We start from the raw sequence: 57,671 nt of genomic DNA on the forward strand, positions 1-57,671 counted from the left end.
GGGATAAGTGCTGAAAGCATCTAAGCATGAAGCCCCCCTCAAGATGAGATTTCCCATTACGTTAAGTAAGTAAGATCCCTCAGAGACGATGAGGTTGATAGGTCTCATGTGGAAGCATGGCAACATGTGAAGCTGAGAGATACTAATCGATCGAGGGCTTATCCAGAAAACGATGTTGTTTCAGTCTTCTAACGAAACTCATAAAGAAGTCGAAGCTGTTATCCGGTTTTGAGAGAGCATGCCTTTCTCAATTGAATGATTTGTCCAGTGACGATAGCGAAGAGGTCACACCCGTTCCCATGCCGAACACGGAAGTTAAGCTCTTCAGCGCCGATGGTAGTTGGGGGCTCTCCCCCTGTGAGAGTAGGACGTCGCTGGGCAGATCATATTATTCCACAGTAGCTCAGTGGTAGAGCAATCGGCTGTTAACCGATCGGTCGTAGGTTCGAGTCCTACCTGTGGAGCCATATGGAGAGCTGTCCGAGAGGTCGAAGGAGCACGATTGGAAATCGTGTAGGCGGTGTAGAACCGTCTCGAGGGTTCGAATCCCTCGCTCTCCGCCATATATGGCCCGTTGGTCAAGTGGTTAAGACACCGCCCTTTCACGGCGGTAACACGGGTTCGAATCCCGTACGGGTCACCATTACTTACATAAACCACTCAAACGAAGCATGCAGCATATGAAAGTATGTGAAAGGCTTCCATAAAAGTGAAAATCACGGAGGATTAGCTCAGTTGGGAGAGCACCTGCCTTACAAGCAGGGGGTCGGCGGTTCGAGCCCGTCATCCTCCACCATTAACATTTTATCGTCGCGGGATGGAGCAACGAGCAATACATCGTTGTAACAGCTGCGAGTTGCCTCGACGCATTAACTGCGAAGCTTAAGGCTTACAGAGGAAGAGGCAGCAACTTTGAGTAGCATCGTCCGTATGCTATGTAACGTCGCGGGATGGAGCAGTCTGGTAGCTCGTCGGGCTCATAACCCGAAGGTCGGAGGTTCAAATCCTCCTCCCGCAACCAAAAAGGTCCCGTGGTGTAGCGGTTAACATGCCTGCCTGTCACGCAGGAGATCGCCGGTTCGATCCCGGTCGGGACCGCCATTAAAATGTTTGGCTCGATAGCTCAGTCGGTAGAGCAGAGGACTGAAAATCCTCGTGTCGGCGGTTCGATTCCGTCTCGAGCCACCATTTTGTCTGCTGGCCTAGCTCAATTGGTAGAGCAACTGACTTGTAATCAGTAGGTTGGGGGTTCAAGTCCTCTGGCCAGCACCACTAATAATCCTTGACGGGTTATTCATTTTTTTGTAAAATGATAATTGTCTCTTTCGGAGGGGTAGCGAAGTGGCTAAACGCGGCGGACTGTAAATCCGCTCCCTCAGGGTTCGGCGGTTCGAATCCGTCCCCCTCCACCATTTAATATAACTGGAACAATGTCTCGTGTAGGGGCATAGTTTAATGGTAGAACAGAGGTCTCCAAAACCTCCGGTGTGGGTTCAACTCCTACTGCCCCTGCCATTAGTAACCAATATTATGGCGGTCATGGCGAAGCAGGTTAACGCACCGGATTGTGGTTCCGGCATGCATGGGTTCGAATCCCATTGATCGCCCCATAACCTTTAATTTTAATAAAAATGGACGTAATTTTAGGGCTATAGCCAAGCGGTAAGGCAACGGATTTTGATTCCGTCATGCGCAGGTTCGAATCCTGCTAGCCCTGCCATTTTGCGGGAGTAGTTCAGTGGTAGAACACCACCTTGCCAAGGTGGGGGTCGCGAGTTCGAATCTCGTCTTCCGCTCCATTTTTTAAGGCGGCATAGCCAAGTGGTAAGGCATGGGTCTGCAAAACCCTGATTCCCCGGTTCGAATCCGGGTGCCGCCTCCAATTATATACTTAACTTTGTCTTTTAATGTCACGCCGGGGTGGTGGAATGGGCAGACACACAGGACTTAAAATCCTGCGGTAAGTGATTACCGTGCCGGTTCAAGTCCGGCCCTCGGCACCAGACAAGCTTATGATATGCCTTAACGATATGCCGGTGTGGCGGAATAGGCAGACGCGCACGACTCAAAATCGTGTTCCTCACGGAGTGCCGGTTCGACCCCGGCCACCGGTACCATACATACAGTAATATCAAGGCTTCTCACCATAGTGAGAGGTCTTTTTTGTTGTTTTTCCATGAGTAATAGAAGAGACATATTAATTTCAGAATGTCAGAAAAAAATTGAATTCTAATTGTAATAGATTGAAATTACCAGTATACTTATCGAAACGTTTCAATTTTCAGATTACTTTTAAGGAGGCTGCAAATGATTGAAGTTAAGGATGAATGTATAATGATTAATGGTGAAGAAGTGATTCTTTACGGAGCTGAGCTGCATTATTTCAGAGTACCTAGAGACCTTTGGAGGGAACGTATCCGGCAGGTTAAAGAAGCAGGGATAAATATGGTGAGTACCTATGTACCATGGATTTTCCATGAGTATGAGGAAGGGAATACGGATCTGACAGGGGAAACACTGCCGGAGAGAGATCTAGTATCCTTTTTAGAATTAATTAAAGAGGAAGGATTGTACTGCCTTGTCAGGCCAGGTCCCTATGTTATGGCTGAGATTGTGGATCACGGTGTACCTACATGGTTTATCGAAAACTATCCGCAGGCAGTTGCGAAAACGAAAGACGGAAAAATTCATCCAACTAGGGTTGTCAGCTACTTGCATGAGAATTACCTGGAGAAGGTAAACCTCTGGTATGACAAAGTATGTGAAGTCATTAGTCCATTTCAGGCAGACCAGGGGGGGCCTGTGATCCTGTTCCAGATTGATAATGAAGTTGGTATGTTTCATTGGGTCACAAATACAGGAGATTACAATGACGTTACGCTGCATCAGTTTGAACATTTCCTTAATAATAAATATACATTGTCAACTTTTCAGGAGAAGTTTAATACAACACACACGTCGGTATGGGAATTTCTAAAAGAAAATATTCGTGAGCCGCAGAAGATTCATAGCCACAGGCTGAGATATGATTATAGCTTGTTTATGAGAAATCACTACCGGAATTACCTTAAATATGTAAGGGATCTTGCGAAAGATAAAGGGATTACTGTTCCGTTCATTGTAAATATTCATGGTTTTCATACCATCGACCTTTTGAAACGAGGATCATTGTATCCAATTGGAATTTCCCAGCTTCTTGAAGCAGCTAAATTAGAAGGAGTGATGGTAGCAGGAGACTACTACATTGGAAACATTGAGTATGATAGTTTTATAGATATTGTACTGGCTAATGCTTTTACAAAAGCCATTCAGTGGAAGAAGCAGCCATTGTTCTCTGCAGAATTTCAAGGAGGCACTATCCCTGATAAACCAAGACTGCAGCCAACTACGTATGATTTAACGACTCGACTATGCTTTGCAAACGGGATGAATGCTGCAAATTATTACATGTTTGTGGGCGGAGAAAATTATGAAGGGATTGGCATTCTGGGACGTCGTCATGGTTGGCAGGCACCATTGACAATGCACGGCGAAAAAAAGCCACACTTTCAAAAAATTCAACACCTGGGTGAAATGTTCCGTGTATTTGAAAAGCAGCTCGCAAGCGCCAAGCAGCAAGTAAATACTCATCTTGGTTTTTACCCTGATTATTATATGACCGAATTTTATGATAAGCATACTGAACTAATGATAAAGGAAATAGAAAAGGAAAGAGATATTAACCTTTATAATGGCGCTGCCAGAGGGCTTCGCTTGAACAATATTACTTTTGATGCGATAGATATGATGGATGAGAATGAAATTGATGTGGATGATATTCCAGTATTGTGGATGTTCGCAACGAAGTGGATGGATGAATCAGTTCAGCGAAAATTAATAACCTATTTAGAAAATGGCGGTCACCTGGTTTTGTTCCCGGTGATGCCTGTAAAAACGATGAACAATGAACCTTGTTCACTGTTGAAAGATTTTATTGGAGTTAGGGTTACCGGAACAAAAGAAGGAGGGTTCGTAGATGTTTTCGGAGTAGACAATGTAAAAGTAGACGGGATGGAGTTTTATGATGTATCAGAAGGGGTTCTGGGCTGGGAAGAAAGTGATGATAAGCAAGTAATAGCTTTCGAAAAACCTATAGCAAAAGGGAAAGTAATGATGGTTGGAGTCAGTATGGAAAACGATTATGAATATAAAAATGAGATTTACCGTCAAATGGCAGCAAAAACTAATGTAAAAAGCTCCTTTTTATTAAGCGATGAAGTAGACGTGTCAGTACGTTCATTTAGTCATAAAGGCCTTTTTGTATTCTTAAATAACTTTGATGAATATGAAAAAAAGACCACCGTAAGCTACTTGGGAGAACTGCTATTTGAAGGTAATGAAATCAAGGTACCTTTTCGGGGAGGTCTGATGCTGCCAGTAAATATTCCTTTATCAGACGAGTTGCTAATTAAATATGGAACAGGGGAAATTGTGAAAATGCAACAAGGGAATGAATGGCTAACCCTTACAGTTAAAGTTGTTCAAAAAGAGGAAATTTTTGTGTTTGAATCAAAAAACTATATCCCTATGCAACAAAACGACTTGACGATAGTAGAGGGAGAATTACGCCATTCATTCAAAGTGTCGATCTCTTCCTCCCAGGAATATGAAACAGTATTATTTGTTAAACAATAATATATTCTGATTTTTCGAAAAATTTATATTGTAAGCGCATACAAACTTGTTCTATAATTAAGTCGAAACGTTTCGATATTCTTGTTGATTTAAAATTATCACAAACGGGAGGAGTTGTTGTTCTCCATAATTAATCAGGCGAGTATTTAATCAGGTTCAAATTAATAATGGAGTGTATGAGTATGACAACAATTAAAGATGTAGCTGAAAAAGCAAAGGTTGCTATTTCAACAGCTTCTTATGTTCTTAACGGTATAGATAAGGTAAGTCCGAAAACAAAAGCCAGAGTATTAAAAGCTGCTCAAGAGCTTAATTATCAAAAAAACGGATTTGCAGTTGATTTGAAGAAAACCAAAACTAATACGATTGCACTTCTTTTGGATGATTTGGCTGGTCCTTTCTATTCTGTACTGGTAAAAGGCGTACAGGACATTGTAACCGAGCATGGATATGGTCTGGTAGCCTGCAGTGCCATAGGAGGAGATCGTTCGACTGCGGTAAAGTACTTAAAAGAACGTAGAGCAGATGGGTGTATTGTTTTTGCAAATAACATTTCAGATGACCTGATAAAAAACGTCACACAACGAAATTATCCAATGGTGCTGCTGGATAGAAACCTTGACTGCACTTCCACGATCAAAGTTGAAGTGGATAACCGAGGCGGAGCCAGTGGTGCTGTTGAATATTTGATAAGTAAAGGGCATAAGGATATCGCTTATATCAGTGGTCCAAAAGAATCTTATAATAGTCAGCAGCGTTTTGAAGGTTACAGGGAAGCGTTGAAAAAACATCATATTCCTTTTCGGGATATATGGGTAATTAATGGAAAATTCACGAAAGAAGGAGGGGAGCTGGCAACAAAATTATTGCTGGCACAACAGGAAAAGCCAACAGCCGTTTTTTACGGAAATGATGAAATGGCAATTGGTGGAATGTATGCAATGAAAAAAGCAGGAATGAAACTTCCTGACGAGATGTCGGTGATCGGCTTTGATGACATTCTTGAAGCAAAGTACACAAATCCTCAGTTGACAACAATTAAACAACCTAAATATGAACTTGGTGCACTTGCCGCACATTTGATATTTAAAGTGCTGGAAAATAAGGAGTGTACTCAATCTTCCAGACTGTTTACAGAGCTATTGGAACGTGAATCAGTAAAAGACCTTTAAAAAGGACGGGGCTCTAATGTACAGAATTTACAATAGGGGGAAATGAGATGAAAAAAATTCTGGGATTATCGGTTATAGGTTTGGTAGGTGCTGCATCATTACTGGGAGCATGCTCCAATGAGACCGGTGGGGAAGAACAGACAACTCTTGAAGTATGGGCGATGGGGGAAGAAGGCAATAACCTGCCAAAGCTTTTAGAAGGTTTCACAGAAGACAACCCTGATATCAATATAGATGTACAAGCAATCCCCTGGGATCAATCTCATGAAAAACTTCTTACTGCTGTAGCTTCCGGAAATGGTCCGGATGTTCTGCAACTTGGTACAACAAGGGTTCCTGAATTTGCGGATGCAGGCATCTTATTACCTTTGGATGAGTATATGGATGAATATCCTGAGTTTGCCCCTGAAAACTTTTTTGACGGGGCAGTAGAATCTACACAGTTTGATGGAGAGACTATCGGAATTCCTTGGTATGTAGAAACAAGAGCATTATATTACCGTACTGACCTCCTGGCAGAAGCGGGTTTTGATCAAGCGCCTCAGAATTGGGATGAGTTAAAATCAGCTGCCTCCTCTTTATCAGAGGAAGACGATGTTTATGGATTCAGCATTGATATGAATGACCCAATTGTACCGGTTATTTTAGGATGGCAGAATGGGGCAGATTTTGTAGATGAAAATGGAAATGTTGATGTTCGGGATGAGGCATTTGTTGAAGGATTAGAATTTTATGTCAGTTTTTTTGAAGAGGGGATATCATCAACATCGGGACAAATGGACACGATTGAAGGGTTTAGAAATGGCGTTTTGCCGATGTTTCAAAGTGGTCCTTGGATGATTAATCTAATCAATGAACAAGCACCTGAAATTGAGGGAGACTGGGATATTGCAATGCTTCCAGGCCAGGACACAAATGCGTCTGTTATGGGAGGGTCCAATCTTAGTATCTTTCATAACTCTGAAAACGTTGATGAGTCGTTACGTTTAATTTCATATCTTTCCCAGGAAGAAACACAACTAGAGTGGTTTGATATAGTAAGCGCACTTCCATCCAATGTAGAAGCTTGGGAACATGAATCATTAAGCGACAACCCGTTTTTAGAAACTTTTGGCCAGCAGCTCACAGAAGCAAAAGCGTCACCTCAAATACAGAAATGGGACTCACTGAGCGGGGAACTGCTGAGAAGTCTTGAACGAATCATTGTTGGTGGAGCTGACTTTGACGAAGAGATTTCCAGTTTCCAAGATAAAGTAAGTGACATTATGGAAGAAGAGTAAAAAAGATAACTTCACAAACAGCGGGGAGTGTTAAAACATATAAACAATGGATGTTTATCACTCCCTTTTTGCTTTTACAGCAGCGTTGGAAAGGTGTGATTAATTTGGGAGGTTTTATAAGGTATGCCTATAAAAACCGGCATCCCTATCTTTTTATTGCTCCGGCCTTATTTATTTTAATATGCTTTAGTATTCTGCCGATTTTTGTCGCTTTCGGGATAAGCTTTACAGATATTAATTTGAGGTCATTAGCTGACTGGTCGAGAATTAATTTTGTAGGACTTGATAATTACATAAGTCTCTTTACTGATCAGGTATTTCTAATTTCCATATACAACACAGTTTTTTATGTGGTTATTGGTGTACCACTCGTTATTATTTGTTCACTTGGAATCGCTCTTTTGTTGAATTACGGTAAAAACAAACTGTATACAATGTTTAGAACCGTTTACTACATGCCGTCCATTACGAACATCGTAGCTATTGCAGTAATCTGGGGCTTTTTGTATAACACCCATTATGGCCTCTTCAATTACTTTCTTTCATTAGCGAATATTGATGCAATTCCCTGGCTGGAGCAGCCGACAATCGCAAAATTGTCATTAATTCTACTTGCTGTATGGAAAGGGATCGGAATTAATATGATTATCTTTCTTGCTGCTCTTCAAGGTATACCCAGAGAATATTATGAAGCTGCAGAAATCGACGGTGCTAACAGGTGGCAGATGCTTCGCCATATAACCATTCCACTTTTAAGCTTTGCTACTTTCTTTGTAACAATAACAACCCTGATCGGCTGGCTTCAATTTTTTGAAGAACCTTATGTTATGACAAATGGAGGACCATTGGATGGGACACTCTCCATGGCCCTGTTTATCTACAGAAACGGATTTCAATTAAGTGAAATGGGCTATGCGGCTGCGGGTTCATTCATTCTGTTTTTCGTTATCATCGTCGTCACACTTTTACAGTTTAAATTAAGAAAAGCAGAAACCGAGTATTAATACAGGAGGTAAAAAAATGCCCTCTCCGAGATATAAAAACAGTAAAATAGAAAAAACATTCGTCACTGCTCTTCTTGTATTTGGTGGAATCGTCGTTTCCATCCCGTTCATATGGATGATCCTAAGTTCGTTTAAACCAGCAAATGAAGTGTTGTCTATGCCACCTACATTTTTACCATCAAATCCAACAATTGAACATTACGTAAACTTATTTACTAACATGAATTTTGGTATTTACTTGAGAAATACCCTGGTTATTGTCTTTTTTTCCTTTGTTGGTCTCTTGTTTAATGGAATGGCAGGATATGCATTTGCAAAATTTAATTTTAAAGGGAAAGAACCGATTTTTTATATGGTGTTAGCTACTATGATGATTCCGGCTCAAGTCACGATGATTCCTGTTTACCTTATTTTAAATCAAGTAGGGTTAACGAATACGATGGCTGGTATAGTTCTCCCCGGACTGGCTGCAGCCTTTAGCATTTTTCTTTTCCGTCAGTTTATGTCTACAATTCCTTTTGATTTAATTGAAGCTGCTCGCCTTGATGGTGCTGGTGAGTTCAGAATTTTCTTCAGGCTGATCATTCCAATAGCGAAACCTGTTTTTGCCGTACAAGCCATACTTACTTTTATCGGTGCATGGAACAGCTTTTTATGGCCACTCATTATCGCAAGTGATCAGAACCTTTACACACTTTCTGTAGGGCTGGCACTTTTACAGGGGCAGCATTCGAGCAATTTTGGTCTTCAGATGGCAGGCGCGGCCTTCATGGTAGTTCCGATTCTTATTGTCTTTGCCTTTTTTCAGAAATACATCATTCAAGGATTTACGATGTCTGGATTAAAGTAATAATTGATGGAAGTTACGAGTGTAATGACAAACAAATTATCATCCCTGATACAGATGATGAATCCTTTAATACCGGCCGCCCTGTTCATGCACCAGATGCTCAGGAGCGTTATGTTTCTAAATACCTTGATATACTTAATGAACCTCTTATTCCATTTAGGTTTGGGTTGAGCTATACAACTTTTCAATATTGTATTGCAGCGATTTCCTCAGAGTTAATAACAAAAAAGGATCATGTAGAGATTTCTGTTGAGGATAAAAAAACTGGAGAAAAAGGTGGAGAAGAAACGGTTCAATTATTTATTCGGGACATTTCAGGTGAAGTAGTCCAGCCGGTAAAAGAACTCAAAGGGTTTAGAAAAACAAATCTGGCTCCTGGTGAAAAGAACAAGGTGAGCTTTACAATTACAGAATCCCAGTTACGTTATTATAACGAGGATCTAATTTATGACCAAACAGTTATAGAAGGGACAGAGCTTAATTTTGAGCTTGTTTAATAAGATAAAGATAGAGAGCTGGAATACTTGGGAAATGGCCCATTACTTCAACTTATTTTCAAAGGCTGTGTTAAAGATTATTGTAGATTTATTAAGAACGGTTTTTTCGGAAGAATTGTTGCTTTTATACAAAAAATGACCAAGACCCTTGTGGCAGGAGGGACAATGCAAGACCCCCCAGGGCACTGGAGGCCACTGAAAAAGTCAAATTACGATAATACCGTCAACACTTTGCAGCTAAAAGTGAGGTTTGACTTTTTCAGTGCCTTCTGCATAGCACTGAGGAGTCACGAACCGCCTGCGGAAAAGGAGCGGAATGAGTGTAAATCAACAACTGAGTTTAACAGAGCCTTTAATAAAAGGTACTAACTAAAATTAAAACATTTGAAAATACCTCTCCTCCTCTGTATACTCTTTATTGAAACGTTTCAATATTCTGAAATATAAACAAGGAACTTTTTATTGAAGAATGGCACTGGAAGGGAGCACCTGATGAATAAGGTTCGTTTAGGGGTTATCGGGATTGGGATGATGGGGACAGTCTATGCAAAAATGCTTTTAAACAAAGAAATAAAAGGAGCAGAACTGACTGCTGTTACCGATCAAAAAGAAGAAAAGCGTCAGTGGGCAAAGGACGCCTTTGGTGAAGATATTGATGTATTCGACAGCCCGGAATCGCTGATGAAAAGCAGGAAAGTTGATGGGGTAATTATAGCCACACCTCATTTTGAACATGCCGAACTGGCTGTAAAAGCCTTTAAAATGGACCTGCATGTTCTTTGTGAAAAACCAGCAGGCGTCTATACTAAACAAGTGAGAGAGATGAATGAGGCAGCTGCAAAGACCAAAGCTGTGTTTTCAATCATGTATAACCAGCGGACAAATCCTGTTTACAGGAAAGTAAGAGAATTAGTGTCAGCAGGAGAGCTTGGAGAGATTAAGCGGACAATTTGGATCATTGACTGGTACCGCTCGCAAAGCTATCACGATATGGGTTCATGGAGAGGGACGTGGGCCGGAGAAGGGGGAGGGGTACTGCTCAATCAGGATCCTCATCAGCTGGATTTATGGCAGTGGATAACTTCATTGACGCCTGTGAGGATAAGGGCTTTTTGCGGTTTTGGTAAGCACTATAATATTGAGGTCGAGGATGAGGTAACGGCTTATACTGAGTTTAATAACGGTGCAACAGGACTTTTTGTGACCTCCACCGGAATAGCACCGGAGACCAACCGGCTCGAAATTTATGCTGACAAAGGGAAACTGGTAGTAGAAAACAACCAGATTACGTTCTATCGAAACAGAATTCCGGAAAGACAGTTTAACAGAGAGTGGCGGGGCGGCTTTGGTACCCCGGAAAACTGGAAATGTGACATACCTGTCCACGGAAATGAAAGCGGTCACAAAGGGATTATCGAAAACTGGGTAGAGGCCATTCTGTTTGGCATAGCGCTTATAGCACCGGGGGTAGAAGGCATAAACGGATTAATGCTCTCAAATGCTATGCATTTATCTGAATGGACAGACGATTGGGTCACACTTCCAGTCGATGAAGAACTGTACTTAAAAAACCTCCGGGAAAGAATGGAAACGTCTGTTTACAAAAAGAATTGATGTTAAACAACAGTGGGAGTCCTGTATTTGTCTTTAAAACTGACTACATGTAAAAAGGAGAATATGATGAAACAAAATCTGGCTGCACAATTGTTTACGGTGAGAGACCTGCTGAGAGAAGACTATCCCGGAGTGTTACGGGAACTAAAAGATATGGGGTGGCCCGGTGTACAAATTAGCGGGCTCTTTGACTATTCTAAAGAAGAGATTGCTGCAGTCCTGAATGAAACAGGATTAAAAACTGCAGGTCTCCACGCAGGAATTGACCGGCTCAGAAACGATTTACAATCTGTTGTAGAAGAAGCAGATACCTTTCAGACAAAGGATATTATCTGTCCATATGTTCCTGAAGATTTACGACATGAAGAGGGTTACAGGAAATTAAAAGAAGATTTGAATGCAATCGCAGGTAAACTGGAAAAAGACGGATATCGTATCAGTTACCATAACCATGACTTTGAAGCACAGACACAGGTTAACGGGAAGAATGCACTTGATTTTCTGCTTGATCCGGGTGAAGGTAATAAAATCCTGGCGGAAATCGATGTGTACTGGGTAAAAAAGAGTGGGCTTGATCCGCTGGAATATGTAAAGCAATTCAAGGATCGAATGCCTATAGTCCACCTTAAAGATATGGCAGACAATACAGAGCAGTCATTCACCGAGATAGGAAACGGTATTATTGATTTTGCTCCAATTCTTCGGTGGGGAGAGCAAAATGGAATTGAATGGTTTGCTGTGGAGCAGGATACCTGTCCAGGAAACCCGTTGGAAAGTCTGGCGGTCAGCTTAAATAATCTTAATCGTATCATCGATGGTTTATAAGGGTCAAAACATTAAGATATGAAATCAACAAAATTGAGGTGAACATTTGTGAACAAAAAGTCGTGCTGTGCAGCCTCAAGAACAGGCAGAGCAGGGAGTAGAAGCAGTGAAACAAACATCAGTCATAAAACCGGTATGAGACATACAGAGCATCTTATCAGGCTGGATGGCGGAGAGTTTATGATGGGGACAGACGAAGATGGAAGGTATCCGGGAGACGGAGAAGGTCCTTCAAGGCTGGTCCGTATCAGACCTTTTGCCATCGACAGATATGCAGTTACAAATGCACATTTCCAGGAGTTTATTGAGGAAGCGTCATACGTTACGGATGCGGAGCGTTATGGCTGGTCGTTTGTTTTTCACATGCTTGTATCTGAAGAAGTTAAAGAAAGGGTTATCAACAGTGTTGCACAAACCCCTTGGTGGTTAGTCGTAAACGGGGCGAAATGGGATTGCCCGGAAGGACCGGATTCCACCATTTCCAATCGTATGGATCACCCCGTCATCCATGTTTCCTGGAACGATGCCATCGCATACTGTAACTGGTCAGGCAAGCGGCTTCCTACAGAAGCAGAATGGGAGTATGCTGCAAAAGGAGGTTTGACAGATTCCATGTATCCATGGGGGAATCAACTTCTTGTTGAAGGCGAGCACCATTGTAACATTTGGCAGGGGGATTTTCCTTCCGTGAATACTGGTGAGGACGGGTTTGTGTCCACTGCTCCCGTAAACGCTTTTTTCCCTAATGGATACGGGCTTTACAATACGGTTGGAAACGTATGGGAATGGTGCGGTGACTGGTTTACCAAAAAGCATAAAAAAAAGCCCGTTCATGAAAATCCAAAGGGCCCGGTAAGAGGCTCTTCAAAAGTTATGAAAGGTGGTTCCTACCTTTGCCATGATTCTTACTGTAACCGGTACCGGGTTGCTGCAAGAACCTCAAATACCCCGGATAGTTCAACAGGCAATATCGGTTTTCGATGTGCCGTTGATCTGGAATAGGAAAACAAAGCGACACTTATTACACAGGTGTCGTTTTTTGTATGCGATTAAAAGGGTTTTAGATCTTTTTTCTGATTTTTCGTAAAACTGTATTGTAATCGTTTTCAAAATACATTATAATCAAATCATTGAAACGTTTCAATAGTAAAGATTGTTGTTACGTAACCAGACAAAAGAGGAATGAAGAAAAATTGCCAACGTTAAAAGATGTCGCCAAAAAAGCGAATGTAAGTGTGACAACGGCGTCTTACGCTATTAATGGGAATGAACTTATTCCAAAAGAGACCAGGGATAAAGTACTGACTGCTGCAAAAGAAATAGGATACCGCCCAAACGGAATTGCCAAAAACCTGAAAAAAAGCAAAAGCGAGCTTATTGGCGTCTTTTTGAGCGGATTTAAAGGCCCTTTCTTTAACGAAATGCTGGAAGGGGTTCAGGATGAAGTCGTTAAAAGAGGGTATGAGATGGTGGTTTGTGCTTCCAATGAAAAGCACCGGTTGTTGGTTGAACACTATGTAGATGGTGCCATTATTTTAAATTATCACCTGAGTAATGAGTTAATTGATTCTTTGGCCGGGGCGAAAATGCCGATGGTCGTTCTGGATCGTGAAATTGATAACCCTTTTATTAAGAACATCGTACTTCAGAATGAAATGGGTATGGAACTTGCAGTAAGCCATCTTATGGAAAAAGGCCATGAACGTATCGGTTTTATAGGAGGACCCGAAGACTCCTATGACGGGGAAAAACGGATGAAGGGATACCTTAAATCTCTTGTCAGTCATACCCTGCCTGTTAATGAGAGAGATATCCTCCGGGGGCTGTTTACTGAAGAGAGTGGATATGGCGTCATGGATAAATACCTCAGTCATTTTCAAAAAGATATTCCGACAGCCTTTATCTGTGCCAACGATGAAATGGCAATGGGAGCAATTAGAGCACTTCAAAACTCAGGGCTGAACGTACCTGAAGATGTTGCCATCATCGGTTTCGATGATATCGAAGTTGCCAAATTTTTTACACCGCCTCTATCTACGGTCCGTGTACACAAAAAAACCTGGGGGAAAACAGCAGCAGATGTGCTGTTTAAAATGCTGAACCAAGAAACAGAATCTGAAACAACAGAAATTACAGTTGAACTGATTTCCCGCTCTTCAAGTTAATAACTCTTCTTCTACATGATAAAAGCGCAGAGGGAGAATGCTGCAGCCAAACCTGGTTATGAGATTGAGACGTCTGCTTCTCTGTTCATTTAAACAGAGAGGAGACGGTTCACTACAGTGTTTTATTGAAACGATTCAATAAAATGTAAGCCGATGTTTTTTACCTTCATTGTTTATATAAATTAATTGATCAGAGAGGGGATTAAATGATGAACAGGTGCCGGCATGGACCGATAGAGTAGTCAAAAGTTGAGGGGATGCTTGTTGTCAGAAAACGGTTTAAATGCTTAATCAGTTTAATGAGTTCAAAAGTTAAAAATTTGATTTTACAGGGGAGTGTTTAGGTTGAAGAAATGGAGCACAATGTTATCTGTATGTTCGTTAGGGTTGATTCTGGCTGCCTGCAATAATGATGCAGGGACCGATGAAGAAGGAAATGAAGGGGACGAAGCGAGTGAGAATCAGGAAGAAGTAACAATAAGTGTTGCAAGCTGGAGATTTGGTAATGAAGGTGAAGAAACCCTTGAACGGTCAATGGTTGAAGCGTTTATGGAAGACTACCCTCATATTACCGTTGAAATTGATGAGTCGATTGGTGATCCGTGGAATGATTCTCTTTCTGCAGCAGCAAGTGCAAGTGCTATGCCGGATGTGTTTGAACTGAGTGAGGTTCCGATCGCTCTTGCAAATGACTGGCTTCTTTCACTGGATGAGGTAGTTGAAGGAGACGAAGACTTTGATAACATCAACGAAGCAGTAAAAGAACAGCTCTATTATGAAGATACTGTTTATTCACTGCCTTCAGGCCAGCACCTTCTCGGCTACTTTGTAAATAAAGATCTGTACGAGGAGGGAAATCTGAATGTGCCTGAATACGGGATGTCTATTGATGATTTCTCAAATGCCGTGCGTGATGTCACTGACATTAACAGCGGACAGGTCGGCTTAAATCAACCATTTTCCATTATTGAGTGGTATCCGGTATCGGCGAATGATGACATGGGTGTGTTTACGTATCAGGACGGAGAGCTGAACCTTGACAGTAATGAGTTCATCAGCGGTGTTAATCTGGCAAACAGTCTTGTAACAAACAATTATGTATACGAATCGTTAACAGAGGAACAAAAAGGAAACTTTAACGGCGAAGATGGCAATGAAGTGTGGTTCCAAAGTGAAATGGGACTCAGATGGGATGGAACATGGGTGTTATCTTTCTTTGATGAATCTGATTTTGATTGGGACTTTGTAGGGATCCCAGGAGGAAAGGCATTTTCTGTAAACGATTTCATGGGAATCTCTCAATCAACCGAGCATCCTGAGGAAGCGTACTTATTCACAAAATACATGACGTTTGGTAAGGAAGGATTTTTAAAGCGATTAGATCTCGTAGATGAGCAGGACTTCACACTAAATACCCTGCCGATCACAACAGATCAGGAAATCCTTGATGCATTCTTTGAAAGGTTGGACGTGCCTGGTATTTTAGAAGCCTATGAAGATATTGAAAATGGCGTGGCTAACCTGCCAAAAATAGTACCAGGATATACTGCAGCCAGATGGAATGCCCCAACAGGAGTCTCTGTAGGTGAGGAGTCCAATGCAACAATCGGGCAGTTGATTGACGCAGCTGTCAACGGCGAAGTCAACATTGAAAACTACAGTTCCCAGTTGAACGATCTGGCGAATCAGCAAATCCAGGAAGGCATAGACTCGATTGACTAATATTGATTTGAGGTTGAGGAGGTAATGGTATGAAATCTAAGATTTTGTTTGGGTCGCTGCTTTTACTTCTATTGCTGCCACACACGATTATTGAAGCTGATACTGATGAGGATCTTTTAACTCAATCGACCGAACAAGTCATAGAACCTCGTTATCGTATTGTCCTCAACGAGTGGGAGAATATGGATCTGGATGGCACTGCTCCTTTTGAGCGTGCTGTCCCTCCTTCTTCTTTTGAACAAGCTGATGACCTTCAGCTCCTGCCTGAATCAGATAGTTTCGGGTACGACGATCGTGTTCTCTATTGGCATAATAATGAGACAGTAGAGTTTGAGGTAGAGGTGGACCAGACGGGGCTGTATGAAATTGGCTTTGATTACTATCCCCTTGGTGAGATGATTATGCCAATAGAGGGTGCAATCCAGGTAAATGGCGAATTCCCATTTTTTGAAAGCAGGCGAATTGTTTTTCCTGTAAACTGGGAAAATGAATCAGATGAATTTGAAGCAGACCGTTTCGGTAATGATATTATTCCCGGGCAGGATCCGATTCAAAGCTGGGAGCAATTAAAAGTGGAAGATTCAAACCACCTGCATTCACGGTCTCTGCAATATTACTTGGAAGAAGGCACGAATACGATTTCCCTGAGTAACTTAAGAGGGGAACTTCTAATTGGGAATGCCTATATCACTTCCCCGGAAGAGGTATTGGAATATGAGGAATATATCAGTCAGACTGATGGCAGTGAAGTGATTGACAGCCTCCATGTTTATGAAGCCGAGTATCCTTCCTACAAAAACAGTTCATATGTGAGACCTGTTGCCACTCATGACCCTTCTGCAGTTCCATATGATTCGAGAAATCTTCTTCTTAATACATTCGGTGGTGAGTCCTGGACGGAATCGGGGCAGTCTGCTACATGGGAAATTACAGTGGAGGAGTCAGGCTTTTACTACTTGTCATTAAAAGCACTCCAAAACCACTCGTCCGGAGCACCGGTTTTTCGCACCATTTACATAAACGGTTCGTTACCGTTTGAAGAAGCAGAGCAGTACAGGTTCAGAAACAGCTCAAGCTGGTACAACGAGACGATCGGTGATGAAGCTGGAGAGCCGTACTTGTTTTATTTAGATGAGGGGACAAACACGGTAACGCTGATTGCGGATGCCTCACCGGTTGAAAGAGTCCTGTTTACTATTGATGAAGTTATGAGCGGGATGGAAGAGCTTTCACTGTCCATTCGAAAATTAACAGGTAACCAGCTGGATGCGAACAGAGACTGGAATTTGAGTGAGTACATTGAAGGTGTGGATGACCTTCTCCTCGAATGGGCGGATATGCTGGAGGATGAAGCAGATTACCTAGGGGGGCTGACTACAGGTGATGATTCAACGGACATTGTCACCCTTCAAATCGCAGCTGACAGATTGCGGACGCTTGCAAAAAACCCTGATGAAATACCAGGGAGATTGACAGAACTCTCAGAAGGTTCGAACTCTGTAGCACAGCTTCTGGGAAATTTAATTATGGAAGTGCAGGAACAGCCGCTTCTTTTGGACCGGATTTATGTTCACGGAGAAGAGACTCTGCCTGATCCTGAAGCAGGAATGTGGACAAAGTTTACTAGCTCCGTGACACGATTCTTTCAATCTTTCACAAGCGAGAACCTGGCCACAACCAATGTAGAGGATGATGTCGTAGACGTTTGGATCAACCGTCCAAGACAATATGTGGATTTATTACAAAATATGCTTGACCAGAACTTCACCCCGGAAACGGGCATTGAGGTAAAGCTGTCGATTATGCCTGAAGAGCAGAAGCTCGTCTTAGCAAGCGCTGCGAATACACAACCGGATCTCGCTCTGGGGATCAGTAACTGGTTGCCGTATGAACTGGCCATCCGGGGAGCAGCCGTCGATTTAAGAGAGTTTGATGATTTCAATGAAGTAGGAAACCAGTTTGCACCTGGTGCTTTTCTGCCGTTGATTGTAGATGACGGCATCTACGGACTCCCGGAAACGCAGGACTTCTTTGTTCAGTATTATCGGAGAGACATTATGAATTACCTTGACATCCCCATTCCTGATACCTGGAATGATGTCGTAAGCATCTTACCGGAGCTTCAGCGATACGGGCTGAACTACTATACTCCGATTGCCGGTGCGGTTGCATTCAAACCTTTTCAGACTACCGCTCCTTATATTTATCAGTTCGGAGGAGATCTGTATCAGGAAGACGGTATTGGCGCAGCCATAGATAGCGAGGATGCTTTAAGAGGGATTCAGTTTATGACAGATTTAAATACCATCTACAGTGCACCGTTGCAGGTGCCGAACTTTTACAATCATTTCAGGTATTCGACTCTGCCTATCGGAATCGGGTCATTCTCGGAATATGTTCAGCTGACGGCCGCAGCCCCAGAAATTTCCGGATGGTGGGATATCTCACCTCACCCGGGAGTGGAGGAGGAAGATGGATCGGTTACACGCTGGTCTACAGGCTCTGCCCAGACATCAATGGTGTTTGATGGAAGCGGAAAAACAGATGAAGCATGGGAAGTACTGAAATGGTGGATGGACACAGAAACACAGACAGAATTTGCTAACAGCCTGTTAACCCTGTACGGTCCTGAATACATGTGGAACACAGCCAACCTTGATTCTTTTGCACAATTACCATGGCCTGAGGAGCATAAAGAAACCATTTTGGAACAATGGGAGCACTTAAGAGAAGTTCCAAAAACGCCTTATGCTTATATGGTAGAGCGGGAGATTAGTAATGTTTGGAATAAAGTGGTCTTTGAGGGTGAGAATGCCCGTTCAGCCGTAGATGATTCAATGGTCACCATTGACAGGGAAATGCGCAGGAAACTTGAGGAATTCGGATATATGGAAAACGGAAGGGTTGTCAGACCTTACACGATTCCGACAATTGACATGGTGGAAGGGTGGCTGGAATCAGATGGCTAACAACAAACAGCATTTGAGTACGACAGTATTTCTGGCACCTTATTATATTATGTTCTTTACCTTTATCATACTGCCGGTAGCAGCGGCAGTTGCCTTATCATTCACTTATTTTAATGCAATAGAAATGCCGACATTCATCGGTCTTGCAAACTATGTAAATGTGATTACGCAGGATGGGGTATTTATGCGCTACGTCTTGCCCAACACACTTACATTCGCTTTTATTGTCGGACCGGGAGGATATATTCTTTCTTTCCTCCTTGCGTGGATGCTCGCTCAAATTTCAAAGGTCCCCAGGACAATTCTTGCGTTAATCATTTATTCTCCTTCCATGACAGCAGGGATTGCAATGGCAGTGGTCTGGAAGATTATCTTCAGCGGGGACCAGGTCGGTTATTTAAATAACATGCTCATTACACTTGGCGTGATTCTGGAGCCGATCCAGTTCCTCCAGTCACCGGAACATTTAATGACGATCATGATTCTGGTTACCCTCTGGGGCAGCATGGGTGTAGGGTTCCTGGCCATGCTGTCAGGGGTTCTGAACATTAACAAGGAAATATATGAAGCGGGCTATATTGATGGGATCAGCAATCGTTTTCAGGAGATCATTTACATCACAATCCCTTCAATGAAACCGCAAATGCTTTTTGGGGCGGTAATGGCTGTTGTAGGAACATTTCAGGCCGGAGCCATTGGTGTTGAACTTTCCGGAGCCAATCCAACGCCTCAATATTCCGGGCAGCTTATGGTAAACCACCTTGAAGATTTCGGGTTTATACGTTATGAGATGGGTTATGCAGCGGCAATATCAGTACTGCTTCTTCTTTTCATTTACCTTTTCTCCAAAATTGCCTGGAGATTATTCGGGGAGAAAGATTAACGGCCTCACAGAGTACGTGCAGTTATGAAAATAAAGGAGGATTGATGATGGCATCCTTTCATGGAACGAGAATAAACCCGGATAAATTTCACCGCAGCCAATTAAAGTTCTATCTGTTTCTGATCCCCCTGGCCTCGTTTATGGCTATGCCTATTATTTATATTATCTTTCATGCGTTTAAGCCGATAGATGAATTATTTGCTTACCCGCCCCGGTTTTTCGTTCAAAAGCCAACGTTTCAGAACTTCATAGATCTGGTCAATAACACAAATGCAACAGGCGTGCCCATGTCGAGGTATTTGTTTAACAGTATTGTGATAACCGTCGCTGTAGTGCTGCTGACAGTGCTGATCAGTACGATGGCCGGCTATGTACTGTCAAAGAAACAGTTCAAATTAAAGAAAACAATGTTTGAAATCAATACGCTTGCCCTGATGTTTGTGCCGGCAGCTGTTGCGATTCCCCGTTATCTTTTAATCGATGAAGTGGGACTGTTAGATACATTCTGGGCTCACATTTTTCCGCTTCTGGCAATGCCCGTCGGCCTGTTTCTGGTAAAGCAGTTCATAGATCAAATACCAAATGAACTGATTGAAGCCGCTCAGATCGACGGAGCATCTGATTATCGTATTTTCTTACAGATTATTATTCCTCTGGTAAAACCTGCGATTGCCACAATCGCTATTCTGTCTTTCCAGATGGTATGGAATAATGCGGAAACCTCCACCTTGTATGTGGACAATGAAAACCTTAAGACATTTGCCTTTTATATGTCTACGCTGGCAGTACAGTCAGAAGGAAATACTGTAGCGGGACAAGGGATGGCGGCAGCTGCAGCACTGATTATGTTTATTCCGAACCTTATTATTTTCATGATTTTACAGAGTAAAGTGATGAATACAATGGCACACTCAGGTATTAAGTAACGCAAGGGGGAAAGGGAAATGAGGAAAGCCTTCATCATCATGTTCTGCCTTTGTTTTTTCGTATTGCTTCCCGCACATTCCTCTGCATCCGTTTCTGTCCCGTACAAGACAGAAACCTTGTCAGCTGACGGAGAGATCATTGAGACACAAACCGCTTATGTTCCCCTTGGAATCTTTCAAAATGACATTGATATCGTTAGTCCGGAAGATTTGTTTATAGATGAAGATGATCACATCTTTGTTGCTGATTCGGGTACACAGACCGTTGTGAAATTCGATCAGCAGGGAAATGTGCAGCAAAGCTTTGGCGAAGGAATCCTTCAACAGCCGCTCAGTGTCTATGTAGATCATGAACAAGATGTCTATGTAGCCGACTACGCTCAGGAAATGGTGTATCGATTCAGTGAAGACGGTGACTTACTCGAGGAGTACGGGAGACCGGAATCCCCTCTCTTTGGAGCACGTTCCCCATATAAGCCGCAAAAGGTATCTGTTGACCGGCGCGGGAACATCTACATTGTGGGAGAAGGGTCAACGAACGGAATTATTCAACTCAACCAGGACGGTGCATTCCTGGGGTATTACGGGGTGAACCACTCACGTCAGACGGTTCTGAACTTCTTTCAGGACCTTGTAACAACCGAAAGGCAGAGGGAAAGACTTTTCAGCAGGGTGCCTCCTGCACCTACGAATATCTCCATTGATGAGCAGGGACTTGTTTATACAGTTACTTCTGGTACAGATTTTGAAGTCATTCGAAAGCTGAACATTGCCGGAGCCAATATGCTGCCGCCGGAAGTTTCAACTGTCACCAATCTGAGAGATATAGATGTAGGCCCTATCGGTAATATTTACACAGTAGGCAACGACGGAAAAATATATGAATATGACAGGTATGGTAACCTCCTGTTTATGTTTGGGGGGAGAGACGACGGTACAAGCCGGAACGGATTATTTATGCAGCCGACAAGTATTGCAGTAGATAATGTAGGAAGGCTGTACGTGAGTGACCGGGAGCAGGGGGATATTCAGATTCTGGAGCCGACAGAATTCACTTCCATGCTGCATCAAGGTTTGGCCCTGTATGCAGAAGGGTTTTATTTGGAAAGTGAAGAGTACTGGAATGACATTTTAAAGCTGAACTCGTCATTCGGCCTGGCACACTCGGCTATGGGAGAGGTTTACTTTAAGCAGCAGCATTATAATGAAGCTGTTGAGGAGTTCAGGCTTGCAGAAAACAGGGAAGGGTATTCTCTGGCATTTTGGGAGATCCGTCATGAATGGATGCAAAGCAACCTGGCTGCAGTATTTGCCCTTCTGCTGGCTGTATTTGGTGTAAAAATGGCAGTCAATTATGCAGATAAAAAGAGAAATATTCTCCAGCCGGTAAGAAAAAGCTGGACGAAGATAAAGGCCAGGAAGCTTGTAAGAGAGCTGCTCTTTTTGTTCAGGTTTCTCCGGCACCCGATCGACAGCTTTTATTATTTAAAAGAGTACGAGAGAGTGTCTGTTTTATCAGCAACTATTCTCTATGCTGTGCTCTTTTTACAATACATGTTCATGCTTTACTGGACCGGGTTTATTTTCTCGGATCAGAGAGTAACGGAACTCAATCTGTTTTTGGAAATGGGAACAGTGTTCCTTCCAATTTTTCTATTTATTGTAACAAACTATCTGGTGAGTACGATTAATGATGGTGAGGGAAGGTTGAGGGATATATACATTGGGACCATTTATTCTTTGGCCCCGGTACTTGTCCTGCTTGTTCCAATTACCCTTATCTCAAATGTCTTAACCTATAATGAAGCATTTGTTTATACATTTTCGACTCAGATTATGATTGTCTGGTCCTTAGTCATCCTGTTCATGATGATCAGGGAAGTTCATGACTTTACGTTTTTCGGGACGATTAGAAATATTCTTGTGACACTGTTTGGCATGTTTATTATGATTCTGGTGTTCTTTGTCCTGTATATCCTGCTGGACCAGGTGCTTGAATTTATTATTACGATTACTCAGGAGGTGATTCATCGTGTATAAGAAATGGCTGGTCTTTTTACTCGTCATGATTCTTCCCGTCCCGGTCATTGCAACAGCTCTTTCCGATGATGAAGCCGACCCTGACACTGAATTGACTGAAATTCAAGCAGAGCTTGCAGAACAGTCATTCAAATACAGAAGCAACCAGTTCACTCAGCCTGAAGCCGGTGAAGGAGAAAGTGCCGAAGTGGATACATCTGCTGATGGGTTTGAACAAGTCGCTGAAAATGAAAATCTGTCCCTGTTTGTCAACGACGAATCTCTTGCGTTAAAAATTATGGATAACCGTACGGGTTATATGTGGAACTCAGGTCTTGACAGTAACAAAGAGTACAACCTGAACGATACATGGATGAACATGGCTCAGTCAGCCATTACAATAGACTACCTTGATCAGAATGAGAATTCAAGCACAACAAACATTCTTTCAGATGAAGCGTCAATTGATATACAAAGCCAGGAGGACGGATTCACTGCTGAGGTTGACTTTAGTGAGATCGGTATTTCATTGGAATTGAGTGTTCGCCTTGGAGAAGATTCCATCGATGTTCATATACCGGAAAGCGGGATTACTGAAAGTGAAACAGGCAGGCTTGTTTCACTCAGGCTCTACCCATTTCTTGGGGCTGTCGAGGGAAATGATATCGACGGGTACATGTTTATTCCTGATGGAAGCGGTGCGCTTGTCAGGTTTAATGAAGGAAACAGAGGTGCGAGATCTTCATACCAGGCTTCGATTTATGGTGAAGATGAAGGGTTTAAACGTACGTACGAAGATGGAAAAACAGAAACCAATCCAGTGCAAAACGTAACCCTTCCCGTTTACGGCATTGTTCACGAAGCAAATCAAAATGCTATCTTTACCATCATTGAAGAAGGAAAATACAACAGTGATATCATCGCCTATCCCTCAGGCGTCTCTACTGATTTTAACTGGATGACGACTCAGTACAATTACAGGTATCAGTATTATCAGCCGACGAGTCAGGCTATGAGTGGCTACAATACCTATCAGGAAGAAAAAAACACATTCGATATTAAAGAAAAAACTGTCTTTCTGATAGAAGAAGAAGCCAATTATGTAGGAATGGCCAATTATTACCAGGGTTTTTTGGCAGATAAAGGTGATCTTTCGATAGCGGATCAGCAGGCAGACATCCGCCTTGAATTTTTAGGCGGAGAAGTGAAACGCGGTCTTTTATGGGATTCCGTTGTTCCAATGACAGAGGTTAGCGAACTGCCGGGGATGATCGAAAGTCTTAATCAGCAGAGCGTGGACAATATGCAAGTAGTCCTTCGTGGATGGTCCAAAGGCGGCCTGACCGGGTCTCTCCCCCGGAAGTTTCCGTTTGAAAGCAAAGTCGGGAGTGGTTCAGACTTCGAAGAGACCATTCAGCATTTTCAGGACCAGGGTCTTCCGTTGTACTTCCATACAGATTATACGAAAGCCTATGATGGGGCTTCAGGCTATGGCGGAAGGTCAGATGTAGCGAGGAAGATCAACGCTGAAACCATGGGAGGATCGACATTTGACCGCGACTTCTACTTTTTAAGTCCAACGGTATCAAGAGAACACGCCCAACAGGATGCAGCCGATTTTGCAGATCACCAGATTTCACATCTGGCTGTAGGAACAAGCGCCGGTACACTTTTTTCAGATTTCAATACGAACCGGATTATGAATCGGGAAGGTATGGCCGAAGAATACGATGACATATTTGGAGAATTGGGCAGTAATCTCGATTCGCTTTCTTTCTACCAGCCTAATGATTATATGTGGTCGCATATGGACAGGTATCTTGATGTACCTATGTATTCGTCAAACTACAGCTTTGTGACTGATACAGTTCCATTTATCCAGATTGTCCTGAGAGGATACATTCCTTATTATGCTCCTTATTCAAACTTTTTCTATAACCAGGATGAAGAAGTGCTGAGAATGATTGAATACGGTGCCTATCCTTCCTTTTACTTAACAAAAGAGCCGTCTCATTTATTGAGGGATACACCTTCAAGAGACTTATATACTTCAGAATTTTCCGTTTGGGAAAGTGAGATTGTCAGACAGTATGAGCTTGTTCAAGAGAGTCTGGGACGTGTTGAAGGTGAGACAATTGTCAGCCGGGATGTCCATGATTACGGAGTAGTGGAAGTAACGTATTCAAACGGAATTTCCATTCTCGTCAATTATACAAGTGAAGCTTACACAGTAGACGGTCACGAAGTTGAAGCCACGGCATTTAAAGTTTTGGACAGAGGGGAGTAGCTTAAGATGAAGCTAACGATGAAGAAAAAAAACCAATTGATCGGCTACGCCTTTATATCACCATGGATCATCGGCTTTGTTCTGCTGACAGCTTTCCCTTTGCTCTATTCTTTGTTTTTGAGCTTTCAGGATGTAAGGGTAACAACGAATGGCATCCAAACTGATTTTGTAGGTTTAAACAACTACGAGATTGCCTTTGGTGTAGATACTCTTTTTACACAGTACCTGCTGACGTTTATACAGGAGCTGGTACTGTCTGTTCCGATAATTATTGTATTCTCGTTAATTATTGCTCTTTTACTGAACCAGCAAATCAGGTTTAAAGGTTTTTTCAGGACCATTTTTTTCCTGCCGGTTATCATTGCCAGCGGCCCTGTTATTAATGAGCTGATGGAGCAAGGTGTGACGTCGATTCCCTCCATTGAGCAGTATGCTCTTTTCCAGGCGATCATGACCAGCACAGACAGCTTTGTTAATACGTTCCTTATTTACCTGATGAATAATTTGATTGTCATTCTGTGGTTTTCGGGTGTACAGATCTTAATTTTTCTGGCTGCGTTGCAGAAAATCGATAAGCAGGTCTATGAAGCAGCCAAAATTGATGGTGCATCAAATTGGGAATGTTTTTGGAAAGTAACACTGCCGAGCCTGTTTCCGATGGTCGTGGTCAATACGATTTACACCATCGTGATGTTCTCCATCTTTGCGTTAAATCCGGTCATCGACCATATTCAAAGCAATATGTTTGATATCAGTACCGGGCTTGGCTACGCATCGGCACTATCGTGGATTTATTTCCTGATTATTGCTCTGGCACTAACAGTAAGCGTCGGTCTTATGACAGTAAGGGGAAGTAAAAAATATGCATAAAAGGAGGGCTTGTATATGGAAGGGCGTCTATCAATTGAACAAAAGAAAAAGCTGAAGGCACGTGTGAATAAATCAAAGCGGTTTTTGTTCGGAATGCAGGGGAAGGAAGGCGTGCTGTTAAAAACGTTTGTCTATGTTTTACTGATTTGTATCGGTTTTGTCTACCTGTATCCTTTGATTTACATGGTCTCATTCAGTTTTAAATCACTGGAGGATCTGTTAAGTCCACTCGTAAACTGGATTCCCTCTCAGTTTTACTTTGATAATTATTTGCGGGCAAATAATGTCTTAAGCTTTCTGCCAACGTTAATGCAATCCTTTTATGTAACTGTACTGCCAGCTCTCGCGCAGACGGCCGTTGCCGGAGTAATCGGATATGGGTTTGCAAGGTTTGACTTTCCGTTAAAGCGGACGTTGTTTGTTCTGGTACTCGCCACATTTGTCGTTCCCCCTCAGGTAACGATGATTCCCAGATATGTATTCTTCAATGAGCTTGGACTCCTTGGTAATATTCAAGCCTTTCTGATCCCTGCAGTTCTCGGCCAAGGCTTAAACAGTGCCATCTTTATATTGATTTTTTATCAATTCTTTAAAATGATACCTAAATCTCTTGAGGAAGCTGCCCAGCTTGATGGGGCAGGTGTGGTACGCGTTTTCACAACAATTGCTATCCCGATGGCGGTTCCGGCAATTATTATTTCCTTCTTGTTTTCATTTGTCTGGTATTGGAATGAAACCTATCTGGCCTCTCTTTATTTTGGAAACCAGCTGTCAACGCTGCCCCTTGAACTTCAGAGGTTTGTAGCTACTTTTAATCAGCTCTATTCAGGAAACGATAGCGGAGCAAATTCCATAAACGAAGGTGTGAGAATGGCAGGAACGGTACTATCCATTTTACCTCTTCTTCTTGTATACTTCCTTACCCAGAAATGGTTCGTCGAAGGTGTGGATCGATCGGGAATTACCGGAGAATAGCGGCCTTAAAAAACAGCAATCGCTTCATTTTTGCCAAATCGATTGCTGTTTTTTTCAAAATGGGATGAAACGTTTCAATCCGATCTGAAGTACAGCAGTCCTCCTGACCATTAAGCAGACAGGAGAGAAAGATAGAATCAGTTAATAGAAAGAGGAGGTAATGAAGGTGCAGGTGAAAATGGAAAACCAGAAGTTTGTTATTAATGGAGAGGACGTTTTCCTTTATGGAGGCGAATTGCATTACTTTCGTGTTCCTAAAGACGAATGGAAGGACAGGCTTATAAAAATTAAGGAATCCGGCTGCAACCTTGTGAGCACATATGTTCCATGGGTATGGCACGAACCACGGGAGGGAGAAGTCGACCTGACAGGCGGTACCAGAGGGGAGCGGGATCTGAAAGGCTTTCTTGCCCTGGTCAGGGAAATGGGGCTTTATTGTATCGTCCGCCCCGGGCCCTATGTAATGGCTGAAGTACGCTATCACGGAATTCCTGCCTGGCTCCTTGATAATTATCCTGAGGTCGTTGCAAAAAACCGTGAGGGAAAAGAACATCCCACAAGTGTTGTGTCGTACAGGCATCCTGTGTTTTTAGAAAAAACGAAAAAATGGTATGAAGCGGTGAATGAAGTCATCGCTCCTCAGCAGATTGAGTATGGCGGACCTGTTATTATGTATCAATTATGCAATGAAATCGGGATGTTTCATTGGGTGACAAACACGTCAGACTTTAATGAAGAAGTGTTGGACAAGTTCACTGACTATCTGTCAGGCCAGTACGGCACGATCGAATCCTTTAACCAAAAATACAATATAAACGAAGCTTCCTTCTCTGATTTTGTATCCGTTTTCAAAGAGGGACTGCCATCTGAATATCCGTCATTTCATTTCGAATGGAGTGAATTTCGAAGAGTTTACATCCGGGATTATGTAGGGGATTTGAGATCCTTTGCCAAAGACACGGGCATCACAGTTCCATTCATTATTAATGTGCACGGCTTTAAAGATTATTCCATTTACAGTCGAGGCGTTGATTACCCGATCGGACTGTCACAGCTATATTTAACATCTGAATTTAATGATGTCGTTATTGCAGGAGACTTTTATCCGGGGCATATCGGATATGATAATTATCATGATCTCGTCCTGGCAACAACGTTTACGAGAGCCATTTCCCGGAAAAACCAGCCTGTCTTTTCTGCTGAGTTTCAGTCAGGCCGTTTAGCTGACAGACCCCGCCTTTACCCTCAGGACCTGGATTTAAACACACGTACGTGCGTCGCTCACGGGATGAATGCCTTGAACTATTACATGTTTGCCGGTGGTGAAAATTATGAAAATATCGGACTTTTCGGCAGACGGCATGAATGGCAGGCCCCGATTGATTCAAAAGGAAACCTGAGACCAAACTATGAGAAGGCCCGCCACTTAGGTGAGATGTTCCGCACAATAGGTTCAAGACTGCTGGATTCTACTAAGAAAGTGCACACGTATGTAGGATTTAATCCTGATGATTATATGACAGAAGTGGTGGATAAGCGAGATGAGGCATTCATTGGTGACATCGTTGGTAAACGTGAGCAGGCGTCATTTGATGGTGTGTTGAGACTTCTCACGGCTGCCAATATCCATTTTGAAGCGGTGAACCTTAAAGCAAAACTCAATCCAGTTAACATTCCTTCTCTCTGGGTTTTTTCAACGGCCATCATGAAAGAAAAACTTCAAAGGAACCTAAGTGAATATGTAAAGGAAGGTGGAAAGCTTGTTCTTTACCCCGAGATTCCTTATAAGGATGAAAACGGAAATCTGTGCCGTCTTCTGGCAGATGAACTTGAACTCGGGACTTGGGAGGTAATAGGAGGGCGTCCGGATTATGCCGATGTAATGTCGATGGATGCGGTGAATATCAGGCAGCGGCTTCACTTCCAAAGCTTTGATGGGAAGCCTCTGGCTCGATTCAGCAGAACTGGAAACGAGGAAGTAGCAGCTTATGTAAAACAGTACGAAAAAGGTGAAATTCTCGTCCTTGGACTGACGATGGGACATGATTATGCGTATCAACTGGACGTCATAAAAGAGCTTGCTGAAACGCTGGGGATTAAGGGTCATCTTCATGCAGAGAACGAAAATATCTCTTTAGTGGAGCGGTCCAATGGGAGAGAATCATTCCTGTTTGTGAGCAATTATGATGAAGTGGAACAAGGAACGGTTATTTATGAAGAAGGCAGACCTGCTCTGGATGGAGAAGAAATTATTCTTCCACCAAGGTCATCCGTGATGGTTATAAGAGATTATGAGATTGCAAAAGGGTTGTCAGTTGTTTTCTCAACATTAGAATGGACAAAACTTGAGCAAACGGAAGATCAAGTCACCTTTACGTTAAACCCAGTCGGGAGGGGCGGTATGGTAAAACTGAAAACAGACGGTCAATGGAATACAGAGCATAATGAAGCAACAGATGCGGATACAATCAAAATTAAGTCTGCTGATAAACCAGTGACGATTGTTTTAAAGAAACAATCATTATGAACAGATAGATAGTACTGTATCGGTTACCAGTCAGCCAAACACGGCCTGCAGAGCAGAACATTGAAAACCACTTTAATTAATCATCCTGACAATTCGAGAGGTGAATGAGTAATGATCGAGATTAAAAACAAACAGATTATCATTGATGGGAAACCGGAACTTCTTATGTGCGGCGAAATACATTATTTCCGCCTTGACCGGGAAGAGTGGCAGGATCGAATTGATAAGTTGAAAGCAGCTGGATGTAACGCAGTCGCAACTTACGTACCCTGGCTCTGTCATGAGCCAGAGGAAGGCCGTATCGATCTCGAAGGGAAAACAAGGCCTGAACTTGATTTAACAGGGTTTATTGATCTCTGTGCTGAGAATGATCTTTACTTCTTTTTAAGACCTGGTCCCTTTATTATGGCTGAAATGAAAAACGAAGGCATTCCCCATTGGGTGATTGATAAGCATCCTGAAATTGTTCCTCTTACTTGGAATGGAGGAAAGACCAGAGCGAAAACACTGGATTACACAGCTCCCGCTTTTTTACTGGAAACGAAGAAATGGTATGCTGCCGTTATGAAAGTGGCTGCAACACGGTTACATACCAATGGCGGTAACATTATAGCTGTTCAGCTTGACAATGAAATTGGCATGCTTTCCTGGGTGAGTAACAGTCCGGATTTGACAGACAACGTACTTCAGGATTTTTCAGGCTGGCTGAAAGAACGGTACACCCCTGAGGAGATACTGGTACGTTATCCTTTCGACCTGGACGATGAAGAAGAAAGAAAAGCAGGCATCCGTTCACCGGATGAAGCTTACAGTGCCGAGCTTCATTATGATCTTGGTTACTTTATGAGGTTCCGCTTTGCCCGTTATGTAGCTATCCTCAGAGAGTTTTCGGAGGAATTTGGTGTATCTGATATTCCATTTGTGGTAAACATCCACGGAACCGGCGGGGGAAGAGGTCTCATGTTCCCAATCGGCATCAGTCAGTTATACGAGTCTTACACCCAGGCTCCGGGCTACCTTTCAGGATCCGATATCTACTTTGGTGACCTAACGATGGAAACGTTCCAGGATTTGTATCTTATAAACGGGTTTATGGATGCTGTTCACAATAAGGACCAGCCCCTTACATCTGTTGAGTTTAACTGTGGGGACGGAAACTTCGGGAACAACTTCAGCGGACGGATGGATCCTTCTGCTTCAGATTTTAAAACGAGAATGTGCATCGCTCAGGGTAACCGTCTTTTAAACTACTACCTCTTTACCGGAGGAAGAAACTACCGGATGGAAAAATCGTATAACGATGGAAATGACAGAATTGCCCACACCGGAGAACGTCATGGCTTTGCCGCACCGGTCAGCCCTGAAGGAGAATTGAATTACACGTTCCCGAGAATGGCCAGGTCCATTCAGACAATGATGGCCGTTTCCAATAAGCTTGCGGTTATGAATGAGGAGCGTGACGACGTTGCCTTTGCCTTTATTCCTGATTATTACATGACTGAATCGCGGTATGACAACAGTGATAAAATGGCTGCCATTTACCAGAACATCCAGGTAAACCGGGCAGCCGGGGCGTGGGAAAACATGGCCCGGGCTATGCTGATCTCTGGATACAGATTTGGTTCAGTGGATATTCAGAATAAATCCATCACACCTGAAGATACCCCTGTCCTGGCTTTGGCTTCAGCTCGTTATTTACATGTTTCAGTTCAGAAAAAATTAGTGGACTACATTCAAAATGGTGGCGGACTGCTCCTTTATGGAGAGGTTCCGACTTATGATATGGAAGGAAACCCATGTACAATCCTCGCCGATGCAATTGGGATTCAATCAATCAAGAACACTAATGCAGACCTCGAATATAAATTGTCGGTTTATGCCGATGGGTGGGCGAAGCCAAGACCGGAAATACGCCTGCATAAAGCACAGACAATGGATGTTAGAGATGCAGAGCCGTTGTTTAAAGTCTATGGAACCGACGAGATCTGCGGTTTTGAAAAAAGTACAGGAAAAGGAAGAGTCGTTATTGTTTCCTGTGCTTATACATGTGACCCTGACTTTTTCAAAAAAGCACTGGAGAAGCTTGGCGCACGTGTATCTTTATCCCACGACTGCAAATACCATGGATTATTCATGACCTCTACAGCACATGATGGGGAAAAATTTATTCATATTCTTAACCTGGACGGCTTTGATAAAGAGTTCCATGTTTATGAAAACGGAAATGCACTGTTTGGTGGGTATAAGCTTCAGCTTCAGAGTAAAGACGGCGTCATGCTTCCGGTAAATGTTGCTTTTGATGAGGTAACGATTGCCTATTCGACTGCGGAAGTGATGAAAGCCGGACCTGGTTCTTTTGAGTTCCGTCTGACCCAGTCTGAAGATCGGATTGCATTTGTAACGACACGGGATGTTGCACCAAGTCAGGACTACCGTATTGAAAAAACAGGTGACAAAACAATAGTCATCTCCAACAAGCACGCAAAAGTAGACGATAAGCTTACAATTTCCTTCTATTAATATCCTTGTCTTTTTGAGGAGTGTGCAGGAAGAGTAACGATACAGATGAAGGAAGGAGAAGGTATTAGGATGGAACTGACTCGCACTTTTCAGAAAGCCGGTTACAAGCTGCCTTACTTGCTTCATTTGCCGGATGATGTCCAAGAAACGGATGAAAAGCTCCCGCTCATCCTTTTTCTTCACGGGGCAGGAGAACGGGGGACGGATATTAACCCCGTCAGAACCCACGGCATCTTTCAAAACCTGGATATGGCTGAGGATTTCATCATCGTGGCTCCTCAATGCAGCGAACAATCTTACTGGGTGAAAGAGATCGATGGATTATCAGCACTTTTGGATGATCTGGAAGTAAAATATCCGGTTGATCCCGACCGCGTATATCTGACAGGACTGAGTATGGGAGGAATCGGAGCTTGGCACCTTGCTTTGGAAAACCCGGACCGATTTGCAGCGATTGTCCCGGTCTGCGGCGGGCTTTCCGTACCCAGCTTCAGAAGGGAACAATTAGGTCTAACGTTTGATTCAAATGAATTGTTCAGCCGGTTGTCCGTTCTTACATCCACGTCTGTCTGGGCTTTTCACGGTGAAAAAGATGATGTTATACCAATGAATGAATCTGTCAATATGATTGCTTTTCTGCAAAAAGAAGGGGGGAAGGCAGCAATAACGGTCTACGAGAATGTTGGTCATGATTCCTGGGTGCAGGCGTACAGCAGCCCGGAGCTGTACAAGTGGCTGATCAGCAAGAAAAGGCACAACAAGTAGATTCAATGTTCAGCTGAAAATAATGATTGGGAAAGGGATGTTTCACAATATGGGACAAACCACTGATTTATACAAGGGTTTACCAGAGAATGTAAAGGCTTTTTTTGACAGGCAGTACGAAGATTCCTACAGGCTTCTGGATGCATCGCGTCATCCTCGTACAGGGTTGTATGCTGATGCCTATATGACTTTGGGTGACAATCCGGATCAACGGTGTTCGATAGCTGCTACAGGTGTGGGACTTATCGGACTCTGTTCCGCAGATTTGGAAGGATGGGATCCTGATGCACAAGAGAAGGCGGTCGTAACTTTGGAAGCATTGACGGGAAAGATTGATGGCTGCCGTCCGGCGAGAGAAGAGAATACAGGATTTTTTGCCCACTTTGTTGATATGGATACCGGGGCGAATCTAAACTCTGAAATGTCAACGATTGATACGTCTCTTGTGGTTGCAGGCGCCATGTTTGCAGGGGAACACTTTAAAGCTACTGCTCCGGAGATCAGTGAAATGGCAAATCAGCTGTTATCAGAAATTGACTGGAGCCAGGTGGTAGCTGACAAGGACAAAGGAATCATTAATATGGTCATCAAGGATGGAAAGGGGGCCCTCCCTCTAACTGCGTACAATGAATATGTTCTTACAGCCTGGCTTGCAAAGGTTGGCAACCCGGAAAATAAAGAAGTTCAGGAATTGTGGGAAAACACATTTTCTATAGACAAGATTACTGAGCTCCCGCAAATTCAATACCGAAATATCCAGGTTTTAACAGATGGGAAGGCAGAACATTTCTTATCTTCATTTGTCCATCAATTTCCGTTCTATTTAGTACCTGAATACGCAGAGAGTGACGTTTACCGCACATTCTATGAAAATGCCTGCATGGCAGACAGGTATAAATGGAAGGAATTAAATGATGTTCCTTCCTATGTATGGGGATATGGGGCAGGACCAAATGACGGTCTCCACGGAGGATATCATGCGGATAAAATTAATCAATCTCCGGGAAATGTTGCATCCGCTTACATTGTTGCCGGATTTCTCCCGGTTTACCCGGCAGGTATTCACGACCTGTACGCCTTGTATCGTCTCCAAATTCCTTATGATACCTATGTAAACAGAGGTGACGTAAAGGATGAAAACAAGTTCCGTGCTGCTTACCGGTACGGACTTCACAGGTATTCATGGTGGCACTTGGAACAGCCTGAACGCTGGTATCCCACAAAGGTTACGCTTATTGACTGGAGCTCGATGCTATACGGTCTGACCGCTTTTAAACGGGGGATGTCTTTCTTTACTGACCGTCTGAAGAGAAGCAGCAGGAATGCCTGAGTCAGTGGCAGTTAACAAATAAAGATACCTTCGTATTGGAGGCGTAACGATGGAAGTAAAAGTGATGTCATTTAATTTGCGGGTGGATATTCCCCAGGACGGAAAAAACGCCTGGTCCTCGCGTGCACCCGTAGTACCGGACCTCATCATGAAACATCAGCCGGCAGTCATAGGTACTCAGGAAGGCCTTAAGAGAATGGTTGAGTATATAGCGGGGCAGCTGTCTGATTACAGCTGGATCGGACAAGGCAGACAGGGCGGGGAAAAGGACGAGTTCTGTGCTATCTTTTATAATCACCGCATGCTTGAAGTGGCCGAATCAGGTCAATTCTGGCTGTCTGAGACTCCGAAAAAGCCAAACAGTGTCAGCTGGGAAAGCGACTACCCGAGAATATGCACCTGGGCCGTACTTCGTGTTAAAAGCAGCGGCTCGGTGTTTGCGGTATATAATACCCATCTCGACCATATCAGTCAGGAAGCCAGACAGAGAGGGATTCAGTTAATCGTTAAAAAGATAAATGAAGCAGCGGTTCAAAGGAACATTCCTTTTGTTTTGACTGGTGATTTTAACAGTCAGCCTGATAATCCGGTTATCCGGTATTTACGGGGCGAGGAGCCTCTCTATGGTGAAACGGCGGAATTGGTTGATTGCTTTACCGGAATGGGAAGTGAACCCGGAACAACCCTCCACAACTTTGAAGGGGGCAGCTCAGGTAAGCCGATTGATTATATCTTCAGTGGTAAGAATGCAAGAGTGATAAAAACAGAAGTAGACAGGTCTTCAATTAATGGTATCTATCCTTCCGATCACTACCCTGTTATTTCGACAGTAGAATTATAGAAAGGAATGATCGTCTATGAAAATACTTTATATTGATATTGATGCGTTACGACCTGACCATCTTGGATGCTATGGATATCACCGGAACACGTCACCCAATATCGACAGTATTGCTGAGAGAGGAACGCGTTTTACGAATTACTATGCCTCTGACGTACCATGTGCCCCGTCCAGAACAGCGATGTTCAGTTCACAATACGGAATTCATAATGGCGTGGTCAATCACGGAGGTCTGCAGGCTGATAAAAGACCGGTAGGACAGGGTCGTCCGTTTAATTTTCATCATACCGAGCATCAGGCTTGGGTGGATGTATTCCGGTCAAAGAAGCATCATACAGCCATTATCAGTCCCTTCCCGGACAGACATGGAGCCTGGCACGTACTGCAAGGATTTCTTGAAGTACAGGATACAGGAAAACACGCGGCTGAAACAGCTGATGATGTATCAAAAGAGGCTTTACGATGGATTAAAGACCGTGGAACAGAAAAAAATGACTGGTTCCTGTACTTAAATTTTTGGGACCCGCATACCCCATACCGGACCCCGGAAGAATTCGGAAATCCGTTCGAACACGATCCTGCCCCGGAATGGCTGACGGATGAAATGATTACTGAGCACGGGGAAAGTTACGGACCATACAGTGCGAGGGATATCCCCCGGGTCAAGCAATGGGGTGATCTGCCGGATGAAATAAAAAGCCGGGAAGATTTTAAAAAATGGGTTGATGGCTATGATACTGCAATCCGTTATGTGGATGATCACGTTGGGAAGATCATCGAAACTCTTGAAGAACAGGGAATTCTTGAAGAGACCATCATTATCCTGTCATCTGATCACGGGGAAAATCAAGGTGAGCTGAATGTCTATGGGGATCACCAGACAGCTGACCATATCACATGCCGGATTCCCTGTATAATAGCAGGTCCGGGAGTGCAGGAAGGCCACGTAGACGAGGATTTTCACTACCAGATTGACTTAGGCCCTACATTAGTAGAGTTATTGGGAGAGAAAAGGCGTAGAAAGTGGGATGGCGTCAGCTTTCTTCCGTCACTTACAGAAGGAAAGTCAGCTGGACGTCCCTATCTCGTCGTAAGTCAGTGTGCCTGGAGCTGCCAGAGAGGCGTACGGTTTGATAATTGGATGTTCATTCGAACCTACCATGACGGCTTAAAGGAATTCCCTGAGTACATGTTGTTTGACATTGAAAATGATCCACATGAAACAACAAACCTGGCAGAGGAAAAGCCGGAGGTTACAGGCAAAGGGCTGTATTTACTTGACCAATGGTATGCCCGTCAGATGGAAGTATCCGATTTACCGGTTGACCCGATGTGGAACGTCATACACGAAGGCGGCCCTTTCCATACAAGGGATGATATGACTCTTGAATCGTACCTAAAAAAGCTGCGTAAAGAAAACAGACTTGCGGCTGCAGACAGACTGGAACAACGTTATAAGCAGAAAGAAGTAAAGTAGAGAAATCCGTTTTTACTACCTTGACGTTGGCGGCGGACAGGTTGCCGCCAACCCTCTAGGATAACTATTTCAAGAATTATCAAAATAATATTGAAATCGTTTACAATGAAGCATATAATAAATGTATTGAAACGTTTCAATAAAGGTGTGGTCTTAACTACCGGAAAGACAAAACTCTTTTTTTGTTCTTTTATTGTAACGTTTCAATAAAGATACACATGTGAAAATACAGAGGAGGAAGCTAAGTGACTAAAAATAAAGTGGAAGCCATTCTTGAAGAAATGACTCGGGAAGAAAAAGTGGATCAGCTAATGCAGTTAGCGACCTTATTTTATGAAGGCTCCAGACAAAAGGGGAAAATCACAGGTCCGATGGAAGAGATGGGCATTGAATTGAATACTGTTCATAACAGTGGCTCAGTTCTGGGTGGCGCTGGTGCTGAAGAAGTAAAAAGTATTCAAAAAGCACACTTGGAAAAGAACCGGCTCGGCATTCCTCTGTTAATGATGGCAGATATTATACATGGATTTAAGACAATTTTTCCCGTTCCGTTAGCGATTGGCTGTTCATGGGATACAGATCTTGCCGAAATGAGTGCAGAAATTGCTGCAAAAGAGGCATCTGTCTCAGGAGTACATGTAACCTTTGCTCCGATGGTTGATTTGGTTCGTGACCCAAGGTGGGGGCGGGTAATGGAATCAACCGGTGAAGACTCCTTTTTAAATGCATCATTTGCAAAGGCTTTTGTCAGAGGATTTCAAGGGGAGAACCTGGAAACGGACATGGACCGGGTGGCAGCTTGTGTAAAACATTTTGCTGCTTACGGTGCCCCGGCAGGCGGACGGGATTATAATACTGTTGACATGTCAGAAAGGGAGCTTCGCGAATCCTATCTGCCTGCTTACAAGGCGGCTTTGGATGAAGGCTGCGAAATGGTGATGACCGCTTTTAATACAGTTGACAGCATTCCGGCATCAGCAAACAAAAAATTAATGAGACATTTGCTCCGTGATGAATGGGGATTTGACGGAGTAATCATTTCCGACTGGGGCGCAGTGAAAGAAACGATTGCTCATGGAGTGGCAGCTGATGAAGCAGAAGCGGCGCAAAAAGCGATCGAAGCCGGTGTCGACATTGAGATGATGACAACCTGTTATGTAAAACATCTGAAACGTCTTGTGGAAGAAGGAAAGGTGGACGAGCACCTTCTAGACGATTCCGTTCTCCGCATTCTGAAACTGAAAGAAAAGCTCGGTCTGTTTGAAAACCCTTACCGTGGAGCAGATGAAGAGAAGGAAAAAGAACTGATACTTTGTGAGAGTCATCGCCAAAGTGCACGCGAACTTGCGGTGAAATCGTGTGTATTGCTTAAAAATGAAAGCGTATTGCCGTTACATAAAGAGCAGAAGGTGGCGTTAATCGGACCTTTTGCAGAAAGCGGAGATCTACTCGGGCCCTGGTCATGGCAGGGATCGAAAGAGGACGCAGTGAAGCTGTCCGATGGATTCAAAACAAAAACAAAAGGTGAGAACCTGTTTATTTCCCGTGGCTGTGATATCGTAACGGCTCTTGAAGGAGAATTTGAAAAGGCAGTAGAGACAGCCCGAAAAGCTGACGTCATTGTACTGGCACTGGGAGAACATTCAAAAATGAGCGGCGAGGCAAAGTGCCGGGCAGATATCCGTCTGCCTGAAGTACAGCTTGAATTGATTAAAAAGCTGAAGGAACTCGGCAAACCCGTCTCGGTGATTTTGTTTAACGGACGCCCTCTTGACCTGCACGGTGTCATTGATGAAGCTGATGCCGTTCTTGAAGCATGGTATCCGGGAACAGAAGGGGGACATGCCATTGCGGATCTTGTTTATGGTGATAAAAACCCTTCAGGTAAATTATCCATGTCATTTCCGTATTCCGTAGGGCAGGTGCCGGTTTATTACAATGCCTATACTACCGGACGCCCTAAACTGGAGCCTGTTACGGAATATGTGTCCAAGTATCTTGATATTCCAAATGAGCCTCTTTTGCAGTTTGGTTTTGGCCTGAGCTACACAACTTTTTCCTATAATGAGCCTCAGATTTCTGCTGACGCATTCAATAGTCAGGAAACGCTGTCTGCATCCGTAACAGTGACCAATACAGGGGATGTTCCCGGTGAGGAAGTTGTCCAGTTTTACGTAAGGGATGTAACAGGAGAAGTGGTAAGGCCGTTAAAGGAATTAAAAGGATTTAAGAAGATGTATTTAGAGCCGGGACAATCAGAGAAAGTCAGCTTTACGGTTTCGGAAGAAATGCTCAGGTATCATCATTCGGACTTAACATTTAAAAGTGATCCGGGAGAATTTGTGGCATTTATAGGCCCTGACAGTAATACTGGTGAACCGCTGAACTTTTCTTTGACGTCTTCCTTCCAGCGTGTTTGATAATGTGGAGAAGTGTCAGGTGAGGAAAGTCAGGATAGATTCATACGCATTGTCTTAATAAAGACGAATGACAGCAGTGAAATATAACGAAAAGAGGTTGCATATATGAATGAAGTAGCAATGCAAGCGCCGTTTTCCATAAAAAATGGAGATTCTGAATTCAGATTCTTATCAAGCGGCGATATACTTGAAGCGAAATTTAAACACATCATGATAAACCAGTGGGTAGCAAACCCTGTTGATGGAAGTTTGAATAACCTGTATCTGCGGATCCATCATGAAGAAGAAATCAGTTCCTTCCCGTTACTCGGTATTCAATCTGACAGTGAGGTTTATTATTCACAGACAAAGGTTGTCTGGAAGGGGACAGCAGAAGGTGTTTCTTACGAAGTGACCTTCCACCTTTCTGAGGAGAATATTTGGTTTTGGGACATTTTGATCAATGGAAATGGTGAAACGGTGGATGTGATTTACGGCCAGGATCTCGGACTTGGAAGCAAAGGCTTTGTAAGAAATAATGAAGCCTACGTTGCTCAATATATTGACCATTCCGTATTTGAGGATGAGGATTTCGGATACGTAGTCTGTTCCCGTCAAAATCAGCCTCAGCCCGGAGGTTACCCATATATACAGCAAGGATCACTCACGGGAAGCAGAGGATATTCAACAGACGGTTTTCAATTTTTTGGAACCTCCTATAAGGAATCCAACCGCCCGGAAGTACTTACCGAGAAGAGTTTGCCAAATGATATCTATCAATATGAGTTTGCTTATACAGGGCTTCAAACAGGGCAGGTAGTGTTAAAAAAACAAGAGCGTCTCGTATTTTATGGTTTTGTCAGCGAAAATCAAGAAGAAGCGCTGACTGAGCTAAAAGGCAAGGTAAACGTGCTTGAGGCTTGGGAGGAAGTGCAGGCCGAGGAAAAAAGTGATGTTGAAAAAGTTGATAAAGTCAGGAGATCTTCTGAAATAGGTGATCCGCTTTCGGGTTCTGCTATGACAAAAGAAGAGATTGATGCCTATTTTCCTGAACGCCACCAGGAGGAGTGGGATGGAAATACGTTATTATCGTTCTTTACCGACACTTACGAGCATGTGGTTTTGAAGGGGAAAGAGCTCGTTACCGAACGTCCTCACGGTCATATTTTAATGAGCGGGCAAAATGATAAACTTACTGATCAAACACTGTCAACTACATCATTTATGTACGGGATATTCAATTCTCAGCTGGTAGTGGGCAATACATCATTTAATAAAATGCTCACAAATGCCAGAAACGCTTTGAATGTGATGAAAACCTCCGGTCAGCGTATTTATATAGAAAATGGGGGCAGCTATCGTCTTTTAACACTCCCATCTCTTTATGAAATCGGATTTAACTATACACGATGGTACTACAAACTGGACGACGACGTTGTGATCATTACAAACTTTACAACTGTCGATGATCAGGATGTACAGCTTAATTTCCGCTCAGAAAACGGAAAATCCTACAGGTGTCTTATTACCAATCAAGTGGCATTGAACAATCACGAAATGGACGTCGCCTATTCTGTAAAGACAGATGGTGAGAAGTTATCATTCTTCGCAGATCCGTCATCTGACAGTGCTCAGGTTTACCCAAAGTTGAACTATCAGCTTAAAGTAGAAGGTGTATCCTATGATATCCATAATGAAAGCAAGCTTGTTTCCGGTGTGGAACCTGGCTCTGCTTCCCTTATCGTTTTAGAATTTACTCCTTCAGACAAGTGGACGATGCTTGTTAAAGGATCCCTGGATGGTGAACACGCCCCGTTTTTAAATAAAGAAGAAAAAACAGAAGTAACTCGTTACCGTGATTACCTGAGAAAAGTAATGAATGGCTTTAAATTATCGAATGGTAATCATGAAACAAAGGAATTGACTAAAGTCAATACACTGGCTTGGTGGTACACCCACAATATGCTTGTCCATTTCTCCGCCCCCCACGGACTTGAGCAGTATGGCGGGGCAGCATGGGGAACACGGGACGTTTGCCAGGGTCCGGCAGAATTCTTTATGGCCACCCAAAACTATGATTCTGTGAAACAGATTATTAAAAAAGTCTATACACATCAATTTGACGATGACGGCAATTGGCCGCAGTGGTTTATGTTCGATAAGTATTCACAAATTCAGTCCGGTGAAAGCCACGGTGATATCATAGTCTGGCCGCTGAAAGTACTTGGAGACTATCTTTCTGTAACAAGTGATTACAGCATTCTGCAGGAGCAGGTTCCATATACAAGGCGCTGCGACTTTACTCTGACTGAAGAAACAGTTTCACTCCATGAACATGTAAAGAAACAGATTAACTACATTAAAGAACATTTCCTCCATGATACTCATCTGTCTTCTTATGGTGATGGGGACTGGGATGATACGCTTCAGCCTGCCAATGCCCGCTTAAAACAGTACATGGTCAGCAGCTGGACAGTGTCATTGACCTATCAGGTTCTTAAGCAGTTTTCATCAGCTTTGGAAAATGTATCGAAAAGTGATGCCAGTGAATTATCACAATTGGTCAATGGTATTGAGAGGGATTTTAATCGTTATATGCTCAATACAGATGTGATCCCTGGATTTGTTTATATGGAGGACCAGGAAAAGCCGGAATTAATGGTCCACCCAGAGGACAAAAAAACGGGGATTAAATACAGACTGCTGCCGATGACAAGAAGTATGATAAGTGAACTTCTTTCAAAAGAACAAGCAGAATCCCATTTTAAGATCATTAAAGAAAATCTGTATTGTCCTGATGGTGTTCGTCTGATGAATAAACCTGCAAATTACTCCGGGGGAGTAAGCAGACACTTTAAGAGAGCAGAACAGGCTGCGAACTTTGGAAGAGAAATAGGTCTGCAATATGTTCATGCTCACATTCGGTTTATAGAAGCAATGGCAAAGCTGGGGAAAAATGATGAAGTGTGGCGCGGACTTGAGGTTATAAATCCGGTTCAAATTCAAAAAGCTGTACCGAATGCAAAGCGGCGTCAAAGTAATGCTTATTTCAGCAGTTCGGATGGAGATTTTAAGACTCGCTATGAAGCAGAAGAGAGGTTCGGTGAACTCCGTGATGGAGATGTTCAGGTTAAAGGCGGGTGGCGTATATACTCCAGCGGCCCCGGCATTTACATGAATCAATTAATCTCCAACTGTTTAGGAGTGCGTGTTGAATCAGGTGATTTGATCATTGACCCGGTATTGCCGGCACACCTTGATGGATTGAGGTTTGACTACACATTTAAAGAACGGCCGGTTACCTTTATTTATCATATAAATAAAGGAACAGAAGAAGTATTCATTAATGGAGAAGCAACAAGTACAGAGGGTTTATCAAACCGTTACCGGACAGGTGGGTTCAAGGTTGATAAAACATTGCTGGATAAGTGTCTGACAGATGGACAAAATAGTATAGATGTTTATGTTAACGTAAAATAGCAAGAGGCCATCAAACATACAAAAGTTTGATGGCCTCTCTGTTTTTGTAGAATCTTTTTAAACGGTGTGAGCCTATACTTAAAGAACAGATGAACGGGTTATATGCCTTCTAACATTTCACCACATTCGACTTTTCTATTGTTTGAAAACCTTTATTTACCTTTTTCCCTTGTTCTATAGCTCCACACCAAAAAGGAGTCTGTAAGATGAGAAAACATAAGCGCAGATTTGTAGATAAGAAAGACGTGGAAGTCGGGGACGGAGTGTGGGCTGTTTAAACATATTGTTTCTATTTGGAAATATCGCTTTTTGGGTCCAGGCAAACTAAGGTTTAATGATAGGTAACCTTTTTATTAACACAATTTAGGTTTGAGGCCTTTATTTATTGGCTGTGTAAAATATCATTTTTGATTTAGAAAGAAATGTTGATTGCAGCGAATGCGCGACACTCCTGCGGGAGCAGCGAGCGGTCACACCACGAATAAGCTGCGAGTTGCTTCGACATACGTATCTGCGTAGCGTTACTAGTAGAGGAAGAAGCAGGCATAAACCTCTTGGTGGCTCACCGGCGCCCCCGCGGAAAGGGAGTGCAATGAGCGGAAATCAACATCCGAGTTTCACAGAGCATATTTACAAAGAGCAAATCATAGAAAACCCATTCCTGTTCTAAAAAGGAATGGGTTTTCTTAATGAAAGAAATTTTACCAGAAGCATTATAACACCATGTTAATCCGTTCTAGTTCAACGCTCCCCATGTCTTTGGTCCGACGATGCCGTCCTGGGTCAGGCCTTTTTTACGCTGGAAGCTGATGACGGCGCTGCGTGTCTGGGGCCCGAATACACCGTCAACAGAGATGCTGTAGCCTTGCTGTCTGAGCTTGGTCTGCAGGTTAGTGACAGCGGATCCACGGCTCCCTTGTCTGACTGTAGCCTGGCTCGTAGCAGGGGCTGTGGTGGACGTTGTTTTTTTGGGTGCTGTTGAATTGGATGGAGCGGTCGCTTTGGCGTTTTTCAAGGCGTTCCATGTCTGGGATCCCACTACACCGTTAGAGGTGATTTTATTGTCTTTCTGGAACTTTTTAACGGCAGACTCTGTGAGAGGTCCGAATATCCCGTCTACTCCTTTTGTGTCGTAGCCTTTCTGTGTAAGCTGTCTTTGCAGGTCGGTTACTGCGGCACCTCGGCTTCCCCGCTGGAGAGTAGGAGTGGAACTGTTCACAGGAACGGAGACATTTTTGCCGTCAAGGTTGTAGCCGTTTGCTTTTGCAATCGTATTGAAAGAGCTGCTGGATGAGACGATAACAACCGGTGTATTGACTTTCACTTTGTCATAAAGCCACTTTACTTCTTCGTTGTGCATGCGAATACAGCCGGCGCTTGCATAGGTGCCGATTGAAGAAGGGTTATTGTTTCCGTGGATCGCATAGGTCGTTCCCCATGTTCCATTGGCATTTAAGCCGATCCACCGGTTGCCGAGAGGATTTCTTGGGTCACCGCCTGGAATATTGCCGGTATAATAAGGGCGGTTGGTAATTTTATTAACAACCTTAAATGTTCCTTCAGGTGTCATGCTGGCTGATCTTCCCGTTGCCACACTGAACGTTTTGACGTGTTTGTTGTTTTCATAGAATGCGAGCTGATTGTTCGACTTGTTAATAATAATTAATTGGTCGGCACTACTGGAAGCGGAAGCTGATGGCACTTGCCATGCCAGAAAAACCAGCCCGACCAGTATGTAGCACAGAAGCAGTTTCCTCATGATGACATTCCCCCATAATTTGAAAATTAATAAACTATATGAGGGGCTGGTTGTCCGCTTTCCAGAATTTGAAATAAAAGAATATTCTAAAAATACCAGGCATGAGGTTCATGCCTGGTACGTTTGGTTATGCCGAAGTATCTGATGATTTTTTTATGATGAAGAGGTAAATTGCGCCGGCTCCGATAACAAGGGGAACAATGACCGGTGAGAGACCGATAAGAAACACAATCAGGCCGGAAAAGATGGAAATGATCACATTGACGGTATCCATAAACAGACTCTGCGCTCGCTCGAATGTATTCAGTGTTTCACGGTCCTGAATGGAAGGGACGGCCCGTTCCTGAATGTGAATGTACACGGTAGAAAGTGCCACGTGGTTTTCCAGGTAGTTGATCCGTCCCTGCAGGTGTTCAATTTCAGCCTGGACCTCAGACAGGTCTCTCGAGATTTCAAGAAGATCCTCTGTGTTTTCCGCCCCATCCAGAAAGGAAAGGAGGCGTTCTTCAAGAATTTCCTGAGAGCGAAGACGTGATTCGAGGTCCACGAACTCTTCTGTGACGTCATTTCCGTTTGACGTTTTTTCCAGCACACGTGTACTTGAAGATTCGATGTTGTTCATAAACGGAAAGAAATGTTCCTGGGGAATGCGGATCGTCATGTTTCCTGAGCGGTCATCCGTCGTTCTCCGCTGATGAACGGAAGACTGAACCACAAATCCCCCGAGGCTTTCTGCTTCCTCCTGGATGGCTGCCTGGGCAGTGTCGAAGTTGCTTACTTCAATGGAAAGGTCCCCGTTGTAAATAATCATCTGAGATGATTCGCTGTTCTGGGCGGTTTCCATCTCTTCCATGTCCATTTCTTCAGCACCATCATAGCCGGCTTCACCTGAGAATCCTGCACTGTCATCCTGCGCCGCCATATCTGACTCAGTGTAGCTGTCCATTCTTTCATCCTGAGTCCTGTTGCTGCACGCGGTAAAGAGGAGCAGAAGTGCCCCCAGCAGTAACACCATTTTTCTATTCATTTTTTGACCCCCTATGGTCTTTTACCTATGAGACGAGGAGGGTTGGAAAAAGTTACAAGCTTTTAAGGACGCAGGTGAAAGTGATTTTCGGATTTGTGTTAAAAATTCACCTGGGACTGTTAAGGATTGACGCTTTTATATGAATAATGACCGCCTGAATGTTAAGAATTCCTTAATGAAGCTGGTATTTAATATAATATCTTCCCGCTGGCATGCTGCACTTTTTTTGGGCAGAATAAATTGGGCTATTGATAGAATAAATTGCTTTTTTGACAGAATAAAATTCATTATTGATAGAATTAAGTTGGTTTTTGATAGAATCATCCTCTTCCGTCACCCTCAGTTGTTTCGAAGAACTCCAATATCCTCACATGGAAAACCACTCCATTAAAAAAGCCCTTCAAAGGATTTATCCTTCAAAGAGCCTGAAAAAACTTAAGGGACGTCATGCCCCATTGATGCGTGCAGAATTTCAAACCATTGGTCCAACGAAAGCTTATGACCTAGTGCCCGGACAGCGGAATCAATACGGGCTGTTTTACCGGACCCGACGATCGGCATGATGGTTGCCGGATGCTTCAGAATCCACGCATACAACACCTCGGAAATATCTTCCGTACCCAGTTCTGCACCGACTTTAGTAAGCGTATCTCTTAAACGTACGGCTTTTTCGCCGTTGCCCGAGAAAACAGCCCCTCCTGCAAGCGGTGACCAGGCCATCACAGGCATCCGGTGTTCCATACATAAATCGAGTGTGCCGTCCTGGATGTTTTCAAGCTCGTAGGCAGACACCTCAACCTGATTGGTGATGAGCTTATCATCTAAATAGGACTGGAGCATATTCAGCTGATGACGCTTGAAGTTGCTCACCCCAAAAGTCCGTACTTTTCCCGAATCCTTCAATTCTGAGAACGCCTCTGCCACTTCTTCGGGATTCATCATCGGGTCCGGACGATGAATGAGGAGCGTATCAATGTAATCGGTTTTCAGGGAGCTCAATGAGTTTTCCACAGAGCGGATGATATGTTCTTTTGACGTATTGTAATGATGGGATTTGTGCTCGGGGCGGTTTGGTGATTCAAGAACAATCCCGCACTTTGTGACGAGCTCCATTCTTTTACGAAGCCCGGGATTTGCCTGAATGGCGCGGCCGAACAGCTCCTCACACGTATAGCCTCCGTAAATATCGGCGTGATCAAAGGTTGTAATTCCCTGCTCGATACAGTGTTCAATTAAAGAAACGGTTTGCTCCGTTGTATAATTCCAGTCATTTAACCGCCACGCACCGTGGACGATGCGGGAAAAGGAAAGGTCATTTGTTACCGTAATGCGTTCCATCATCAGCACTCCTTATTGTATGTATGTGAGACTACTCTTTTTATTTAACCATGGAATGGCGGGAGGTGCTACTCATATCAGTCCTGGGGCTGAGATAAAAACAGCCTTCAGCATGTCGTGTAGGTCTTTTCTATGAAGTACACTATAATTGTGAAAATTAAACATTTTATGGAAACCTGTGCCGGAGGTTAATCGTACGTAAAAAAGGAAGTAAAACTGAATAGAGAGAGGGATTAAGATGGGGTTGCTGCAAAAACTGCTGGAACGAAAAATTGTGATTGGACTTATGGTTGTACTGGTTTTGATGGTAGGGCTGTATTCGATTAATAAGCTTGATCGGGAGCTGATACCATCCATTGATTTTGATATGGCGCTCGTGACAGCCAATGCCGGTGATATGCCGGTGCTGGACGTGGAGGAAAGGCTCACGAAACCGATTGAGCAGGTGTTAAGCGCCACGGAAGGGGTTAAGTCCTACCAGTCCTCTTCGACTGTGGGAAGCAGTTCGATTTTTGTTGAGTTTGAAGAAGACCGGATGAAAGAAGCGACCCGGGAAATAGAGGCCAGCCTGAGCAGCCTTGAATCGCAGGTGAGCGGGGTAAATTTCATTGATGTTTTCCCCATAAGTACGGATCAGGGCTTTGAGTTTTACATGGAAATCTCAGGCGGATCAATGGAAGAGATGAGTGCCTTTGCAAGAAATGAAGTAAAGCCGCGCCTTGAAGGGTTGTCGTCCGTTCGGGAAGTCCGGCTGAGCGGATTGGAAGAGAACGAATATGTGATCGAATTTGACCGGGATGCGCTCATGGAAAACGGGCTTGATATGGGGCAGGTCGTAGGGATCCTTCAGCAGACAAACATGAATATGTCTCTCGGAGAGCTGGTTCAGGAAGAGAACGAACCGTCGATCCGCTGGGATACTTCGTTTAAATCCATTGAAGATATTGAAAATACAGCAGTACCAACGATGAATGGTCCCGTTGTTCTCAGTGATCTGGCTGAGGTTGCGGTTCAGAACAATCAGCATTCTTCGATTGCCTGGAAAGACGGGAGCCGGGATTTCATTCTTGTTGAAATCGGGAGGGCGAGCGGGTACACCCAGCTTGATATGGCAGAAGCAGTCCGGGCGGAAGTGGACCGTATCCATGAAGCGGGGATCGGCTTTTCTTTCAGCGAACTGGTTACACAGGCTGACTATGTGAGCAGCGCTCTCGATGGGGTGACCCAGAACATTCTTATTGGAGGGATGCTTGCCCTCGTTATTCTCATGCTGTTTTTACGAAACCTCCGGGCGACAGTGATCATCGGTCTTACGATTCCGGTTTCAATATTACTGACCTTTGCCACGATGTGGATGTTTGACTACAGCCTGAATATCCTGACCCTTGTCGGTCTCGGGCTTGGAATCGGTATGATGGTGGATGCGTCCATTGTTATTCTGGAGTCCATTTACCGGAAGAAAGAGCATGGATATCAGGGGATGGAAGCTGTAACCAAAGGTGTTCGTGAAGTGGCTACCGCCGTTATCGCCTCCATGCTGACGACCGTCGTTGTATTTGTTCCAGTCGGATTGTTCGGCGGGGAAATGGGCGCATTTATCCTTATTCTCAGTGTGGTTGTCGTAATCACCCTGGTGAGTTCGGTCGTCGTGTCGTTTACCCTCATTCCGGCCCTGGCGGAGAACTTCCTGAAGCTGAGAGATAGGGACCGGAAAAAGAAAAAAGACAGTCGTATTATTGAAGGTTACGGAAATATGATCAGCTGGCTGAGCGGTAAAAAGCGCCGCCGTTATTCAATGATCTTTGTGTTTTTCCTTGTGTTTGCAGGCTCAATTGCACTCACAACGAAGGTTCCCCTTACCTTAATACCTGACGTGTACGACAGATACGCGGAAATCGGGGTTGAGCTTGAAAGCGGGCTGACGCCGTCTGAGCGTGATGAGATTGTCCAGGCTGCAAATGAAAAGCTGTCTCAGGTGCCGGATGTGGTATCGAACGTCATTATTGATGACCCCCAGTACCTGTTTACTCTTATTAATATGACAAGAGGGGATGAAATCACGACCCCGCAGGATGAAGTGAACACAGCCATCAATGAGGCACTGCGTGAACTGGAAGAGGAGTATCCGGTGAAAAGTGTAGGGATGATCACAGGCCCGATGGGAGGCGCACCGATCCAGCTCATGATCAAAGGGGACAGTCTGGATCAGATTCAGGAAATCGGCAACCGTCTTTCGGGTGAACTTGAAGGGATCGATGGCCTCGTAAACGTGTCTGCTTCCATGGAAAAAACGAGTGAAGAACTACAGTTTGTTTTTGATGAGGAAGCCCTTGAAGAAGGCGGACTGACTACTACCGAGATTTTCGGGCAGCTTCAGGGGTCGTTCTCCAGTACACCTGTTGGTGAAATGACGGAAAATGGTGTGACGATTCCGGTGATGGCAAAATCCGATATTGTCATAGACAACCAGGAAGCCCTGAACGAGTATGAACTCGTTACAGCAGCCGGAGTTGAACCGTTATCTTCATACGTGAGTCTGGAAACCATCGACTCACCGTTGATGATCAGCCGGGATAACGGTGACCGGTACGTGACAGTCTCAGCTGAAATTGAGGGAAGGGATCTCGGGTCTGTTTCAAGAGACGTACAGCAGGTTGTGGGTGACTTTGAAACGCCTGTCGGTTACACGGTTTCAACTGCCGGAGATCTGGAAACCCAGCAGGAAATGATGATGGAGCTTCTTGTGGTAATTGCCATCTCCATTTTTCTTGTGTACCTTGTGATGGCTGTTCAGTTTAACAGTCTTGTTCACCCGATTATTGTAATGAGTGTGATCCCGATGACGGTCATTGGATCGATTCTGGCTCTTCTCATTACGCAAAGGGAACTAAGCGTACTCTCGGCTCTCGGTCTTCTCATGCTTATCGGGGTTGTTTTAAACAATGCGATTCTTCTGATTGACCGCACGAAGCAGCTGCGGGCGGAAGGGCTTGAGGTGCATGAAGCGGTTAAAGAAGCAGGAAAAAACCGTATCCGTCCGATCTTTATGACCACGCTCACCACAGTAGGAGGCATGCTTCCTCTTGCCCTTGCTACCGGAAGTGCAAGCGCGTATCAGGCACCGCTGGCAACTGTGATCATCGGCGGCCTGTTGTTTGCCACCTTCATTACCCTCGTTTTGATTCCGTCCGTGTATCTTCTGTTTGAAGATGTTGGCAGAGGAGTAAAACGTTTGTTTACGAGAAAGAAAAAGAAAGATGCTGAAGTAATTGATGTAGCGTCTTAGAGTGTAAAAAGAGCCCGGGGGAATAATTCCTCCGGGCTCTTTTTATTGGGAGCGTTTTTTTGTTAGCTGCTTTGGGGAAAAATTGTGGCTTTTTGTAAACGTATGAAGAAGCGGGAGTACCCGAAGACTCATGCGGGAGTGGGAACCAGGGTGAGACCCCGCAACGCGAAGGGTATACAGGCTTCATCTGCAATACCTGTGTTTATGTCAAAACAACAACCTGTACAAAAAGAACGTTTCTATTTGGCTGCTTGAGAAAAGACGTGATGATTAAGGTTGCGGTGTGGTAGTTAAAAATGGAGACCTGCTTCCATTAAACTGGAATACTACATAGTCACCTATCCGTTAACAACATCCCCGCCGTTTACGTGAATCACCTGACCGGAAACGTATGTGGAATCCCCTGAAGCGAGATACACATAGCTTGGTGCCAGCTCTGCCGGCTGTCCCGGGCGTCCCATCGGACTGTCTGTACCGAATTTGGCCACCTGTTCTTCGGGGAAGGAAGCAGGAATAAGAGGTGTCCAGATTGGTCCAGGTGCAACACCGTTCACTCGGATCCCTTTTGATACGAGATTCTCTGAAAGAGAGCGGGTAAGGGCAACGAGTGCGCCTTTTGTTGCGGCGTAATCCATAAGTACCGGCTGGCCCCGGTAGGCTACGACGGAAACGGAATTGATAATAGTGCTTCCTTCTTTTAAATGGTCTAAAGCAGCCTGGGTGAAGTAAAAGGCCGAGAAAATGTTCGTCTGAAACGTCCGGTGCAGCTGATCGCTGGAAATATCACGGAGATCCTCCGCATAATGCTGCTCTGCGGCATTGTTGATAAGGCAGTCCAGCTTCCCGAATTCACCTGCAGTTTTTTCAACAGCGTCCCGGCAAAATTGTTCATCACCGATATCGCCAGCGTAAAGTACGCATCTGACACCTTTATCTTCCACGAGCTTTTTTGTTGTTTCTGCATCGTCATGCTCGTCCTTATAAACGATGGCTACATTTGCTCCTTCTTTTGCAAAGGCAATAGCCACTGCTCTGCCAATTCCGCTGTCGCCACCGGTAATAAGGACCGCTTTATCCTTCAGCTTGCCGCTGCCAATATAGTCAGGATCATCGAAAATCGGCATTGGATCCATTTCCGATTCAATTCCGGGCTGCTTTTGTTGCATCTGTTTTGGCTGGCCTTTTGTCTGCATGTTTTTCACTTCTTCATATTTCATGTCTGTCACTCTCCTCATTTTGTCAGTATTCTTTTTCCATTTCCAGTTTTCCCAAATCATAAACCGGCTATTGATTTTCTCCTTCTTTGGGCCTCTTTTGAGTAATCAGGTTTAATGTTTCACTTTTACGGAAATAGCACAGTACGAGCTCGTTGGCAACAAGGACAACTCGTCTAGAAGGAGGTCGGCATAAATGAAAGAATATACGGTTAGACCAAACAAAGATGCGGATGAATGGTTTGTGAAAATCGAAGACGTTTCCCCCGAAAAGTCCTATCCGAAGATGGATGAAGCGATCCGTCATGCGGAAAAAGCAGCGGACGACAATCGTCCCGCGCGCCTGATTATCTACAACCATCACAACGACATTGTGGATGAAAAGACTTATAGATAAAGGCATCATATGTAAACGAGGCAGCCTCCCATTTTGGGGGCTGCCTCTTTAAAAGCTTTGTTTGTGAAGAGCGTTTCTTTTGCTGAATAGATCGAATTGAAAATAAAGAAGCTGGGACATAAAGAAAGTGTGTAGGTGAGAATCTGAACGATGTGATAACATAGCGGAGTATATTTCAGGAGCGATTTGCACTGCATGTTATTCGTTCGGATTCTCGTTGACTAAAACACGTTTAACCCAGCTTCCTTTAATATAAGGAACAGACCCTATACTGCTTTTTCAATGCAGGCCATCATTCTCTGTTCAACATCATTGGCCACGTGTCTTACTTCAGAATGGTCGACATGATCCATGAGGGTCGTCGGTTTAGGCATTCCCGCATATGTCTCGCCGTTTTCCGTATAAACAACGACTTTACACGGGAGGAAATAGCCGGTCATTTTTGAAAGCTCCAGTACCTGCTTGGCATCTTTCGGGTTGCAGACTTCAAGGATGAAGTAATCATCCTCATATCCAAGCCCCTTCTCTTCCAGTTTTTCTTTTACATTAAAAGACCAGAGAACACCGAATGATTCATCTTTTAAGGTCATTTCAAGGTCATTGACGAGCTGCATAGGACTCTTTTCCGATTTTACAGTGAAATCAAAACTCATTTTCATACCTCCCTATGTATTTGGGTTCATGGAGAATATAACCTTCTTTTCCCCCCATTAAACCTGTCACCGGTGAATTTGACATTGAGGATCGGGGGTAGTAAAATCGTAACAAGTCACGAATATGCGGGTGTAGTTTAGTGGTAAAACCTCAGCCTTCCAAGCTGATGATGTGGGTTCGATTCCCATCACCCGCTCCAAATACGATTTTAATTCAAAGTAGTGTTTCGTTTAAAAATGGAATACTACTTTTTCCTTGTGTAAAAAATGAAAGGCTGTTTTCGCAAAGATTCTTTTTGTAAAAGGATGAAGAAACCGGAGTAGCCGAAGACTGCCTGCGGGAGTGGTCGCCAGGGTGAGACCCCGCAACGCGAAGCGTGAGGAGGCTCACCGGCACCCCGCGGAAAACGCACGGTACGCAGGCATTGTCTATAAGATTGCTTTTAATTTCAAGAGCACATAGCAACAATCTATACGAAAAGAGCGAAATGAAAAGACGGGCAAAAAGGTTTATTTTTCAGGAAGGTGGTGGAACCAGTGACATCAGCCCATTTAAAGGAAGAGATCATTGCATATAGTAAGACCATAGGCATTGATCAAATCGGATTTGCGTCAACCGATCCTTTTCTGACGCTCAAAGAACGACTCATTACTCACAGAGAGCTGGGCTATGAATCCGGGTTTGAAGAGCCGGATCTTGATAAGCGCACAGAACCATCACGACTTCTGCCTGAAGCAAAAACCATCATTGCCATCGCGCTCGCCTATCCATCAAAAATGAAAAACGCACCGGTTTCCAAAAAAGGGGACCGGCGCGGTATTTTCTGCAGAGCATCCTGGGGAGAGGATTACCACCATATCCTTCGCAGGAAGCTTGAGAAACTGGAAGCATTTATTGAGGAAAAAGTCCCTGATGCCAAAAGTGTATCAATGACAGACACGGGAGAGCTGTCTGACAGGGCTGTGGCTGAGCGGGCGGGAATCGGCTGGAGCGGAAAGAATTGTGCTATCATATCTCCGGAGTTTGGGTCGTATATGTATTTAGGTGAGATGGTTACAACAGTGTCATTGGAACCGGATCAACCCATTGAAGACCAGTGCGGCACATGCAACAAATGCGTGGACGCCTGCCCGACAGGCGCTCTTGTTCAAGGAGGACAGCTTGATTCCGGTAAATGCATTGCCTACCTGACACAGACCAAGGGATTTCTTCCTGACCGCTTTCGTAAAAAGCTGGGGAATCGTCTGTATGGGTGCGATACGTGCCAGGTTGTCTGCCCGGAGAACAAAGGGAAGGATTTCCACCATCACGATGAAATGGAGCCGGACCCGGAGGTGGTAAAACCGAAGCTCGAACCTCTCCTTACAATCAGTAACCGTGAGTTTAAGAACACGTACGGCAGCATTTCCGGTTCATGGAGAGGGAAGAAGCCGATCCAGCGCAATGCGATTATTGCTTTAGCCCACTTTAAAGAAGAATCGTCACTGCCGGCACTCTATGCTCTTCTGAAAGAGGATCCGCGTCCGGTTATCCGTGGAACGGCAGCGTGGGCCATCGGAACGATAGGCGGCGGTGAACAGTCAGAAAATGCCCTTAAACAGGCGAAAGAAAGAGAAAAGAACACGGATGTGCAAGCTGAGATTCATAAAGGGCTTGAGATCCTGTTAAACGAGCAATTATAGCCTTGGAAAGTATTGGCCTCGTCCAGTAGGATAGGGATATCACTTTCTGAGTGGCATTGGAAAAAATGATTAGATAGGACTGAAATGAGGGGTTAGTTATGTCGAAACGGTCATTCATTTACTATACGGAAATGGATAGTCCGATCGGAGCCTTAACGATTGCAAGCACAGATATTGGTGTATGCTTAATCGAATTCGGTCCGGTAAAAGAAACGTGTTCAAGCATTACTACATGGACAAAGAAACATTACATGAATACCGAGCTGAAAGAAAACAGAGAAAAGCTTGCGCCGGTTGTAGAGCAGTTAAATGAATACTTTGCCGGCACACGGACCACATTTGATGTCGAACTGGACCTGGTAGGCACGAAATTCCAATGCCTCGTCTGGCAGCAGGTCAATCAAATTCCTTACGGGCAGACGAAGTCCTATAAGCAGATTGCGATGGAGATTGGTGCACCAAAGGCCGTTCGTGCAATCGGAGGGTCCAACAACAAAAATCCCGTTCCCATTATCGTACCCTGTCACCGTGTGATCGGAAATAACGGATCCATGGTCGGATACGGAGGCGGACTGGATAAAAAAGAACACCTTCTTAGGATGGAAGGTGCCATAGAGAAAATATCATAATGACTTTCGGGCCTCTGCATCATGCAGAGGCTCTTTTTGTTTGAAAGGCGTAAAATCAGAAACAGAGCCCGTCTTCCTTTTCACCGACAGCCTTGTCCCTTTACCATTCAGCTCCGGCTTTAGCATGAGTGACGCAGGTTAATGCATAGGATGGTGGTAGAGCATTACAAGGGGGCGTAGCGATGAACAGGGGACTCAGACGATTAAAGGAATATGTGAAGCATTGTCATGAATGCTATGTATCAAGCCATAAAGACCGGCCTTATCTGAGAAATCACGAGAGCGAAGCCTACGAAAGGAAAATGGATCAGTACCATAAGCGTGGTGCCGAGATTGTGAAAAACATCGTAGACGGTCAGGTGATCAGCCAGCAAAACTACGGAGATCATGAAATGATCGATTACGTTCTCGTTTTCCAGCATCTCGTTCGTCACGGGAAGCGCTTCTATTTTGAAGAGCAGGTTCAGTACCGCCGCGCTGTGATCATTGACGATGATCTTGCTGATGATTATCTGCTAATGGAAGAGGGGAACGGGATGGAAGAAGAAGGCGACCGGGAAAATCAGAGTTTCGGTGTGGAAACTGAGGAGCCTACGTCATACAGAGGATATAACAGGCTTGAGGTTGTCAAATACGCAGAACGATACTGGAATACGTCAAACCCGGCCTATAAGAAATTTGAGAATAACTGTACGAATTATCTTTCGCAGTGCCTGAAGGCCGGGGGGATCCCCATGACAGGGGCCGGGAACCGTTCAAAAGGGTGGTGGTACAGCGGCAAATCGTGGAGCTACAGCTGGACCGTGGCCAATGCCTTCAGGTGGTACATGAGCGGAGTGAAATCCACCATCCGTGCAAGAGAAGTGTCTTCACCGGAAGACCTCATAAGAGGAGATGTGATCTGCTACGATTTCACCGGCGACGGTCACTGGCAGCACACCACCATTGTTGTAGCCAAGGACGATAAAAACATGCCCCTTGTAAATGCCAACACCACGAACAGCCGGATGCGCTACTGGGCATACGAAGACTCCACTGCCTGGACCCCAAACATCAAATATAAATTCTTCCACGTCAAAGACTAAAAGAGGGGGAGCCATAAGGTGGCATTATACCTTATGGCTCCCCCTCTGAAGCAATGAGGCAAGCCGCTACCCTCTTTTAAAAGCCCGGCACGAACGGGTTTCTCTTGTTGGACGAGTAGCGAGCGGAGCCATTGCCGGACACCTTTTGAAGTCACAAAAAAGCTCGGGAAAAGTTCAGGGGTCTGTCCCCTGAACTTTTTGCTTATCCTATTGACAGGACCACCAACCATGATCAGGACTCCTGTCAGAAGCATGAGCTAATGTTATATTAGAAATATTTTAGTAGCTCCAGGCGGACGCTTTCCGCGGGGATCACTTCAGCCTCCTGATATGAACGAAACTTTCAAGGCCCCGCTGAAATATTGATTATGATCCTGTTTTTGGGCAACTTTAAGAAGGGAAGCTATTTTGGGCTTCTTGACTTAGTTGTCCTTTTTTATTCAATCTGATTGTTTTTACTCCCTTTAGCTAATCACTCTTCCCCAACTCTTTGAATGGTTGTCAAGTGCTCTCCTTGACTGTCATTCAAAGAGTTGGGACACTTATAAAGCTAAAGGAGGAAATCTTCTTATATACCGTACCTCCTTTTGATTAGATGTTGAGAACACGGCACGAAGGCAAAAACTCTACTGCGGTTAGCACTCTGATATTCGTGGGTTTGCACATTTTATCTTTCCGTATGAAGGACATTTCCACTAACTCGTGGCGTGCGTTAACCTTTGACAAGGGTAGCACAGAGGAGGCACGTGGGTTTTCCTTCCCGGTATTACTCTTTGCCTTCGAGCCCTATTCTCAGCCATCTATTTTTCATTTCAAATATCCAATCCTAAAATCACTTCATTACAGTCTTACGACTCTTAAATCTGAGATCTCTTATTAAGATCGTTTTCTACCTCTTGTGTAACAGCCCATATAAATCCAGCCAACTCTCTAGCTACTGCGGTGATAGCTTTTCCGCTTTCTTTACCTCTGGATAATAGCCTGAAATACTTGTTATGCAGCCGATTTTGAGCATTCCATGAAATGCCTTGAATAGCCGGAGAAAGTCCACTTTGCCTCTTTTTTAGTTCTCCTTTTACCGCAGGCTTATATCGATAACTCCAAGCAGATTCAATTAACAATCGACGAACATGACGGTTTCCCGTTTTCGTGATCTCCCCTTGTTGTCTTTTTTCACCACTAGAGTATTCACTCGGTATTAAGCCTACATAAGACATAAATTTGCCCGGAGTCGAGAAACGCCTAAAAGAACCAACTTCAGCTACCAGACTTGTCGCAGTAATCAGCGCAACACCTCTTAATGCTTGTAACGATTGAATCATTGGGGCATGGACACCTTCACTCGCCTGCACTTTCACTTCTTCTTCATATCTTAGGATTCGTTGTTCCAATTCTTTGATTTGATGATAATACTCTTGAAAAACAACTCGTAAAGAAGAACGTTCCAATGTTAATTTATCGAGCCAGTCCCGGTACTTTTTAGTCCATTTGGTTACACCTTTAGGTGGTTTAATATCATTACGTAATAAGAATTTAGATAATCGGTGTTTGGCACGTAATTCATCTTCTTTAGCGTCTTCACGGGCTCTCACCAAATCACGAAGAGCCTCATCGTCTGAATTGGGAATGTAAATGGGAGTCAATTCTCCAGCTCGATATAATTGTGCAAGACGGATAGAGTTCCGACGGTTGGTCTTAATACGCTCACCTGGTCTTTGAGGAATCAAAGACGGGGCAATAACATCACACTGTACATCAAGAGATTGGAGTAACCTTTGAAGCGAGTATCCTGTTGGACCTGCTTCAAAGCACATACGCAACGTATGAGGCTTTCCTATTGACTTAACTAACTTTTTAATTGCTTCAGGTGTATGAGGAATCATCCCGTAATATCTCGGCATTCTCGTCCCTCATCGGCTATAGCAACTGCAATTTTGTCTTTTGACACGTCTAAACCTACGAATTTTAAGGTATCCTTCATAATATAGCTCCTTCCGTAATGTAGCTCTAATTTGGTTTTTGTTTTATTTAATCAATAAACATTCTTACCAAATTAACCTACGACTTTACGAGTAAGGGGCTAGTTTCGTTCATGATAACTCGGGAAAGGCCGCTCTGCGGGTTCTTCAGTTGATGCTATTCCCGCCTGAGTCCGCCTTCTGCTACCTTCTGTTACTTACACAAGTCCTGTTAGGGATCACGTCACTTTTAGATGGCTCCTCTTCAAAATAGAACTTTCCGTTTGCTATACATCGCAGGTCAAAACCTATGAATGATTTTTCTTTAATCTTATTTTGCGAATAAGATTCGTTCCATCCGGAATGTCCGAAGACTCCTGCGGAAGTGGGGGCCAGGAGAGACCCTGCAACGAAGTGAGGAGGCTCGCCGGCACCTCCGCGGAAAATGAAGGACATTCCGGATGCATCCTGCCTTTTCAGTTTTGTGATTAGGCGCTATTCCTTAACTTGCTGGCTAGGGGGACAGACCCCTGAACTTTTTCGTGGTATAATACTCGGTGGAAAGCAGAGA

General features: G+C 44.0%; 36 protein-coding genes, 17 tRNA genes, 2 rRNA genes and 1 pseudogene. 50 read left to right on the top strand and 6 right to left on the bottom strand.

What is annotated here, in order from left to right:
* From EBO34_RS00005 to EBO34_RS00225, 44 genes and pseudogenes are all read left to right on the top strand, one after another.
* Positions 1–166, top strand: a 23S ribosomal RNA gene (locus tag EBO34_RS00005); the annotation flags it as partial.
* 97 nt (positions 167–263) lie between these two features.
* A 5S ribosomal RNA gene (gene rrf / locus EBO34_RS00010) occupies positions 264–380 on the top strand.
* A gap of 12 nt (positions 381–392) precedes the next feature.
* Positions 393–467 (top strand) — tRNA-Asn (locus tag EBO34_RS00015).
* A 3-nt stretch (positions 468–470) separates the two neighbouring features.
* A tRNA-Ser gene (locus EBO34_RS00020) sits at positions 471–563 on the top strand.
* 5 nt (positions 564–568) lie between these two features.
* Positions 569–643, top strand: a tRNA-Glu gene (locus tag EBO34_RS00025).
* Between the two features lie 77 nt (positions 644–720).
* A tRNA-Val gene (locus EBO34_RS00030) sits at positions 721–796 on the top strand.
* A 148-nt stretch (positions 797–944) separates the two neighbouring features.
* A tRNA-Met gene (locus EBO34_RS00035) sits at positions 945–1,021 on the top strand.
* A gap of 4 nt (positions 1,022–1,025) precedes the next feature.
* Positions 1,026–1,101: transfer RNA gene (locus tag EBO34_RS00040), tRNA-Asp, on the top strand.
* A gap of 11 nt (positions 1,102–1,112) precedes the next feature.
* Positions 1,113–1,188 (top strand) — tRNA-Phe (locus EBO34_RS00045).
* Between the two features lie 8 nt (positions 1,189–1,196).
* Positions 1,197–1,272, top strand: a tRNA-Thr gene (locus EBO34_RS00050).
* A gap of 55 nt (positions 1,273–1,327) precedes the next feature.
* Positions 1,328–1,412: transfer RNA gene (locus EBO34_RS00055), tRNA-Tyr, on the top strand.
* A 29-nt stretch (positions 1,413–1,441) separates the two neighbouring features.
* Positions 1,442–1,515 (top strand) — tRNA-Trp (locus tag EBO34_RS00060).
* An 18-nt stretch (positions 1,516–1,533) separates the two neighbouring features.
* A tRNA-His gene (locus EBO34_RS00065) sits at positions 1,534–1,610 on the top strand.
* Between the two features lie 35 nt (positions 1,611–1,645).
* Positions 1,646–1,720: transfer RNA gene (locus tag EBO34_RS00070), tRNA-Gln, on the top strand.
* A 4-nt stretch (positions 1,721–1,724) separates the two neighbouring features.
* A tRNA-Gly gene (locus tag EBO34_RS00075) sits at positions 1,725–1,799 on the top strand.
* An 8-nt stretch (positions 1,800–1,807) separates the two neighbouring features.
* A tRNA-Cys gene (locus tag EBO34_RS00080) sits at positions 1,808–1,882 on the top strand.
* Positions 1,883–1,914: 32 nt separating this feature from the next.
* Positions 1,915–2,003, top strand: a tRNA-Leu gene (locus EBO34_RS00085).
* A gap of 29 nt (positions 2,004–2,032) precedes the next feature.
* Positions 2,033–2,117, top strand: a tRNA-Leu gene (locus EBO34_RS00090).
* A 190-nt stretch (positions 2,118–2,307) separates the two neighbouring features.
* On the top strand, positions 2,308–4,674 hold the full coding sequence (locus EBO34_RS00095) for a beta-galactosidase (protein ID WP_122895942.1): 2,367 nt from the start codon (positions 2,308–2,310) through the stop codon (positions 4,672–4,674).
* Between the two features lie 182 nt (positions 4,675–4,856).
* The gene (locus tag EBO34_RS00100) at positions 4,857–5,846 is read left to right on the top strand and encodes a LacI family DNA-binding transcriptional regulator (protein WP_122895943.1); all 990 of its coding nucleotides are present in this window, start codon (positions 4,857–4,859) and stop codon (positions 5,844–5,846) included.
* A 47-nt stretch (positions 5,847–5,893) separates the two neighbouring features.
* Complete coding sequence (locus tag EBO34_RS00105) at positions 5,894–7,126, top strand: sugar ABC transporter substrate-binding protein (protein ID WP_122895944.1); 1,233 nt, start codon at positions 5,894–5,896, stop codon at positions 7,124–7,126.
* 116 nt (positions 7,127–7,242) lie between these two features.
* A complete protein-coding gene (locus EBO34_RS00110; protein ID WP_429699426.1) occupies positions 7,243–8,130 on the top strand; it encodes a carbohydrate ABC transporter permease in 888 nt (295 codons plus the stop codon).
* 16 nt (positions 8,131–8,146) lie between these two features.
* The gene (locus EBO34_RS00115) at positions 8,147–8,980 is read left to right on the top strand and encodes a carbohydrate ABC transporter permease (RefSeq protein WP_122895946.1); all 834 of its coding nucleotides are present in this window, start codon (positions 8,147–8,149) and stop codon (positions 8,978–8,980) included.
* 65 nt (positions 8,981–9,045) lie between these two features.
* Positions 9,046–9,423, top strand: a pseudogene (locus tag EBO34_RS20865) (fibronectin type III-like domain-contianing protein); the annotation flags it as partial.
* 546 nt (positions 9,424–9,969) lie between these two features.
* Positions 9,970–11,091, top strand: a complete 1,122-nt coding sequence (locus tag EBO34_RS00130; RefSeq protein WP_122895949.1) for a Gfo/Idh/MocA family protein — start codon at positions 9,970–9,972, stop codon at positions 11,089–11,091.
* Positions 11,092–11,157: 66 nt separating this feature from the next.
* Positions 11,158–11,916, top strand: coding sequence for a sugar phosphate isomerase/epimerase family protein (locus EBO34_RS00135; RefSeq protein WP_122895950.1), 759 nt, complete (start codon positions 11,158–11,160; stop codon positions 11,914–11,916).
* 48 nt (positions 11,917–11,964) lie between these two features.
* Positions 11,965–12,918, top strand: a complete 954-nt coding sequence (locus EBO34_RS00140; RefSeq protein ID WP_429699408.1) for a formylglycine-generating enzyme family protein — start codon at positions 11,965–11,967, stop codon at positions 12,916–12,918.
* A 191-nt stretch (positions 12,919–13,109) separates the two neighbouring features.
* Positions 13,110–14,081, top strand: coding sequence for a LacI family DNA-binding transcriptional regulator (locus EBO34_RS00145; protein ID WP_142996752.1), 972 nt, complete (start codon positions 13,110–13,112; stop codon positions 14,079–14,081).
* A 345-nt stretch (positions 14,082–14,426) separates the two neighbouring features.
* The gene (locus EBO34_RS00150) at positions 14,427–15,803 is read left to right on the top strand and encodes an ABC transporter substrate-binding protein (RefSeq protein WP_122895952.1); all 1,377 of its coding nucleotides are present in this window, start codon (positions 14,427–14,429) and stop codon (positions 15,801–15,803) included.
* Positions 15,804–15,832: 29 nt separating this feature from the next.
* A complete protein-coding gene (locus EBO34_RS00155; RefSeq protein WP_249413958.1) occupies positions 15,833–18,772 on the top strand; it encodes an extracellular solute-binding protein in 2,940 nt (979 codons plus the stop codon).
* Positions 18,765–19,655, top strand: coding sequence for a carbohydrate ABC transporter permease (locus EBO34_RS00160; protein ID WP_122895953.1), 891 nt, complete (start codon positions 18,765–18,767; stop codon positions 19,653–19,655). Before EBO34_RS00155 ends, EBO34_RS00160 begins: the two co-directional genes overlap by 8 nt.
* A 47-nt stretch (positions 19,656–19,702) precedes the next feature.
* On the top strand, positions 19,703–20,581 hold the full coding sequence (locus EBO34_RS00165) for a carbohydrate ABC transporter permease (protein ID WP_122895954.1): 879 nt from the start codon (positions 19,703–19,705) through the stop codon (positions 20,579–20,581).
* A gap of 18 nt (positions 20,582–20,599) precedes the next feature.
* On the top strand, positions 20,600–22,621 hold the full coding sequence (locus EBO34_RS00170; protein ID WP_122895955.1) for a YIP1 family protein: 2,022 nt from the start codon (positions 20,600–20,602) through the stop codon (positions 22,619–22,621).
* Complete coding sequence (locus tag EBO34_RS00175) at positions 22,614–24,887, top strand: DUF5696 domain-containing protein (protein ID WP_122895956.1); 2,274 nt, start codon at positions 22,614–22,616, stop codon at positions 24,885–24,887. The genes EBO34_RS00170 and EBO34_RS00175 overlap by 8 nt, the downstream gene beginning before the upstream one ends.
* A gap of 6 nt (positions 24,888–24,893) precedes the next feature.
* Entirely contained in the window at positions 24,894–25,757 is an 864-nt protein-coding gene (locus EBO34_RS00180; RefSeq protein WP_122895957.1) for a carbohydrate ABC transporter permease, read from the top strand.
* Positions 25,758–25,772: 15 nt separating this feature from the next.
* Positions 25,773–26,732, top strand: a complete 960-nt coding sequence (locus EBO34_RS00185; protein WP_122895958.1) for a carbohydrate ABC transporter permease — start codon at positions 25,773–25,775, stop codon at positions 26,730–26,732.
* 166 nt (positions 26,733–26,898) lie between these two features.
* Positions 26,899–29,259: a beta-galactosidase gene (locus EBO34_RS00190; RefSeq protein WP_122895959.1), complete on the top strand. Its 2,361-nt coding sequence runs from the start codon at positions 26,899–26,901 to the stop codon at positions 29,257–29,259.
* 111 nt (positions 29,260–29,370) lie between these two features.
* Positions 29,371–31,779, top strand: coding sequence for a beta-galactosidase (locus EBO34_RS00195; RefSeq protein ID WP_122895960.1), 2,409 nt, complete (start codon positions 29,371–29,373; stop codon positions 31,777–31,779).
* Between the two features lie 69 nt (positions 31,780–31,848).
* Positions 31,849–32,544 (top strand): carboxylesterase family protein, encoded by a 696-nt coding sequence (locus EBO34_RS00200; RefSeq protein WP_122895961.1) that lies wholly within the window; start codon positions 31,849–31,851, stop codon positions 32,542–32,544.
* Positions 32,545–32,593: 49 nt separating this feature from the next.
* The gene (locus EBO34_RS00205) at positions 32,594–33,874 is read left to right on the top strand and encodes a hypothetical protein (RefSeq protein ID WP_122895962.1); all 1,281 of its coding nucleotides are present in this window, start codon (positions 32,594–32,596) and stop codon (positions 33,872–33,874) included.
* Positions 33,875–33,923: 49 nt separating this feature from the next.
* Positions 33,924–34,715, top strand: coding sequence for an endonuclease/exonuclease/phosphatase family protein (locus tag EBO34_RS00210; RefSeq protein ID WP_122895963.1), 792 nt, complete (start codon positions 33,924–33,926; stop codon positions 34,713–34,715).
* Between the two features lie 16 nt (positions 34,716–34,731).
* The gene (locus EBO34_RS00215; protein ID WP_122895964.1) at positions 34,732–36,192 is read left to right on the top strand and encodes a sulfatase family protein; all 1,461 of its coding nucleotides are present in this window, start codon (positions 34,732–34,734) and stop codon (positions 36,190–36,192) included.
* A 245-nt stretch (positions 36,193–36,437) separates the two neighbouring features.
* Entirely contained in the window at positions 36,438–38,612 is a 2,175-nt protein-coding gene (locus tag EBO34_RS00220; protein ID WP_122895965.1) for a glycoside hydrolase family 3 N-terminal domain-containing protein, read from the top strand.
* Between the two features lie 105 nt (positions 38,613–38,717).
* Positions 38,718–42,071 carry a GH36-type glycosyl hydrolase domain-containing protein gene (locus EBO34_RS00225; RefSeq protein ID WP_122895966.1) on the top strand — a complete coding sequence of 1,118 codons (3,354 nt, stop codon included), beginning with the start codon at positions 38,718–38,720 and terminating at the stop codon, positions 42,069–42,071.
* 736 nt (positions 42,072–42,807) lie between these two features.
* On the opposite strand, the gene EBO34_RS00230 is transcribed toward EBO34_RS00225, so the two are convergent.
* The 3 genes from EBO34_RS00230 to EBO34_RS00240 form a co-directional block, all read right to left on the bottom strand.
* Positions 42,808–43,830: a L,D-transpeptidase family protein gene (locus EBO34_RS00230; RefSeq protein WP_122895967.1), complete on the bottom strand. Its 1,023-nt coding sequence runs from the start codon at positions 43,828–43,830 to the stop codon at positions 42,808–42,810.
* A gap of 127 nt (positions 43,831–43,957) precedes the next feature.
* Complete coding sequence (locus EBO34_RS00235; RefSeq protein WP_122895968.1) at positions 43,958–44,857, bottom strand: DUF4349 domain-containing protein; 900 nt, start codon at positions 44,855–44,857, stop codon at positions 43,958–43,960.
* 435 nt (positions 44,858–45,292) lie between these two features.
* Positions 45,293–46,195, bottom strand: a complete 903-nt coding sequence (locus tag EBO34_RS00240) for an aldo/keto reductase (RefSeq protein ID WP_122895969.1) — start codon at positions 46,193–46,195, stop codon at positions 45,293–45,295.
* A 238-nt stretch (positions 46,196–46,433) separates the two neighbouring features.
* Between EBO34_RS00240 and EBO34_RS00245 the strand changes: the two genes are divergently transcribed.
* Positions 46,434–49,481, top strand: coding sequence for an efflux RND transporter permease subunit (locus tag EBO34_RS00245; protein WP_122895970.1), 3,048 nt, complete (start codon positions 46,434–46,436; stop codon positions 49,479–49,481).
* A 338-nt stretch (positions 49,482–49,819) separates the two neighbouring features.
* Here the strand turns inward: EBO34_RS00245 and EBO34_RS00250 are convergent, their stop codons facing one another.
* A complete protein-coding gene (locus EBO34_RS00250) occupies positions 49,820–50,698 on the bottom strand; it encodes an SDR family oxidoreductase (protein ID WP_122898400.1) in 879 nt (292 codons plus the stop codon).
* Positions 50,699–50,891: 193 nt separating this feature from the next.
* Between EBO34_RS00250 and EBO34_RS00255 the strand changes: the two genes are divergently transcribed.
* Positions 50,892–51,092, top strand: a complete 201-nt coding sequence (locus EBO34_RS00255; RefSeq protein ID WP_122895971.1) for a DUF2188 domain-containing protein — start codon at positions 50,892–50,894, stop codon at positions 51,090–51,092.
* A 266-nt stretch (positions 51,093–51,358) separates the two neighbouring features.
* On the opposite strand, the gene EBO34_RS00260 is transcribed toward EBO34_RS00255, so the two are convergent.
* On the bottom strand, positions 51,359–51,745 hold the full coding sequence (locus EBO34_RS00260) for a DUF302 domain-containing protein (protein WP_122895972.1): 387 nt from the start codon (positions 51,743–51,745) through the stop codon (positions 51,359–51,361).
* Positions 51,746–51,871: 126 nt separating this feature from the next.
* Between EBO34_RS00260 and EBO34_RS00265 the strand changes: the two genes are divergently transcribed.
* The 4 genes from EBO34_RS00265 (at position 51,872) to EBO34_RS00280 (ending at position 55,142) form a co-directional block, all read left to right on the top strand.
* Positions 51,872–51,945 (top strand) — tRNA-Gly (locus tag EBO34_RS00265).
* 337 nt (positions 51,946–52,282) lie between these two features.
* On the top strand, positions 52,283–53,428 hold the full coding sequence (gene queG, locus EBO34_RS00270) for a tRNA epoxyqueuosine(34) reductase QueG (RefSeq protein WP_122895973.1): 1,146 nt from the start codon (positions 52,283–52,285) through the stop codon (positions 53,426–53,428).
* Positions 53,429–53,526: 98 nt separating this feature from the next.
* Positions 53,527–54,057, top strand: a complete 531-nt coding sequence (locus EBO34_RS00275; RefSeq protein WP_122895974.1) for a methylated-DNA--[protein]-cysteine S-methyltransferase — start codon at positions 53,527–53,529, stop codon at positions 54,055–54,057.
* A gap of 182 nt (positions 54,058–54,239) precedes the next feature.
* Positions 54,240–55,142, top strand: coding sequence for an amidase domain-containing protein (locus tag EBO34_RS00280; RefSeq protein WP_122895975.1), 903 nt, complete (start codon positions 54,240–54,242; stop codon positions 55,140–55,142).
* 857 nt (positions 55,143–55,999) lie between these two features.
* Here EBO34_RS00280 and EBO34_RS00290 read toward each other — a convergent pair.
* Positions 56,000–57,043, bottom strand: coding sequence for an IS110 family RNA-guided transposase (locus EBO34_RS00290; protein ID WP_249413959.1), 1,044 nt, complete (start codon positions 57,041–57,043; stop codon positions 56,000–56,002).
* Positions 57,044–57,671: the final 628 nt, after the last annotated feature.

The sequence above is a fragment of the Alteribacter keqinensis genome (genome assembly GCF_003710255.1).
Lineage (GTDB): Bacteria > Bacillota > Bacilli > Bacillales > Salisediminibacteriaceae > Alteribacter > Alteribacter keqinensis.

What these genes read in the sequence shown, in the direction of transcription:
- EBO34_RS00095 (WP_122895942.1), top strand. Translation starts at nt 2,308, where the DNA reads ATGATTGAAGTTAAGGATGAATGTATAATGATTAATGGTGAAGAAGTG.
- EBO34_RS00100 (WP_122895943.1), top strand. Translation starts at nt 4,857, where the DNA reads ATGACAACAATTAAAGATGTAGCTGAAAAAGCAAAGGTTGCTATTTCA.
- EBO34_RS00105 (WP_122895944.1), top strand. Translation starts at nt 5,894, where the DNA reads ATGAAAAAAATTCTGGGATTATCGGTTATAGGTTTGGTAGGTGCTGCA.
- EBO34_RS00115 (WP_122895946.1), top strand. Translation starts at nt 8,147, where the DNA reads ATGCCCTCTCCGAGATATAAAAACAGTAAAATAGAAAAAACATTCGTC.
- EBO34_RS00130 (WP_122895949.1), top strand. Translation starts at nt 9,970, where the DNA reads ATGAATAAGGTTCGTTTAGGGGTTATCGGGATTGGGATGATGGGGACA.
- EBO34_RS00135 (WP_122895950.1), top strand. Translation starts at nt 11,158, where the DNA reads ATGAAACAAAATCTGGCTGCACAATTGTTTACGGTGAGAGACCTGCTG.
- EBO34_RS00155 (WP_249413958.1), top strand. Translation starts at nt 15,833, where the DNA reads ATGAAATCTAAGATTTTGTTTGGGTCGCTGCTTTTACTTCTATTGCTG.
- EBO34_RS00160 (WP_122895953.1), top strand. Translation starts at nt 18,765, where the DNA reads ATGGCTAACAACAAACAGCATTTGAGTACGACAGTATTTCTGGCACCT.
- EBO34_RS00165 (WP_122895954.1), top strand. Translation starts at nt 19,703, where the DNA reads ATGGCATCCTTTCATGGAACGAGAATAAACCCGGATAAATTTCACCGC.
- EBO34_RS00170 (WP_122895955.1), top strand. Translation starts at nt 20,600, where the DNA reads ATGAGGAAAGCCTTCATCATCATGTTCTGCCTTTGTTTTTTCGTATTG.
- EBO34_RS00180 (WP_122895957.1), top strand. Translation starts at nt 24,894, where the DNA reads ATGAAGCTAACGATGAAGAAAAAAAACCAATTGATCGGCTACGCCTTT.
- EBO34_RS00185 (WP_122895958.1), top strand. Translation starts at nt 25,773, where the DNA reads ATGGAAGGGCGTCTATCAATTGAACAAAAGAAAAAGCTGAAGGCACGT.
- EBO34_RS00195 (WP_122895960.1), top strand. Translation starts at nt 29,371, where the DNA reads ATGATCGAGATTAAAAACAAACAGATTATCATTGATGGGAAACCGGAA.
- EBO34_RS00200 (WP_122895961.1), top strand. Translation starts at nt 31,849, where the DNA reads ATGGAACTGACTCGCACTTTTCAGAAAGCCGGTTACAAGCTGCCTTAC.
- EBO34_RS00205 (WP_122895962.1), top strand. Translation starts at nt 32,594, where the DNA reads ATGGGACAAACCACTGATTTATACAAGGGTTTACCAGAGAATGTAAAG.
- EBO34_RS00210 (WP_122895963.1), top strand. Translation starts at nt 33,924, where the DNA reads ATGGAAGTAAAAGTGATGTCATTTAATTTGCGGGTGGATATTCCCCAG.
- EBO34_RS00215 (WP_122895964.1), top strand. Translation starts at nt 34,732, where the DNA reads ATGAAAATACTTTATATTGATATTGATGCGTTACGACCTGACCATCTT.
- EBO34_RS00225 (WP_122895966.1), top strand. Translation starts at nt 38,718, where the DNA reads ATGAATGAAGTAGCAATGCAAGCGCCGTTTTCCATAAAAAATGGAGAT.
- EBO34_RS00230 (WP_122895967.1), bottom strand. Translation starts at nt 43,830, where the DNA reads ATGAGGAAACTGCTTCTGTGCTACATACTGGTCGGGCTGGTTTTTCTG.
- EBO34_RS00235 (WP_122895968.1), bottom strand. Translation starts at nt 44,857, where the DNA reads ATGAATAGAAAAATGGTGTTACTGCTGGGGGCACTTCTGCTCCTCTTT.
- EBO34_RS00240 (WP_122895969.1), bottom strand. Translation starts at nt 46,195, where the DNA reads ATGGAACGCATTACGGTAACAAATGACCTTTCCTTTTCCCGCATCGTC.
- EBO34_RS00245 (WP_122895970.1), top strand. Translation starts at nt 46,434, where the DNA reads ATGGGGTTGCTGCAAAAACTGCTGGAACGAAAAATTGTGATTGGACTT.
- EBO34_RS00250 (WP_122898400.1), bottom strand. Translation starts at nt 50,698, where the DNA reads ATGAAATATGAAGAAGTGAAAAACATGCAGACAAAAGGCCAGCCAAAA.
- EBO34_RS00255 (WP_122895971.1), top strand. Translation starts at nt 50,892, where the DNA reads ATGAAAGAATATACGGTTAGACCAAACAAAGATGCGGATGAATGGTTT.
- EBO34_RS00260 (WP_122895972.1), bottom strand. Translation starts at nt 51,745, where the DNA reads ATGAGTTTTGATTTCACTGTAAAATCGGAAAAGAGTCCTATGCAGCTC.
- EBO34_RS00275 (WP_122895974.1), top strand. Translation starts at nt 53,527, where the DNA reads ATGTCGAAACGGTCATTCATTTACTATACGGAAATGGATAGTCCGATC.
- EBO34_RS00280 (WP_122895975.1), top strand. Translation starts at nt 54,240, where the DNA reads ATGAACAGGGGACTCAGACGATTAAAGGAATATGTGAAGCATTGTCAT.
- EBO34_RS00290 (WP_249413959.1), bottom strand. Translation starts at nt 57,043, where the DNA reads ATGCCGAGATATTACGGGATGATTCCTCATACACCTGAAGCAATTAAA.